This window comes from Kitasatospora sp. NPDC085895, assembly GCF_040702125.1.
Taxonomy (GTDB): domain Bacteria; phylum Actinomycetota; class Actinomycetes; order Streptomycetales; family Streptomycetaceae; genus Kitasatospora; species Kitasatospora arboriphila.
The window spans coordinates 1-56,882 of the sequence record NZ_JBFBJY010000039.1 but is presented as its reverse complement, the minus strand read 5'-3'; the positions used below and the strand labels follow the sequence as shown (position 1 = coordinate 56,882).

Annotated in this window: 48 protein-coding genes (1 of these 48 running past the window's edge); 29 read left to right on the top strand and 19 right to left on the bottom strand. The window is 73.9% G+C overall.

Features of this window, described 5'->3' with window-relative positions:
* The 6 genes from AB0442_RS23535 to AB0442_RS23510 all read right to left on the bottom strand — a co-directional run.
* On the bottom strand, positions 1–313 hold the 5' end (the start) of the coding sequence (locus AB0442_RS23535; RefSeq protein WP_366165091.1) for an FAD-dependent oxidoreductase. 890 nt of this gene lie to the left of the window's left edge; 313 of the gene's 1,203 nt are visible here — the first part of the coding sequence; its start codon is at positions 311–313; its stop codon lies beyond the left edge, outside the window.
* Between the two features lie 121 nt (positions 314–434).
* Positions 435–1,379, bottom strand: coding sequence for an RNA polymerase sigma-70 factor (locus tag AB0442_RS23530; RefSeq protein ID WP_366165090.1), 945 nt, complete (start codon positions 1,377–1,379; stop codon positions 435–437).
* A gap of 107 nt (positions 1,380–1,486) precedes the next feature.
* Positions 1,487–2,827 (bottom strand): GH1 family beta-glucosidase, encoded by a 1,341-nt coding sequence (locus AB0442_RS23525; protein ID WP_366165088.1) that lies wholly within the window; start codon positions 2,825–2,827, stop codon positions 1,487–1,489.
* Between the two features lie 20 nt (positions 2,828–2,847).
* The gene (locus tag AB0442_RS23520; RefSeq protein ID WP_366165086.1) at positions 2,848–3,690 is read right to left on the bottom strand and encodes a carbohydrate ABC transporter permease; all 843 of its coding nucleotides are present in this window, start codon (positions 3,688–3,690) and stop codon (positions 2,848–2,850) included.
* Positions 3,683–4,612, bottom strand: coding sequence for a sugar ABC transporter permease (locus tag AB0442_RS23515; RefSeq protein WP_366165084.1), 930 nt, complete (start codon positions 4,610–4,612; stop codon positions 3,683–3,685). The genes AB0442_RS23520 and AB0442_RS23515 overlap by 8 nt, the downstream gene beginning before the upstream one ends.
* Position 4,613: 1 nt before the next feature.
* The gene (locus AB0442_RS23510) at positions 4,614–5,930 is read right to left on the bottom strand and encodes a sugar ABC transporter substrate-binding protein (protein ID WP_366165082.1); all 1,317 of its coding nucleotides are present in this window, start codon (positions 5,928–5,930) and stop codon (positions 4,614–4,616) included.
* A gap of 164 nt (positions 5,931–6,094) precedes the next feature.
* Between AB0442_RS23510 and AB0442_RS23505 the strand changes: the two genes are divergently transcribed.
* Positions 6,095–7,336 (top strand): ROK family transcriptional regulator, encoded by a 1,242-nt coding sequence (locus AB0442_RS23505; RefSeq protein WP_366165080.1) that lies wholly within the window; start codon positions 6,095–6,097, stop codon positions 7,334–7,336.
* A gap of 381 nt (positions 7,337–7,717) precedes the next feature.
* Complete coding sequence (locus tag AB0442_RS23500) at positions 7,718–10,240, top strand: discoidin domain-containing protein (RefSeq protein ID WP_366165108.1); 2,523 nt, start codon at positions 7,718–7,720, stop codon at positions 10,238–10,240.
* A gap of 91 nt (positions 10,241–10,331) precedes the next feature.
* Here the strand turns inward: AB0442_RS23500 and AB0442_RS23495 are convergent, their stop codons facing one another.
* Complete coding sequence (locus AB0442_RS23495) at positions 10,332–12,563, bottom strand: MMPL family transporter (RefSeq protein WP_366165078.1); 2,232 nt, start codon at positions 12,561–12,563, stop codon at positions 10,332–10,334.
* 319 nt (positions 12,564–12,882) lie between these two features.
* On the opposite strand from AB0442_RS23495, the gene AB0442_RS23490 reads away from it, so the two are divergent.
* Together AB0442_RS23490 and AB0442_RS23485 are read left to right on the top strand one after the other, a co-directional pair.
* Entirely contained in the window at positions 12,883–14,010 is a 1,128-nt protein-coding gene (locus AB0442_RS23490; RefSeq protein ID WP_366165076.1) for an alpha/beta hydrolase-fold protein, read from the top strand.
* A 107-nt stretch (positions 14,011–14,117) separates the two neighbouring features.
* Positions 14,118–16,412, top strand: coding sequence for a glycosyltransferase family 39 protein (locus AB0442_RS23485; RefSeq protein ID WP_366165074.1), 2,295 nt, complete (start codon positions 14,118–14,120; stop codon positions 16,410–16,412).
* A gap of 216 nt (positions 16,413–16,628) precedes the next feature.
* On the opposite strand, the gene AB0442_RS23480 is transcribed toward AB0442_RS23485, so the two are convergent.
* Both AB0442_RS23480 and moaA read right to left on the bottom strand, forming a co-directional pair.
* Positions 16,629–17,372, bottom strand: coding sequence for an HNH endonuclease family protein (locus tag AB0442_RS23480; protein WP_366165073.1), 744 nt, complete (start codon positions 17,370–17,372; stop codon positions 16,629–16,631).
* 95 nt (positions 17,373–17,467) lie between these two features.
* On the bottom strand, positions 17,468–18,508 hold the full coding sequence (gene moaA / locus AB0442_RS23475) for a GTP 3',8-cyclase MoaA (RefSeq protein WP_366165071.1): 1,041 nt from the start codon (positions 18,506–18,508) through the stop codon (positions 17,468–17,470).
* Positions 18,509–18,639: 131 nt separating this feature from the next.
* Here moaA and AB0442_RS23470 point away from each other — a divergent pair, with 131 nt between their 5' ends.
* The 5 genes from AB0442_RS23470 to AB0442_RS23450 all read left to right on the top strand — a co-directional run bounded on the left by AB0442_RS23470 (position 18,640) and on the right by AB0442_RS23450 (position 23,373).
* The gene (locus AB0442_RS23470; protein ID WP_366165069.1) at positions 18,640–19,242 is read left to right on the top strand and encodes a nucleotidyltransferase family protein; all 603 of its coding nucleotides are present in this window, start codon (positions 18,640–18,642) and stop codon (positions 19,240–19,242) included.
* 203 nt (positions 19,243–19,445) lie between these two features.
* Positions 19,446–20,264, top strand: coding sequence for a hypothetical protein (locus tag AB0442_RS23465; RefSeq protein ID WP_366165067.1), 819 nt, complete (start codon positions 19,446–19,448; stop codon positions 20,262–20,264).
* A gap of 149 nt (positions 20,265–20,413) precedes the next feature.
* A complete protein-coding gene (locus tag AB0442_RS23460) occupies positions 20,414–21,214 on the top strand; it encodes a hypothetical protein (protein ID WP_366165066.1) in 801 nt (266 codons plus the stop codon).
* 213 nt (positions 21,215–21,427) lie between these two features.
* Positions 21,428–22,234 carry a (2Fe-2S)-binding protein gene (locus AB0442_RS23455; RefSeq protein WP_366165065.1) on the top strand — a complete coding sequence of 269 codons (807 nt, stop codon included), beginning with the start codon at positions 21,428–21,430 and terminating at the stop codon, positions 22,232–22,234.
* A gap of 131 nt (positions 22,235–22,365) precedes the next feature.
* The gene (locus tag AB0442_RS23450; protein WP_363540302.1) at positions 22,366–23,373 is read left to right on the top strand and encodes a DUF2637 domain-containing protein; all 1,008 of its coding nucleotides are present in this window, start codon (positions 22,366–22,368) and stop codon (positions 23,371–23,373) included.
* Between the two features lie 39 nt (positions 23,374–23,412).
* On the opposite strand, the gene AB0442_RS23445 is transcribed toward AB0442_RS23450, so the two are convergent.
* Both AB0442_RS23445 and AB0442_RS23440 read right to left on the bottom strand, forming a co-directional pair.
* Positions 23,413–25,638 carry a SpoIIE family protein phosphatase gene (locus tag AB0442_RS23445; protein ID WP_366165063.1) on the bottom strand — a complete coding sequence of 742 codons (2,226 nt, stop codon included), beginning with the start codon at positions 25,636–25,638 and terminating at the stop codon, positions 23,413–23,415.
* A gap of 232 nt (positions 25,639–25,870) precedes the next feature.
* The gene (locus AB0442_RS23440) at positions 25,871–26,473 is read right to left on the bottom strand and encodes an ATP-binding protein (RefSeq protein ID WP_366165062.1); all 603 of its coding nucleotides are present in this window, start codon (positions 26,471–26,473) and stop codon (positions 25,871–25,873) included.
* Between the two features lie 457 nt (positions 26,474–26,930).
* Between AB0442_RS23440 and AB0442_RS23435 the strand changes: the two genes are divergently transcribed.
* The 3 genes from AB0442_RS23435 to AB0442_RS23425 are packed head-to-tail and all read left to right on the top strand — an operon-like array spanning position 26,931 to position 30,429.
* A complete protein-coding gene (locus tag AB0442_RS23435) occupies positions 26,931–27,641 on the top strand; it encodes an urease subunit gamma (protein WP_366165060.1) in 711 nt (236 codons plus the stop codon).
* Positions 27,642–27,646: 5 nt separating this feature from the next.
* Positions 27,647–29,362 carry an urease subunit alpha gene (locus AB0442_RS23430; RefSeq protein WP_366165106.1) on the top strand — a complete coding sequence of 572 codons (1,716 nt, stop codon included), beginning with the start codon at positions 27,647–27,649 and terminating at the stop codon, positions 29,360–29,362.
* Positions 29,363–29,391: 29 nt separating this feature from the next.
* Entirely contained in the window at positions 29,392–30,429 is a 1,038-nt protein-coding gene (locus tag AB0442_RS23425) for an agmatine deiminase family protein (protein ID WP_366165058.1), read from the top strand.
* Positions 30,430–30,547: 118 nt separating this feature from the next.
* Here AB0442_RS23425 and AB0442_RS23420 read toward each other — a convergent pair whose 3' ends face one another.
* Positions 30,548–30,763, bottom strand: coding sequence for a hypothetical protein (locus AB0442_RS23420; protein ID WP_366165056.1), 216 nt, complete (start codon positions 30,761–30,763; stop codon positions 30,548–30,550).
* Positions 30,757–30,987 carry a hypothetical protein gene (locus tag AB0442_RS23415; RefSeq protein WP_159400792.1) on the bottom strand — a complete coding sequence of 77 codons (231 nt, stop codon included), beginning with the start codon at positions 30,985–30,987 and terminating at the stop codon, positions 30,757–30,759. Before AB0442_RS23415 ends, AB0442_RS23420 begins: the two co-directional genes overlap by 7 nt.
* A gap of 108 nt (positions 30,988–31,095) precedes the next feature.
* On the opposite strand from AB0442_RS23415, the gene AB0442_RS23410 reads away from it, so the two are divergent.
* From AB0442_RS23410 to AB0442_RS23390, 5 genes are all read left to right on the top strand, one after another.
* Positions 31,096–31,887, top strand: a complete 792-nt coding sequence (locus tag AB0442_RS23410; RefSeq protein ID WP_366165054.1) for a GntR family transcriptional regulator — start codon at positions 31,096–31,098, stop codon at positions 31,885–31,887.
* 233 nt (positions 31,888–32,120) lie between these two features.
* On the top strand, positions 32,121–32,513 hold the full coding sequence (locus tag AB0442_RS23405) for a tyrosinase cofactor (protein ID WP_366165052.1): 393 nt from the start codon (positions 32,121–32,123) through the stop codon (positions 32,511–32,513).
* 51 nt (positions 32,514–32,564) lie between these two features.
* Positions 32,565–33,392, top strand: a complete 828-nt coding sequence (locus tag AB0442_RS23400; protein ID WP_366165050.1) for a tyrosinase family protein — start codon at positions 32,565–32,567, stop codon at positions 33,390–33,392.
* Positions 33,393–33,494: 102 nt separating this feature from the next.
* Positions 33,495–33,656, top strand: coding sequence for a hypothetical protein (locus AB0442_RS23395; protein WP_363540312.1), 162 nt, complete (start codon positions 33,495–33,497; stop codon positions 33,654–33,656).
* 66 nt (positions 33,657–33,722) lie between these two features.
* A complete protein-coding gene (locus tag AB0442_RS23390; protein ID WP_366165048.1) occupies positions 33,723–34,349 on the top strand; it encodes a TetR/AcrR family transcriptional regulator in 627 nt (208 codons plus the stop codon).
* Positions 34,350–34,380: 31 nt separating this feature from the next.
* Here the strand turns inward: AB0442_RS23390 and AB0442_RS23385 are convergent, their stop codons facing one another.
* Entirely contained in the window at positions 34,381–36,432 is a 2,052-nt protein-coding gene (locus tag AB0442_RS23385; RefSeq protein WP_366165047.1) for a protein phosphatase 2C domain-containing protein, read from the bottom strand.
* A gap of 306 nt (positions 36,433–36,738) precedes the next feature.
* Here AB0442_RS23385 and AB0442_RS23380 point away from each other — a divergent pair, with 306 nt between their 5' ends.
* The 3 genes from AB0442_RS23380 (at position 36,739) to AB0442_RS23370 (ending at position 38,755) form a co-directional block, all read left to right on the top strand.
* Positions 36,739–37,230 (top strand): hypothetical protein, encoded by a 492-nt coding sequence (locus AB0442_RS23380; protein ID WP_366165046.1) that lies wholly within the window; start codon positions 36,739–36,741, stop codon positions 37,228–37,230.
* Between the two features lie 125 nt (positions 37,231–37,355).
* Positions 37,356–38,057: a DUF3105 domain-containing protein gene (locus tag AB0442_RS23375; RefSeq protein WP_366165044.1), complete on the top strand. Its 702-nt coding sequence runs from the start codon at positions 37,356–37,358 to the stop codon at positions 38,055–38,057.
* The gene (locus tag AB0442_RS23370) at positions 38,057–38,755 is read left to right on the top strand and encodes a DUF305 domain-containing protein (RefSeq protein ID WP_366165043.1); all 699 of its coding nucleotides are present in this window, start codon (positions 38,057–38,059) and stop codon (positions 38,753–38,755) included. The genes AB0442_RS23375 and AB0442_RS23370 overlap by 1 nt, the downstream gene beginning before the upstream one ends.
* A 115-nt stretch (positions 38,756–38,870) precedes the next feature.
* On the opposite strand, the gene AB0442_RS23365 is transcribed toward AB0442_RS23370, so the two are convergent.
* Complete coding sequence (locus AB0442_RS23365) at positions 38,871–40,385, bottom strand: MFS transporter (RefSeq protein WP_366165041.1); 1,515 nt, start codon at positions 40,383–40,385, stop codon at positions 38,871–38,873.
* A 129-nt stretch (positions 40,386–40,514) separates the two neighbouring features.
* On the opposite strand from AB0442_RS23365, the gene AB0442_RS23360 reads away from it, so the two are divergent.
* Positions 40,515–41,066, top strand: coding sequence for a MarR family transcriptional regulator (locus AB0442_RS23360; RefSeq protein WP_366165040.1), 552 nt, complete (start codon positions 40,515–40,517; stop codon positions 41,064–41,066).
* Between the two features lie 79 nt (positions 41,067–41,145).
* On the opposite strand, the gene AB0442_RS23355 is transcribed toward AB0442_RS23360, so the two are convergent.
* Together AB0442_RS23355 and AB0442_RS23350 are read right to left on the bottom strand one after the other, a co-directional pair.
* Complete coding sequence (locus AB0442_RS23355; RefSeq protein WP_366165038.1) at positions 41,146–41,652, bottom strand: methylated-DNA--[protein]-cysteine S-methyltransferase; 507 nt, start codon at positions 41,650–41,652, stop codon at positions 41,146–41,148.
* A complete protein-coding gene (locus AB0442_RS23350) occupies positions 41,649–43,229 on the bottom strand; it encodes an AlkA N-terminal domain-containing protein (RefSeq protein WP_366165036.1) in 1,581 nt (526 codons plus the stop codon). Before AB0442_RS23350 ends, AB0442_RS23355 begins: the two co-directional genes overlap by 4 nt.
* A 291-nt stretch (positions 43,230–43,520) precedes the next feature.
* On the opposite strand from AB0442_RS23350, the gene AB0442_RS23345 reads away from it, so the two are divergent.
* Positions 43,521–44,549 carry a LacI family DNA-binding transcriptional regulator gene (locus AB0442_RS23345; protein WP_366165104.1) on the top strand — a complete coding sequence of 343 codons (1,029 nt, stop codon included), beginning with the start codon at positions 43,521–43,523 and terminating at the stop codon, positions 44,547–44,549.
* A 55-nt stretch (positions 44,550–44,604) separates the two neighbouring features.
* A complete protein-coding gene (locus AB0442_RS23340) occupies positions 44,605–45,633 on the top strand; it encodes an aminoglycoside phosphotransferase family protein (RefSeq protein WP_366165034.1) in 1,029 nt (342 codons plus the stop codon).
* A gap of 338 nt (positions 45,634–45,971) precedes the next feature.
* Here AB0442_RS23340 and AB0442_RS23335 read toward each other — a convergent pair whose 3' ends face one another.
* Complete coding sequence (locus AB0442_RS23335; protein WP_366165032.1) at positions 45,972–47,234, bottom strand: family 16 glycosylhydrolase; 1,263 nt, start codon at positions 47,232–47,234, stop codon at positions 45,972–45,974.
* A gap of 346 nt (positions 47,235–47,580) precedes the next feature.
* Between AB0442_RS23335 and AB0442_RS23330 the strand changes: the two genes are divergently transcribed.
* Together AB0442_RS23330 and AB0442_RS23325 are read left to right on the top strand one after the other, a co-directional pair.
* Positions 47,581–48,012, top strand: coding sequence for an ASCH domain-containing protein (locus AB0442_RS23330; protein WP_366165031.1), 432 nt, complete (start codon positions 47,581–47,583; stop codon positions 48,010–48,012).
* Between the two features lie 63 nt (positions 48,013–48,075).
* Entirely contained in the window at positions 48,076–48,756 is a 681-nt protein-coding gene (locus AB0442_RS23325; protein ID WP_366165029.1) for a VOC family protein, read from the top strand.
* 125 nt (positions 48,757–48,881) lie between these two features.
* Here AB0442_RS23325 and AB0442_RS23320 read toward each other — a convergent pair whose 3' ends face one another.
* Complete coding sequence (locus AB0442_RS23320; protein ID WP_366165028.1) at positions 48,882–51,770, bottom strand: glycosyl hydrolase; 2,889 nt, start codon at positions 51,768–51,770, stop codon at positions 48,882–48,884.
* Positions 51,771–52,143: 373 nt separating this feature from the next.
* Between AB0442_RS23320 and AB0442_RS23315 the strand changes: the two genes are divergently transcribed.
* The 4 genes from AB0442_RS23315 (at position 52,144) to AB0442_RS23300 (ending at position 56,806) form a co-directional block, all read left to right on the top strand.
* Entirely contained in the window at positions 52,144–53,445 is a 1,302-nt protein-coding gene (locus AB0442_RS23315; protein ID WP_366165027.1) for an extracellular solute-binding protein, read from the top strand.
* A gap of 74 nt (positions 53,446–53,519) precedes the next feature.
* Positions 53,520–54,491, top strand: a complete 972-nt coding sequence (locus AB0442_RS23310) for a sugar ABC transporter permease (protein ID WP_363540331.1) — start codon at positions 53,520–53,522, stop codon at positions 54,489–54,491.
* Between the two features lie 5 nt (positions 54,492–54,496).
* The gene (locus AB0442_RS23305; protein ID WP_344624533.1) at positions 54,497–55,333 is read left to right on the top strand and encodes a carbohydrate ABC transporter permease; all 837 of its coding nucleotides are present in this window, start codon (positions 54,497–54,499) and stop codon (positions 55,331–55,333) included.
* 48 nt (positions 55,334–55,381) lie between these two features.
* Positions 55,382–56,806: a GH1 family beta-glucosidase gene (locus AB0442_RS23300; protein WP_366165026.1), complete on the top strand. Its 1,425-nt coding sequence runs from the start codon at positions 55,382–55,384 to the stop codon at positions 56,804–56,806.
* The last annotated feature ends 76 nt before the right edge of the window (positions 56,807–56,882 follow it).

The following is a 56,882-nucleotide window of genomic DNA, read 5'->3' as shown; positions in this document are numbered from 1 at the left end:
GGGTGTCGTACGCCAGCTCCTCCCGGCCGTGGCCGTTGGCGGCGGTGACGGTCACGCTCTTGCGGTCCACGTCGACGGCGGTGACCTTCGCGAGCTTCAGTGCCACGCCGGTGCCCGCGAACATCTCGTCGAACGGCCGGGGCCTGAGGTCCTGGCCGGCCGCGAGCTGGTGCAGCCGGACCCGCTCGACGAAGTCGGGCTCGGGGTTGACGAGGGTGATGGCGACGTCCTCGCGGTGCAGCCGCTTGGCGAGGCGGCCGGCGGCGACGGCTCCGGTGTAGCCGGCTCCGAGGACGACGATGCGGTGCTGCATGTCCGTGCTCCTGTCTGGAGGTTCCGCCGCTGTCTCTGCGCGGTTTCGCCCCTTGAACCGGGCAACCCTGGGTTTCCTGACAGGATCGGGGTGTGAAGCACGTCACATCATGTCGGAGGGTTCAGAGGACGACGAGCGGGGCCCTCCCGTGGTCCCCGGCGGCCCACTGTCCGGTCGCGCGGACGAGCTTGTCGGGGTTGACCTGGCTGCGCACGGCGGCGATGCCGTCGGCGGTGACCTCCAGGCAGGTGATCCCGACGACCCGGCCGTCCACGACCGCCACGACGGCGGGACCGCCGTTGGCGATCGCGACGTGGATCTCGGCCGCGCCGCCGATGTGGGCCCGCTTGGCCTCGCTGGGCTTGAACAGGCCGCGCAGGAACTTCGCGACCGCGAGCGCGCCCTCGAACGCCTTCGCGCGGGCCGGGACCTTCCCGCCGCCGTCGCCGACCGAGACGGCGTCCTGGGTGAGCAGCCGCACCAGGGGTTCGGTGCGGCCGCTGGTCGCCGCGGCGAGGAACTCCTCGACGATCCGCCGGGCGGCGACCTCGTCGATCTCGGTGCGCGCCCTGCCGTCCGCGACGTGCTTCTTGGCCCGGTGGTGGATCTGCTGGCTGGCGGCCTCGCTGATGCCGAGGATCTCGGCGATCTCGCGGTGCGGGTAACCGAAGGCCTCGCGCAGCACGTACACCGCCCGCTCGTTGGGCGACAGGCGCTCCAGCAGGACGAGGACGGCGTACGACACCGAGTCGCGCTGCTCGGCGGTGTCGGCGGGGCCGAGCATCGGGTCGCCGGCGAGCAGCGGCTCGGGGAGCCAGGCCCCGACGTACGTCTCGCGCCGGGCGCGTGCCGAAGTGAGCACGTTGAGGCAGATGTTGGTGAGGACCTTGGTCAGCCAGGCCTCCAGCACCTCGATCCGCCCGGTGTCGGCGGCCTGCCAGCGCAGGAAGGTCTCCTGGACGGCGTCCTCGGCCTCGCTCGCCGAACCGAGCAACCGGTAGGCGATGGCTTCCAGCCGGGGCCTCGCGGCCTCGAACCGGTCCACGTCGCTCATGATCAGGGCCATGCCCGCGATCCTAGCCGCCCCCGGGCCGGAGCGGACCTGCGAGGACGACGCACGAGGGGCGTGGCCGTGAGGGTTCCGGCGGCCGCCGCGGCCGGAACCCTCACGGGTCAGCGGGCGCGGTGGTTGCGGATGATCTCCGCGTACCGCTCGCCGCTGGCCTTCACGGTGCGCCGCTGGGTGTCGTAGTCGACGTGCACCAGGCCGAACCGCTTGTCGTAGCCGTACGCCCACTCGAAGTTGTCGAGCAGCGACCAGGCGAAGTAGCCGGCCAGCGGGGCGCCCTCGGCGACCGCGCGGGCGCAGGCGTCCAGGTGGCCCTCCAGGTAGGCGGTGCGCTCCGGGTCCTCGATCCGGCCGTCCGCCGTGACGGTGTCACGGTAGGCGGAGCCGTTCTCGGTGATGTAGATCTTCCGGACGCCGTACTCCTCGGTGAGGCGCATCAGCAGCTGGTGGATGCCCTCGGCGTCCACCTCCCAGCCCATGGCGGTGTGTTCGGCGTTGCGGCCGGGGGCCTGCCGGAACTGCGGCACGGCGCCGGTCGGGTCGTCCTCGACGAACTGGCGGAAGTAGTAGTTGAGGCCGATCCAGTCGAGCGGGGCCGAGATGAGCTCCATGTCGCCGTCGCGGACGGGGAGTTCGACGCCGTAGAGCTTGACCATGTCCTCCGGGTAGCCGCGGCCGAGGACCGGGTCGAGCCACCAGCGGTTGATGTGGCCGTCGGCGCGGACGGCGGCGAGGCGGTCGGCCTCGCTGTCGGAGGCCGGGATGATCGGGCTGAGGTTGTTGACGATGCCGACCTGGACGTCCGGGTGGGCCGCACGCAGCGCCTGCACGGCGTAGCCGTGTCCCAGGTGCAGGTGGTAGGAGGTGCGGACGGCCGCGGTGAGGTCCGTCCAGCCCGGGGCCATCTTGCCCTCGAGGTGGCCGATCCAGGAGGAGCAGAGCGGCTCGTTGAGGGTGGCCCAGTGCTTGACGCGGTCGCCGAGGCGGTCGGCGACGACGGCCGCGTACTCGCCGAAGCGCTCGGCGGTGGCGCGCTCGGGCCAGCCGCCGCGGTCCTGCTGGGCCTGCGGGAGGTCCCAGTGGTACAGGGTGCCGTGCGGGGTGATGCCGGCGTCCAGCAGGCCGTCGACCAGGCGGTCGTAGAAGGCGAGGCCCTCGGCGTTGATCCGGCCGTCGGCCTGCGGCACCACGCGGGGCCAGGCGACGGAGAAGCGGTAGGCGCCGAGGCCGAGCCGCTTCATGAGGCCGATGTCCTCGCCGTAGCGGTGGTAGTGGTCGCAGGCGGTGTCGCCGTGGTCGCCGTTGTCGATCTTCCCGGGGGTGTGGGAGAAGGTGTCCCAGATGGAGGGCGCGCGGCCGTCCTCGTCCACGGCACCCTCGATCTGGTACGCGGAGGTGGCCGCGCCCCAGACGAAGTCGTCCGGCAGGGCGTTGAGGTCGTTCACAACTGGCCTTTCAATCAGGGTCACTTGACGGCGCCGGCGGTGAGTCCGGCGACGAGGTAGCGCTGCAGCAGGAGGAATCCGGCGACGACCGGGACGCTGACCACCAGGGAGGCGGCCATGACCTGGTTCCAGTAGACGTCGTTGAGCGTCGCGTAGCCCTGGAGGCCGACGGCGAGGGTGCGGGTCTCGTCGTTGGTCATGACGGAGGCGAAGAGGACCTCGCCCCAGGCGGTCATGAAGGCGTACACGGCGACGGCGACGATGCCGGGGACGGCGGCCGGGATGATGATCTGCACCAGGGCCCGGACGGGGCCGCAGCCGTCGACCAGGGCTGCCTCGTCGAGGTCCCGCGGGATGGAGTCGAAGTAGCCGACCAGCATCCAGATCGAGAAGGGCAGCGAGAAGGTGAGGTAGGTGAGGACCAGTCCGCCGCGGCTGCCGTAGAGGGCGACGCCGGTGCTGTTGCCGATGTTGACGAAGATGAGGAACAGCGGCAGCAGGAAGAGGATGCCGGGGAACATCTGCGTCGACAGCACGGTGACGGTGAACAGCCGGCGGCCGCGGAAGCGGTAGCGGCTGACGCCGTACGCGGCGAGGATCGCGATGAGCACCGAGAAGATCGTCGCTCCGCCGGCCACGATGATCGAGTTGACGAAGTACTTGCCGAGCGGGACGGTCTTCCAGATGTCGAAGTAGGGCCGGACGGTGAGCGTGCTCGGTATCCAGCGGAACGGCCCCTGGACGTCCTGGAGCGGCTTCAGCGAGGAGCTGACCATGACGCCGACCGGGACGAGGGTGAAGACCGCGAGCAGGGCGAGCACGATCCGGCGGATCCACCGGAAGGACGCGGGCGGGTTAATCATCGGCGCCCCTCCGACGCGAGGTGATGAACAGGTAGACCGACGTCACCAGCAGCAGGAACAGCAGGAGCAGCACCGACATGGCGGAGCCCGCGCCGAAGTTCCAGGTGACGAAGGAGGACTGGTAGATGTGGATGGAGATGAGGTCCGAGGCCTCCGGTGCCGACTTGCCGAACAGCACGTACGGCGTGTTGAAGTCGTTGAAGGTCCAGAGGAAGAGGACCAGCACGAGCACCAGGTTGACCGGGCGCAGCGAGGGCAGGGTGATCCGGCGGATCTGCTGCCAGACGCCGGCGCCGTCCATCGCGGCGGCCTCGTAGAGCTCGCGGGGGATGTTCTGCAGACCGGCCGTCAGGGTGAGGAAGGCGAACGGCCAGGAGCGCCAGACGGAGACGGTGACGAGCGCGGTGAAGCTGTTGTCGCCGATCAACCAGAACGGCCGGTCCGAGGTGAGGTGGAGCTGGTCGTGGATGACGTGGTTGACCAGTCCGGTGTCCCGCTGGAACATGAACGACCAGGTGATGACGGCCGCGTAGACCGGCAGGGCGTAGGGCAGCAGGAAGGCTGCGCGGAGCAGCCCCCTGCCTCTGAAGGCGTCCTGCATCATGATCGCCGCCGTGGTGCCCACCAGCCAGGAGAGGCCGACGGCGAGGATCGTGAAGGCGCAGGTCACCCAGAACGAGTTGAGCAGCGACCGGCCGACGGGGGCACTGAAGTCCACCGCCAGGTGGTAGTTCCCGAGGCCGGTCCACGGTGCGGACGACCAGTCCCGGATGAAGAACTGGGTGAGCTGTTTGAAGCTCATCACGATGCCGACCACCATGGGCACCAGGTGGATCAGCAGCTCCAGGAGCAGCGCCGGGAGCAGGAGCAGGTAGGGCAGGCCCTTGGGGGTCAGGCGCAGTCGGCCGAGTCGCTGTCGCACGTCAGTTGGCCGGCATCTGCTGCTGGGCCTTGGTGAGTTCGGCCTTGACGGACTCGTCGGTGACCGGCTTGCCGGCGGCGGCCGCGGCGAGCAGGTTCTTGACGGCGGTGCCGACGAGGGTCTCGTACTGGCTCTCGTCGGCGACCTGCGGAAGCGGCTGGGCGCTGGAGCCGAGGACCTTGGAGAGGGCCTGGAGCTCGGGGGTCGCGAAGGCGGCGTCGCCCTGGGCGTCCTTGACCGGCGGGATCGAGCCGTAGGTCTTGTTGAGCTGGATCTGCTCGTCCTTGCCGGTCATGAACTTCACGAAGTCCAGTGCGCCGTTCAGGTTCTTGGTGTTCTTGAAGACGGCGAGGTTGATGCCGGCGACCATGGAGCTGGTGAGCTTGGTGCCGGAGGCGCCCGCGGGGACGGGGACGGGGGCGACGCCGTAGTCGTCCGGGTTCATGCCGTGCGACTTGAGGTTGGCGCCGGCCGACTGCCACATCATCATCCCGACCTTGCCGGTGGCGAAGTCGGTGAGGGTCTGGTTGTTGGCGTACTCGGCGTTGCCCGGGGCGGCGATCTTGTCCTTGGCGATCAGGTCGACGTACTGCTTGATCGCGGCGACGGCCTCGGGGGTGTCGAAGGCGGGCTTGCCGGAGGCGTCGAACCAGTCGGCACCGTGCTGCTTGCCGAGGGTGAAGGCGTGGTGGACGTTCTCGGAGACGTTGCCGCCCTCGACGGCGATGCCGTACTTGCCGTCCTTGGTGAGCTTCTGGCCGTCGGCGACCAGCTCGTCCCAGGTGGCCGGCGGGCGCTCGATGCCGGCGGCCTGGAACATCTTCTTGTTGTAGTAGAGGCCGTAGGCCATCGAGTACAGCGGGACGGCGGCCGGGTCCTTGCCCGCCGCGCCGGCGGAGGCGATGGTGGCGGGCAGGAAGCGGTCCTTGCCGCCGATCTTGCCGAAGGTCGCGTCGTCGAAGGGCAGCAGGGCGCCGGTGGCCTGGAGCGAGGCGGACCAGGTGTTGCCGATGTTGAGGACGTCGGGGCCCTGGCCGGAGGTGGTGGCGGCGAGGATGCGGTTGAGCAGGTCGGACCAGGGGATGACCTCGAGCTTGACCTTGATGCCGGTCTGCTGCTCGAACTTTCTCAGCTCGGGCTCCAGGACCTGCTTGTCGTTCTCGAGGCTGGTGCCCTGGTTGCTGGCCCAGTACGTCAGCGTCTTGGGGCTGCTGTTGTCGCCGGAGCCGCCGGTGCCGGAGCCGCCTCCGCAGGCGGTGGCGGTGAGTGCAAGAGTCGCGACCACGGCGGTCGCGGCAGCCAGACGGTTGATACGCATGACCATGCCCCTCTCGGGCGGGTGGATGGCGTGGTGGGGGTGGAAGGGCCCCGGCCGGGGTGCGAGCCCCGGAGAGGGCTTTCTTCAGGCCGTGATTTAACGTGTGAGAAAAGCTGGCGTCAAGAGGACGTGCAGCGCTAGATTCGCTGCAGGAGGGAGAACCGATGGCAGAGCGAGGCAAGCAGACGGTCCGCGACCTGCGGCGCGGCAGCAGATCGACCCTTTTGCAACGGTTGTATTTCGAAGGGCCGCTCAGCAGGCAGGAGTTGGGCCAGATCAGCGGGCTCAGCGCCGGTTCGGTCAGCAACGTGATCGGCGAACTGCTGGCGGACGGGCTGGTCGAGGAGTGCGGATCGGTCGAGTCGGACGGCGGCCGGCCCCGCATCCTGCTGCAGGTGCCGCCCGAGCGGGCCCACCTGGTCGGCGTCGACGTCGGCGAGACCCAGGTGCGGGTCGCGCTCTTCGACCTGGGGCTCACCGAGCTCGCCGCCAGCGACCACCCGCTCTCGGACTGCGGGCACGACTCCGACCACGTGGTGGAGCTGATCCTCACCGGGCTCGCCGAGGTGCTGCACGCCACCGGCACCGACCCGGCCACCGTGCTCGGCGTCGGCGTCGGCGTGCCCGGCATCGTCGAGCAGGGCGACCCGGGCACCGACGGCCTCGGCATCGTGGTGCACAGCCAGACCGTGGACTGGGACGCCGTACCGCTCGGCCGGATGCTGCGGGCCGGCACCGACCTGCCGCTCTACGTGGACAACGGCGCCAAGACGCTCGGCCAGGCCGAGATGTGGTTCGGCGCGGGCCGCGGCGCCCGGCACGCGGTGGTCGCGCTGTTCGGCTCCGGCGTCGGCGCCTGCGTGATCGCCGAGGGCGCCCGCTTCCGCGGCGCCACCAGCAGCGCGGGCGAGTGGGGCCACACCAAGGTGCACGTGGGCGGCCGGCTCTGCCGGTGCGGCTCGCGCGGCTGCCTGGAGGCCTACGTCGGCGCGGAGGCACTGGTCGAACGCTGGGGCCGGGCGCCCGCCGGGTCCAGCGAGAAGGCCGGGCTGGCCGCCCTGCTGGCCGCCGCCGAGGCGGGCGAGCAGGACGCCGTCGACCTGCTGGCCGAGGCCTCGGAGTACTTCGGCGCGGCCATCGCCGACCTGATCAACCTGTTCAACCCGGAGCGGATCGTGATCGGCGGCTGGGCCGGGCTGATGCTCGGGCCGCGCCTGCTGCCCGCGATCCGGGACGCGGCCACCGCCTACGCCCTGCGCTTCCCCCGGGCACAGACCTCGATCGACCTCGGCCTGCTCGGGCCGGACGCCGTCACCGTGGGCGCGGCCACCCTGCCGCTCTGGCACTTCCTGCAGTCCGGCGGCGAGCTGCCCGCCCGACTGTCCGCCGCGGCCGCCACCGGCTGAGCCGCACCCCCGCGACCTGCGCGAACCCGCCGTCCACTGCGCCTGGCGGCGGGTCAGAGGGCGCTCCGCACCGGCCGGTTGATCCGTACCGGAACTCCCGACCGAGGACTTGACACCCGAGATCGCAGCCCCACAGACTCCCTCCGGGGAGCGCTCTCTCGGCTCGGCCGCAAGGATTCCGGCCCCGCCCTGCCCCGCAGTTCCCGGCGCCCCTGCGCCGCGCCGGCCCGCCGGTCACGGGCCGGTCCCCACGCCGACGCACGACGTCCGCGCCCCCACGAAAACCCCCACCCACCCCCACCGCAGGAGAAGCCCGTGAGGCTCACTTCAGCACGCCCCGGCGCCCGAGCCGGCCGCCGCGGCTCCGCCGCCCTGCTCGGCATGGCCCTGCTCTCGGGCGCCGTCCTGGCGTTCCCCGGCAGCGCCGCCCACGCCGCCGACACCCTGATCTCGCAGGGCCGGACGGTCACCGCCTCGTCGGTCGAGAACGGCGGCACCACGGCCGCCTACGCCGTCGACGGCAACACCGGCACCCGCTGGTCCTCCGCCGCGAGCGACCAGCAGTGGATCCAGGTCGACCTGGGCGCCTCGGCGACCATCAGCAAGGTCGTGCTCCAGTGGGAGGCCGCCTACGGCAAGGCCTACCAGATCCAGACCTCCGCCGACGGCAGCACCTGGACGACCGTCTACTCCACCACCACCGGCGCCGGCGGCAACGAGACGCTCAACGTCACCGGCACCGGCCGCTACGTGCGGATGAACGGCGTCACCCGGGCGACCGGCTACGGCTACTCGCTCTGGGAGTTCCAGGTCTACGGCTCGTTCGGCGGCACCACCCCGGACACCTGCGCGACCACCAACGCCGCGCAGGGCAAGGCCGCCACCGCCTCCAGCACCGAGAACGCGGGCACCCCCGCCTCGGCCGCCGTCGACGGCAACACCGGCACCCGCTGGTCCTCCGCCGCGGCGGACCCGCAGTGGCTGCAGGTCGACCTCGGCTCGGTCCAGCAGGTCTGCCAGGTCCAGCTGAACTGGGAGGCCGCCTACGGCAAGGCCTACCAGATCCAGACCTCCGCCGACGGCAGCACCTGGACGACGGTCTACTCCACCACCACCGGCGCCGGCGGCAACGAGACCCTGAACGTCTCCGGCTCCGGCCGCTACGTGCGGGTCTACGGCACCCAGCGCGGCACCCCCTACGGCTACTCGCTGTGGGAGTTCGCGGTGCACACCGGCGGCGGCTCCACCGTCCCGCCCGTCCAGGGCGGCGGCGACCTCGGTCCCAACGTGATGGTCTTCGACCCGTCCACGCCGAACATCCAGGCCAAGGTCGACGAGGTCTTCACCAAGCAGGAGTCGAACCAGTTCGGCAACGAGCGCTACGCGCTGCTCTTCAAGCCCGGCACGTACAACAACATCAACGCCCAGATCGGCTTCTACACCTCGATCGCGGGCCTGGGCCTGAACCCGGACGACACCACCTTCAACGGCGACGTCACCGTCGACGCCGGCTGGTTCAACGGCAACGCCACCCAGAACTTCTGGCGCTCCGCCGAGAACCTGCACCTCAAGCCGGTCAGCGGCACCGACCGCTGGGCCGTCTCGCAGGCCGCGCCGTTCCGCCGGATGCACGTCGAGGGCGGCCTCAACCTCGCTCCCAACGGTTACGGCTGGGCCTCCGGCGGCTACATCGCCGACTCGAAGATCGACGGCCAGGTCGGCAACTACTCGCAGCAGCAGTGGTACACCCGCGACAGCTCGATCGGCGGCTTCTCCAACGGCGTCTGGAACCAGACCTTCTCCGGCGTCCAGGGCGCGCCCGCCCAGGGCTTCCCGAACCCGCCGTACACCACGCTGGACACCACCCCGGTCTCGCAGGAGAAGCCGTTCCTCTACCTGGACGGCAACGACTACAAGGTCTTCGTGCCCGCGAAGCGCACCAACGCCCGCGGCACCTCCTGGGGCAACGGCACCCCGCAGGGCACCTCGGTGCCGCTGAGCCAGTTCTACGTGGTCAAGCCGGGCGCCACCGCGGCCACCATCAACCAGGCGCTCGCCCAGGGCCTCAACCTGCTCTTCACCCCGGGCGTGTACCACGTCGACCAGACCGTCAACGTGACCCGCCCCGGCACGGTCGTGCTCGGCCTCGGCCTCGCCACCGTCGTCCCGGACAACGGCGTCACCGCGATGAAGGTCGCCGACGTCGACGGCGTCAAGGTCTCCGGCCTGCTGCTGGACGCCGGCACCGTCAACTCCCCCGCCCTGCTGCAGGTCGGCGACGCCGGCCCGGGCGCCTCCCACGCGGCCGACCCGACCGTCATCCAGGACGTCTTCGTCCGGGTCGGCGGCGCGGGCGCCGGCAAGGCCACCAACGGCATGGTGATCAACAGCAACAACACCGTCGTCGACCACACCTGGATCTGGCGCGCCGACCACGGCGCCGGCGTCGGCTGGGAGACCAACCGCTCCGACTACGGCTTCGTCGTCGGCGGCAACGACGTCCTGGCCACCGGCCTGTTCGTCGAGCACTTCAACAAGTACGACGTCTGGTGGAAGGGCAACGGCGGCCGCACGATCTTCTTCCAGAACGAGAAGGCGTACGACGCCCCCAACCAGGCGGCGATCCAGAACGGCAGCACCCGCGGCTTCGCGGCCTACAAGGTCGAGGACTCGGTCAACACCCACGAGGGCTGGGGCCTGGGCAGCTACTGCTACTTCAACGTGGACCCGACCATCGTCATGGACCACGGCTTCGAGGTCCCGGTGAAGTCCGGCGTCAAGCTGCACGACGTCCTGGTCAACTCGCTCGGCGGCAACGGCCAGTTCGCCCACGTGGTGAACGACACCGGCGCCCCGACCTCGGGCACCTCCACCACCCCGTCCAACGTCGTCTCCTTCCCGTGACGGACCGCCTCCCCCGCACCTGACGGTCCGCCACGCGGCGGCCGCCGCACCGGAACACCGGTGCGGCGGCCGCGCCGTGCGCGTGCGCGGCTCAGGCCTCGTCGCCCTCCGGGTTGATGTGCGGCAGGATCTTGTCCAGCCAGCGGGGCGTCCACCAGGCGTGCGGGCCGAGCAGCGTGAGCACCGCCGGCACCATCAGCAGCCGGACGACGGTGGCGTCGATCAGCACGCTCACCGCCAGGCCCAGGCCCAGCATCTTCACCACGATGTTGTCGCTCAGGATGAACGCCGCGAAGACGCTCACCATGATCAGCGCGGCACAGGTGATCACCCGGGCGGTGATCTCCAGCGCGTGCGCCACGCTGCCCTTGGCGTCCCCGGTGCGCGTCCAGTTCTCGTGCACCCGCGACAGCAGGAAGACCTCGTAGTCCATGCTCAGGCCGAAGACGATGGCGAACATCATCATCGGCACGTAGCTCTCGATCGGCACCGTCCCCGACACCCCGAGCGCCGGGCCGCCCCAGCCCCACTGGAAGACCGCCACCACCACGCCGTACGAGGCCGCGATCGACAGCAGGTTCAGCACCGCCGCCTTGACCGCCACCAGCAGGCCGCGGAAGACCGCCAGGATGATCAGGAAGGCCAGGCCCACCACCACCGCGATGATCGCCGGCAGCCGGCTGGCGACGATGTCGCGGAAGTCCACCTGGGCGGCGGTCGTGCCCGTCACGTAGGTGATCGCCGGGGTGTTCGCCACGGCCTTCGGCAGCGCGGTGTCCTGCAGGTCGTTGACCAGCTGGGTGGTCTTCTCGTCCTGCGGCTGCTGGGCCGGGATCACCGTGGAGGTGAGCACGTCGTTGTCGCTGGACGGCACGAACGGGCCGATGCTCGCGATGTTCGGGGTGCCGGCCAGGGCCTGCTGGACGGAGGTGACCACCGCCTGCTGGTTCGCCGCCGGCACGTTCGTCTGGTCGATCACCACCGTCAGCGGGCCGTTGGAGCCCGGACCGAACGCGGCCGACATCAGGTCGAAGGCCTGCTTGTCGGTGAAGGACGGCGGGTCGGCGCCGTCGTCGATGTGCCCGAGCTGGATCGAGAACAGCGGGATCGCCAGCACGCACACCACGACCACGCCGGAGACCAGGAACCGCCACGGGTGGCGCTCCACCACCTGCGCGTACCGGTGCCAGGTGCCGGTGACCTCCTCGCCCGGCGCGGCGTTGCTCTCGGCGACCGGCTTGCGCACGTGCCAGCGGTCGATCGCCCGGCCGATGATGCCGAGCATCGCCGGCAGCAGGGTCAGCGCACCGGCGACCGCCGTCACCACGGTGACGCCCGCGGCCAGGCCCAGCTTGGAGATGAAGCTGACCCCCGAGACCGACAGGCCCGCCAGCGCGATGATCACCGTGCAGCCGGAGACCAGCACCGCCCGGCCCGCGGTGGACACCGCGTGCCCGGCCGAGCCCGCCGGGTCCGCGCCGTCCATCAACCCCTGCCGGTAGCGGGTCAGCAGGAACAGCGCGTAGTCGATGCCGACGCCCAGGCCGATCATGGTGGCCAGGGTCGGCGACACGGTCGCGAAGGTCGTCGCCGCGGCGAGCAGACCGAGGCAGCCGAGGCCGACGATCACCGCGATCAGCGCGTTGATCAGCGGCAGACCCGCCGCGATCACGCTGCCGAAGCCGATCAGCAGCACCACGATCGCCACCGCGAAGCCGATCGCCTCGCTGCTGCGGTCGTCCGCCTTCGGCCGGGCCGCCTCGCCGAGCGGTCCGCCGTACTCCACCTGCACCCCGGCCTGGCGCAGCGGGGCGACCGCGTCGTCCACCTTGGTCAGGTAGTCGCTGCCGTAGGTGCTCGGGTTGGCGTCGGTCTTGAAGGTGATGAAGGCGGTCAGCCCGTCCGTGGAGAGCGGGCCGTTCGGGGTCTGGGTGGTCGGCTGGCCGGGCTGCGGCAGGGGGTTCTGCACGGACAGCACGTTCGGCAGCTGCTGCAGGTTGGCGACCGCCTGGTTGATCTGGCCGGAGAAGCCGGTGAGCGCCTGGGCGTCGTGCAGCACGATCTGCGAGCCGACGCCGCCCGCGGCCGGGTTGTGCGCCCGCAGCACGTCGAGGCCCTTCTGGGCCTGGCTGCTGGAGATGTTGAAGTCGTCCGAGAAGGTGCCGCCGACCGCCCGGTCGGCGGCCTGGATGGCGCCGAGGCCGACCAGCCAGGCGATCAGGACGAGGACGCCGTGCCGGGCGCACCAGGCGCCGAGCCGGTGCAGCGCCCCGGGTCGGCGGGTCCGTTCCGCGGTGGCGGTGCTCGGCGGCGATGACGACATGCGCCCTCCCGGGGGTCGGCACGGCCGGGGACGGCCGGCGGTGCGTGGGGCTGTCGGCTGTCGGGTGCCGGCACGCCGGGGCGTCCGGCAGTGCGAACGGTGATCGGATGTTGACGGCCGGTGACGAGCGTAGACAGCCGACGGGCCGCCGGACGGGCCGACACACCGCCCCGTCCCCCAGACGCCAGCGCGCCCCGGTCCGGGCGCGGCATCCGGCGACCATCCGTCAGGTCCACTGCCACGAGGGCCGTCCGTGCACATTCTCGACACCGCCTGGGGGCGTTCTGAGTGCTTTCTGACAGTCCTCTACGATCAACGCGTGTTGAGCCTGACCGGACTGCCGCTGCGCGTCCTCGCCGTCGTCCTTGCCGTGGCCGCCTTCGCCGCCACCATGTGGCTCTGGCCGAAGCTGGCCGGCCGCGGCTGGAAGTCCTGGCTCGGCAGGTTCGGCGCGTTCTTCGGCACCCAGCTCGCCGTGTTCGCGGCGATCGGCCTGATCGCCAACGCCTACTTCGGCTTCTACACCACCTGGGGCGACCTGCTCGGCACCGACGGCAAGCCGGGCACCGTCGTCGACCACGAGCCCGGCGGCCGCGCCGTGTCGGTCCTGGGGCAGCAGAAGATGTACTCCTCGCAGGGCTCCGCCCAGGACCGCTCCGGGGTGATCGAGCAGGTCCGCATCCGCGGCGCCGCCTCCCGCCTCACCGGCACCCCCGCCTACGTCTACCTGCCCCCGCAGTACTTCCAGCCCGCCTACGCGCACAGCCGCTTCCCGATGGCGCTGGTGCTCTCCGGCTACCCCGGCTCCGCGGAGAAGCTGATCTCGCTGCTGGAGTACCCGGACTCCACGCTGAAGGCGATCCAGGCCGGACAGCTGCCGCCCACCGTGCTGGTGATGATGCGGCCCACCCTGGGCGGCAACCGGGACACCGAGTGCATGGACATCCCCGGCGGCCCGCAGGTGGAGACCTTCTTCACCGAGGACCTGCCGCGTGCGATGGCCGGCACCTACCGCATCCTCGACCGGCCCGAGGCCCGGGCCGCCGTCGGCGACTCCACCGGCGGCTACTGCGCCCTGAAGTTCGCCCTGCGCAAGCCCGACTCGTACCGCTCGGCGATCTCGCTCTCCGGCTACTACAGCGCCCCGACCGACCCGACCACCGGCGACCTGTTCGGCGGCAAGCCCCACCTGAAGCAGGAGAACGACCTGCTGTGGCGGCTGCGGACGCAGCCCGCCGCGCCGGTCTCGCTGCTGCTCGCCACCAGCTACGACGAGCACAACTACGGCGCCACCCAGAAGATGGTCGGCGCCTTCAAGGCGCCGACCAGGATGTCCACCATCACCCTGGACACCGGCGGCCACAACTTCCGGACCTGGACCCGGGAGATCCCGCCCGCCCTGGAGTGGCTCGGCCGCCGCCTGGCACCGCCCGCGCCCGCCGGCTGACGCACCGACGGCCCCGCCAGGACCGTCCCCGGGGGCCGAAGAAGATCACACCGGGCTCATAGGCCGCTCTCATCGGGCTCTCAGCCTGCGCCGCCAGCGTATCCCCCATGACCACGACCAGTTCCGTACCTCCGACCAGCGAACCGTGGCCCGAGGCCGCGAACCACCCGCCGCTGGCGGCCGCCGACCGGCGGGCCACGGTCGAACCGCTCTTCCCGCCGGCCGAGCTGCCGCCGCGCGGCCCCGAGGGGCCCGGGTCGTGGGCCGGCCGGCTGTGGACCCTGCCGGCCCGCGCCTGGCGCGGCCGCGCGGACGACCCGCGCTGGGTCCGGCCGGCGTTCCTGGCGCTGCTCGCCGCGACCGCCGCCCTCTACTTCTGGAACCTGACCGCCTCCGGGTGGGCGAACTCCTTCTACTCGGCCGCCGTCCAGGCCGGCTCGCAGAGCTGGAAGGCCTTCTTCTACGGCTCCTCCGACGCGGCGAACTTCATCACCGTCGACAAGCCGCCGATGTCGCTGTGGCCGATGGCCCTCTCGGTGCGGCTGTTCGGCCTGAGCTCCGGCAGCATCCTCGCACCGCAGGTGCTGATGGCCGTGGCGACCGTCGCCACCGTGTACGCCACCGTGCGCCGCCGCTTCTCCCCGGTCGGCGGCCTGGTCGCGGGCGCCGCACTGGCGCTCACCCCGGTCGCGGCCCTGATGTTCCGGTTCAACAACCCGGACGCGCTGCTGGTGCTGCTGCTCACCCTGGCCGCGTACGGCGTCGTCCGGGCGACCGAGACGGCGAGCACCCGCTGGCTGGTGTTCGCCGGCGTGATGTTCGGTTTCGGCTTCCTCACCAAGACCCTCCAGGCCTTCCTGGTGCTGCCGGCCTTCGCGCTGGTCTACCTGGTCACCGCCCCCACCGGGCTCGGCCGCCGGTTCCGGCAGCTGCTGTGGGCCGGCCTCGCCGTGGTCGTCGCCGCCGGCTGGTGGGTCGCGATCGTCGAGCTCGTCCCCGCCTCCGCCCGCCCCTACATCGGCGGCTCCCAGGACAACGACTTCCTCTCGGTGACCTTCGGCTACAACGGCTTCGGACGGATCACCGGCAACGAGACCGGCAGCGTCGGCGGCGGCGGTGGCCGCGGCGGCGCCGGCGGCGGCATGTGGGGCGAGACCGGCATCACCCGGCTCTTCGACGGCGACATCGGCGGACAGATCGCCTGGCTGATGCCCGCCGCCCTGATCCTGCTGGTGGTCGGCCTCTGGGCGACCCGCCGCAACCCGCGCACCGACAGCGCCCGGACCGCCTTCCTGGTCTGGGGCGGCTGGCTGGTCTGCACCGCGCTGACCTTCAGCTTCATGTCCGGCATCTTCCACCAGTACTACACGGTGGCCCTCGTCCCCGCGGTCGCCGCCCTCCTCGGCATGGGCGCCGACGGCCTCTGGCGGGCCCGGCGCCGGCTGCCGTACGCCGCCCTGCTCGGCGGCACCGTCGCCGTCACCGCGGTCTGGGCGTACGTGCTGCTCGGGCGCAGCGCCGACTTCGTGCCGTGGCTGCGGTGGGCCGTGCTGATCGGCGGTCTCGCCGCCGCGGTGGCGCTGCCGCTCGCCGGACGGCTGAGCGGGGCGCTCGGGGCACGGCTGGCCACGGTCGCCGGGATCGCCGCGCTGGCCGCGGCCCTCGGCGGGCCGACCGCCTACGCCCTGCAGACCGTCTCCACCGGGCACAGCGGCTCCATCGTCACGGCCGGCCCGCAGGTCCAGGGCGGCGGCTTCGGCGGCCCCGGCGGCGGCCGGTTCCGGGCGGGCGGCGGCACGGGCTTCCCTCCGGGCGTGCAGGGCGGCCAGAACGGCCAGACCGGTCAGGCCCAGGGTCAGGGTCAGGGCGGCTTCCCGGGCATGAACGGTCAGAACGGCTTCCCCGGGACGACCGGCCAGAACGGCCAGAACGCCTTCCCGGGCATGAACGGGCAGGGCTTCCCCGGCACCGGGACGGGCGGCGACAGCCGGACCGGACGCGGCGCGGGCGGGCCGGGCGGCATGGGCGGACTGCTCAACGGCGCCCGGGTCAGCAGCGAGCTCTCCGCCCTGCTCGAGCAGGACGCCGACAAGTACACCTGGGTGGCGGCCGCCGTCGGCTCGCAGAACCAGGCCAGCTACCAGCTCGCCACCGGTGAGCCCGTGATGGCCCTGGGCGGCTTCAACGGCACCGACCCCTCGCTGACCCTGGCCCGGTTCCAGCAGTACGTGAAGGAGGGCAAGGTGCACTGGTTCATCGGCGGCGGAGGCTTCGGCGGCGGTGGCGGGGGCGGCACGGGCGGCTCCTCCGACTCCTCGGAGATCACGAGCTGGGTCCAGGAGAACTTCACCGCCAAGACCGTGGGGAACACCACCCTCTACGACCTGACGGCGACCGAGTAGGGAAGGCTCGACAGCAGGGCGAACCCCCAGGGGCCGCCGGACACGTGGGGCAAGCCACTGGGGGCGCGGGGAACTGCGCGCAGCGGAAGGTACGGACCGTCACCTCCCGCCCGCGCAGTGCCCCGCGCCCCTTTTTGCGGGTTTGCCCGAGCCGTCAGGTACGCCGTTCCCGGATTGCGCGGTTCCCCGCGCCCCTTCCCGGGTTCGCGGGACCTGTCAGCTGCACTGGGCGAGCATGGTCTGCTTGTCGGCCGGGGTGACCGGCAGGTCGTACTTGAGGGCGACCTGGGCGAAGCGGACGACGTAGGAGCAGCGGATCTTCGGGTCGGCGGGGAGCCACTCGGAGGGGCCGGAGTCGCCCTTGGCGGAGTTCTGCGGGCCGTCGGCGGGGATCAGGTTGAGCGGGTCGTTGGCGATCTTGACCCGCTTGGCCTTGTCCCACTTCGCGGCGCCCATCTGCCAGTCGTAGGAGAGCGGCATCACGTGGTCGATCTGGATCTTCGTGGCCTGCGCCTTCGTCCACTGCACGTCCTTCCCGGTGTACGGGTCGTGGATGGTCATGGACGTGACGGTGCAGGCGGAGCCGTCCTTGTGCTGGACGGAGCGGCCGTCCCGGGCGAGCAGGTCGTTGCGGGTGTCGCAGTTGTTGTGGCCGAGGGCGGTGCCGTCGACGTTATCCGTCCAGGCGGGGCCGAACTGGTCGCGGTCGTAGCCGGTCCGGGGGCCGGCCGCGGCGGTGCGGACCTTGCCGATCAGGTCGCGGCCGGCCTTGTGGTCGACGGCGGAGGTGAGCGGGGCGAGGCCGGGCCTGGTGCCGTCCGGGTTCTGCAGCGGGCTGGTGCCGACGGCGCCGCTCCGGGCGTGGTCCGTGGAGCTGCCGGGGGTACCGGAGGTGCAGGCGGTGAGCAGGAGGGCGGGCAGCAGCAGGGCGGACAGGGCGGTGGCAGGGCGGGCGCGCACGGGTTCTCCCCCGACGGTGTGGCGGTGACGGCGCACCAGCAGAGCAGGGCCCGTCGCACCGGGTCAAGCCGCGGGGGTGGCGGGGACGGGCCGGGTCAGCCGCCGATCGCGGACATCGGGCGGTCGGGGCGGACGAAGCCGGCCGTGTCGATGGCGTGGCCGGGGCCCTTGCGGGCGATGGTGGCCCGCCAGGCGGCCTCGATCCGGTCGTCGTCGGCGCCGCCGCGCAGCAGGGCGCGCAGGTCGGACTCCTCGGTGGCGAAGAGGCAGTTGCGCAGTTGGCCGTCGGCGGTGAGCCGGACGCGGTCGCAGCCGCCGCAGAACGGCCGGGTGACGGAGGCGATGACGCCGACGACGGTGTCGGTGCCGGCGATCCGCCACTCCTCGGCGGGGGCGTTGCCGTGCCGGCCGACCGGGACGAGCTGCCAGCGGCCGCCGAGGTCGGCGAGGATCTCGTCGGCGGTGACCATGCGGGTGCGGTCCCAGGCGCCCTGGGCGTCGAGCGGCATGGATTCGATGAAGCGCATCCGGTAACCGTGCTCGGCGGCGAAGGCGACGAGGTCGCGGAGTTCGTCGTCGTTGACGCCGCGGACGGGGACGGCGTTGACCTTGACGGGGTCGAGGCCGGCGGCGCGGGCGGCGGCGAGTCCGTCGAGGACGTCGGGGAGCCGGTCGCGGCGGGTGATCTCGGTGTACCGCTCGGGGCGGAGGGTGTCGAGGGAGACGTTGACCCGGTGCAGGCCGGCGGCCTTCAGGTCGGCGGCGGTGCGGGCGAGGCCGATGCCGTTGGTGGTGAGCGAGAGCTCGGGGCCGCCGTCCGGGCCGTCGAGGGCGGTGAGGGCGGCGACCAGACCGGGCAGGCCGCGGCGGAGCAGCGGTTCGCCGCCGGTGAGGCGGAGGTTGCGGATGCCGAGGCGGTGGACGGCGATCCCGGCGAGCCGGACGACCTCGTCGTCGGTGAGGAGTTCGGGGCGGGGCAGCCAGTTCAGGCCCTCGGCGGGCATGCAGTAGGTGCAGCGCAGGTTGCAGCGGTCGGTCAGCGAGATCCGCAGGTCGGTGTGGATCCGGCCGTAGCGGTCGACCAGCGGGCCGCCGGAGGGCTGCGCGGTGCCGGGAGCGGTGGAGCGGGGTGCCATGCGCCCAGTACAGGGTGCGGGCGGGGGTCACGGCCAGCGGCGGAAGTTCCGGTGTCCGCCGCTGACCTGCGAGGTCGCCTTGTCGGATCGTCCAACTGCCGTTGCGGCGGCCGGGTCGGGAGACTGGGGGCATGAGTGATCGGCGGATTCCGGCCCTGGTGCTGGCGGCGGGCGGCGGACGGCGGCTGGGCGGGCGACCGAAGGCGCTGGTGGAGCACCGCGGGCGGCCTCTGCTGGAGCATGCGCTGGAGGTCGTCCGGGCGGGCGGCTGCGGACCGGTGGTGGCGGTGCTGGGGGCGGCCCGGGAGGAGGTGCGGGCGCGGGCGCGGACGGGCGACTGCCTGCTGGTCGACAATCCGGCGTGGGAGAGCGGGATGGGCTCCTCGTTGCGGGCGGGGCTGGCGGCGCTGCCGGCCGGTGCGCCGGCGGTGCTGGTGATGCTGGTGGACACCCCGGGGGTGACGCCGGAGGCGGTGCGGCGACTGCTGGCGGCGCACCGGGCGGGCGGGCAGCTGGTGGCGGCGGCGTACGGCGGGCGGCGCGGGCATCCGGTGCTGATCGGGGCGCGGTACTTCGCGGAGGCGGCGGCCGGGGCCACCGGGGACGCGGGGGCGCGCGCCCTGCTGGCCGCGCACGCCGGGGGGCTCCTCCTGGTGGAATGCGGCGACGTGGCGGTGCCGGACGACCTGGACACTCCGGAGGACCTGACCCGCTGGTCCGCGTCCGCCGGATGAACCGGCTTGCGGTGCAGGCACGTTGGCCCCTCGCGTACGCCTCGTTCACCAGCACCCCCGCTGTTCGGCGGGGGCGCCGCCGCCGACGGGTCGTACGCCCCCCGACTCCCCCCGAGGTTTGCCGTAACCCGTTCCACCACCTGCCCGGATCAGCGAAGATGGAGGTGACCTGCCCAGCCGACACCGAACGGACGGTGCCAGCCATGACCGCAGTGCCGCAGCCCGACGACTTCAGCGACCGGGCGCCCGGCCCCGCCCCGTCCGCGGGTGGCACCGCGATCCGCTGCCCGGCCTGCCGGGCCGAGCACGTGTACGAGGCGCCGAGCCTGCCGTGTCCGTGCGGGGCGCAGCTGCGGGTGCCGCTGCTGCGCGGCGGGGTGCCGGTGCAGGTGCGCTTCCGTTCCTGGGAGGACTCCTGGTTGAGCATGCGGTGCCCGCACTGCGGCCGCAACGACCAGTGGCCGCAGCCGGAGTACACCTGCAACTGCGGGGCGACGGTGCGGCTGCCGGTGGACCGGGCGCCGCGGCTGCCCTCCGCGGGGGCGGCCGGCCGGCCGGTGGGTGCCCGCCCGTACACCACGGCGGTGCCGCCGGAGCAGCCGGCGTCGCCGTCGGGCCGGCACCGGCTGATGCGGCCGCCGTTCCGTCCGCAGCCGGTGCGCTCGCCGCAGGACGCGCTGCCGGCCGCGGCCCACTACCTGCAGTGGCTGGGCTTCGAGGACCTGGAGCTGACGGACGGCCAGGACCGCGAGGCGGTGACGCTGCTCGGCTCCCGGATGGTGGCCCAGGTGGACACCTGGCCGGACCCGGCGGACGTGAAGGCCGTGGAGTGCCTGTGGATGCAGACCCTGCACAGCGAGGAGATGGCGTCGGCGATGTTCACCCTGGCCGGCTACTCGCACCAGGCGGTGGTCCGCGGCGAACAGTTGCTGGTCGCGCTGTTCACGCTGGACGTGTCGGGCATCCCGCAGCCGGCGAACGGCGCGGCCGAGGCGCTGATGGAGACCGGCTGGACGTCCTGACCCCCGCCGCGGCGGAGGGTGCCACTCCGCAATCCGTGCCGCTCGTGATCTGGTGCACAAGCGCGCCCCCGTGTTGAATTGCGGCCACAGCGCGGCCGTGGGGACGGCCCGCGCCTGCCCTGCCGGATGGCGCACACAAGGAGGTGGCGTTGTCGGAGCACGGAACGGCCCCGGGGGGCGTCGCGGACGCCGTATGGCGGCTGCGGTCGCGCGGATGCTGGCAGGAGGCTGCGGAGTTACTGCGACCGCACGCCGGACGGGATCCGGCCGCCGCGCTGGAGCGGGCCGAACTCCTCATCGAGCAGTGCATGTTCACGGCTGCGAACTGGGCCGAGGCGGAGGCCGCGCTGCGCCTCGCCGAGGCGGGGGCGGCGGCACCCGGGCAGCGTGCCGCCGCGGCCTGCGCCCGGGGGTTCCTGGCGTACGTGGCGAGCGTGCTGGGGCGGCGGGACCGGCTGGACGAGGCGCAGGCCGCGCTGGGGCGGACCTCCGCGCTGCTGCCCCCGGACGCGCCGGGCCGCCCGCTGCTGGACTTCCGGCGCGGCCTGGTCGCCGAGAACCTGCTGCACGACCCGGCGGCGGCGCGGATCGCCTACCGCCGGGCGCACGACGCGGCGGTGGAGCGCCACGACGACCTGCTCTGCTCCTACACCTGGCGGCACCTGGCCGGGTTGGCGATGGCCGGCGGCGACCGGGAGCGGGCGCGGGAGGGGTTCCGCGCCTCGCTGCGGCTGCGCGAGGAGCTCGGGTTCACGGTGGGGGTGGCGCCGGCCCTGGCCGCCCTCGCGGACGTCGTCGAGCCGGCGGAGGCGGTCCGGTTGCGGGCCGAGGCGGCCCGGCTGGTCCAGGCCCTCGGCGGGGTGCCGGTCTGGCTGGCCGGTCGGTTGCAGGTCCCGCCGCAGGGCGCGGCCCAGGACGGCACGGTGGTCCGGGCGCCGGGGACGGCCTGAGCGGGTGCGCGGTGCGGTCCGGGCACACCGCGCGGCCGCTCCCCGGCGCGCCCGGGCATCGACGGGTCCGATGCCCGGCCGGGCGGCCTCGGCAGCGCGGCGGACGTGAGCTAAGGTAAGGCTTACCTGTCCGGGGCGAGCAGTGCCCCGGACGGGTTCCGCCGACGCCGTCCCCGGGCTCCGCCGAGCCCCGTCCGTACCGCTGGGGCCCGCATGACCCTGACCGCCGCCGAGGCCGCCCCGGTGCCGGCCCGCCCCGAACCGCCGCTCGCGGGCACGTACCGCAGACTGACCGCCGCCCACCCCGCCCTGCGCGTCCGGCTGGCGCCGCCGCCCTCCGGCGACGGCTGGGCCCGCGCCGGAGACCTGGCGGCGGACCCGGAGGCCGTCCGCGCCGCGATCGCCTTCGACGCCGAGGCCGGCGAGCGCGACCACGGCACCGCGCTGCGGCCCGACGTGGCGGCGGGGTTCTGCTTCCACCGCTGGGTGTGGCCGGTGGCGCTGGCCGTCACCCTGCCGTGGTTCCTGGAGCGCCGGGTGCCCCGGCTGCCGGTCGGCCGGGTCGCCTTCCACCGGGCGCACGGCGAACTGACCGTGGACCCGGTCGAGTTGGTCGGCCTGCCGGGCGACCCGCTGGCCGCCGGAGGCCTGCTGCGCACCGCGCCGGACGAGGCCGCGCTGCGCGCCGAGCTGCTCGACGCGGTGCACGAGCACGTGGCGCCGATGGTGGCCGCGTTCCGCCCCTGGGTGCGGCGCGGCCCGCGGACCCTCTGGGGCACGGCCACCGACGACGTGGTCGAGGGCCTCTGGTTCCTGGCCGGCCGACTCGGCGAGGAGGAGCGCGCGGTCGCGGAGCTCACCGCCCTGCTGCCCGGCGGCGGGCCGGCCCCCTTCGTCGGCGGCGCCGCCTTCCGTCCGGGTGACGGAATGCGTACACGCACTCGGTCCACCTGCTGTCTGTTCTACACCGTTAGCCCGAACGAGCTGTGTTTCACCTGCCCGCGGCAGCAGGAAAGGTGATTGCCATTCGAATATTCGCCGATAATTCCCCCGCACCGGTGCATCGCCGGTAATCCGGCCCTGCGGCACCGGAATTCTCCGCCATCATGGACCAGCCGTCCCTACGCAGGAAAGCGAGGCTGGTTCAGGTCATGAGACTGTCCGACATACCACTGGGCTGGGGCGCGGCGGGCACGGCCCTCCTGGTGGTCGCCGCCGTCCTCGTGGCGTTCGCCCGCAACCGGGCCGCCGCGGCGACGGGCGGGTCCGATTCCTGGGAGCGCTCGGAGGAACGCCGCCGCCGCAAGGAATCCCTGTACGGGGCCGCCTCGTACACCCTGCTCTTCTGCTGCGCCGCGGTCGCCGCGGCGCTGTCCTTCCACGGCCTGGTCGGCTTCGGCGTGCAGAACCTCAACCTCTCCGGGGGCTGGGAGTACCTGGTGCCGTTCGGCCTGGACGGTGCCGCGATGTTCTGCTCGGTGCTCGCCGTCCGCGAGGCCAGCCACGGCGACGCGGCGCTCGGCTCCCGGCTGCTGGTGTGGCTGTTCGCCGGCGCCTCCGCCTGGTTCAACTGGGTGCACGCGCCGCGCGGCCTGGGCCACGCCGGGGCGCCGCAGTTCTTCGCCGGCATGTCGCTCTCGGCGGCCGTGCTCTTCGACCGGGCGCTCAAGCAGACCCGCCGGGCGGCCCTGCGCGAACAGGGCCTGGTGCCCCGTCCGCTGCCGCAGATCCGGATCGTCCGCTGGCTGCGGGCCCCGCGGGAGACGTACGCCGCCTGGTCGCTGATGCTGCTGGAGGGCGTGCGCACCCTGGACGAGGCCGTCGAGGAGGTCCGCGACGACCGCCGGACGGCCGCCGCCGACCGGGAACGCCGGCGGCTCGCCAGCCGCCGGGAGCGGGCCGAGATCCGCGCCATCGGCCGCCACCACGGGGGCTGGCGCCAGCGTTCCGCCGCCCGGCAGTTGGAGGCGGGCGGCACGGAGCCCGTCATAGCCGTCGACGCCGCACCCGTCGAGGCCCGGCCCGCCCCGCAGCCGGGGCTGCCGGTCCGCCCGGCGCCGCCGAGCGTCGACCTGACCCCGGAGGAGGACACCATGACGCTCCCCCGCCTGGACTCCCTGGAGCAGAAGCTCAAGGACCTGGAGCAGCAGTTCGGCTGATCGGCCGGAGCGGGCCGGGGGCGGCCCGCGCCCCCGGCCTCAGTACCCCCGGCCGTCCGTCGGGGCGGGGCCCTCGGCGGACAGCTCGAACCACATCCGCTTGCCGGAGCCGCGGGGCTCCACGCCCCAGCCGTCGGCGAGCGCCTCCACCAGCATCAGTCCGCGGCCGGAGGAGGCCTGTTCGCCGGGCGTGCGGCGGGTCGGCCACAGGTCCGACTCGTCCTCGACCTCGACCCGCAGGCGGGCCCGGCCCTGGCCGGGCGCCTGGTAGAGCCGGGCGGTGAACATCGCGTCCCGGTCGGTGTGCCGGATCGCGTTGGTGACCAGCTCGGAGGAGAGCAGTTCGGCGGTGTCGATGAGGTCCGGCACCTGCCAGCGTCTCAGCGCGTCCCGCAGTTCGCCGCGGAGCTCGGAGATCCGGGCGAGGTCGGCCTGGCCGATCCGGCGCCGCAGCTGCTGGGCGGCGCGGCCGCCGGAGGGGCCGTCCCAGCGGAGCAGCAGCAGCGCTATGTCGTCCTCGCGCTCGCTGGAGTCGGCGGCCCGGGCGGCGACCCGGTCGGCCAGCTCCTCCAGCGGTTCGCGGGCGGACTCGTCGCGGGCCGGCAGCGGTGCGGCGACCGCCTCGCAGAGCCGGTCGAAGCCGGTGTCGAGGTCCATGCCGCGGGCCTCGACCAGGCCGTCGGTGCAGAGCAGCACGGTCTCGCCGGGGTCGAGGCTGAACCGGGTGACCCGGTACTCCTCGTCGGGGTCGACGCCGAGCGGCAGGCCGCCGGCGACCGGCAGGACGGAGGCCGAGCCGTCGGCCCGGCGGACCACCGGGTCGAGGTGGCCGGCCCGCACCGCGTAGACCACGCCGTAGTCGACGTTGACCTCGGCGTAGGTGCAGGTGGCGAAGTGGTCGGTGTCCAGGTCGGCGAGGAAGCGGGAGGCGCGGGCCATCACCGCGGCGGGCGGGTGGCCCTCGGCCGCGTAGGCACGCAGGGCGATCCGCAGCTGGCCCATGATGCCGGCCGCGTGCACGTCGTGGCCCTGGACGTCGCCGATGACCAGGCCCACGTGGCCGCCGGGCAGCGGGACCACGTCGTACCAGTCGCCGCCGATCTGCAGGCCGGAGCCGGCCGCGAGGTAGCGGACGGCGGTGGTGACGCCGGGCACCGAGGGCACGGCGCGCGGCAGCATGACCCGCTGCAGGCTGGCGGCGAGCTCGTGCTCGGCGTCGTGCAGCTGGGCGCGGGCCAGGGACTGGGCGACCAGGCCGCCGAGGGTGGAGAGCAGGGTGCGCTCGTCGGCGTCGAGCTCGCGGTCGTCGTCGAAGCTGACCACGCAGACGCCGATCGCCCGGCCGCTGACGACCAGCGGCAGGAAGGCCCAGGAGCTGCGGCCGGTGCCGGAGCCGAGCTGCTCCCACGCCTCCGGGTAGCGCTCGCGGTACTCGTCGCGGTCGGCGATGAAGACGGGGGTGCGGGTGCGGACGGCGAAGGCCATCGGGTGGTCGGCGGCGAGCGGGGAGCGGTCGTGCCGGGCGATCAGCTCGCTGCGGTAGCCGCTGGCGCCGAGGATGGCGAGCCGGCCGGCCTCCATGGAGGCGAGCACCAGGCCGTCCGGCGGCAGACCGGGCAGCGGCAGCTCGGTGAAGACGCGGGCGACGTCGCGGACGGTGACCGCCTCGGACAGCGCCCGGGCGGCCTCCTTGATGAACCGGGAGCGCTCCTCGCGCAGCGCGGCGAGCTCGCCGGCCTTCTCGCGCTTGTGCAGCTCGACGGTGGCGTCCCAGACGAAGCCGACCATCCGGGACGGGCGACCGAAGGCGTCGGCCAGGACCCGGCCGCGGAAGCGCACGGCGTGCATCTCGCCGCCGGGGTGGACGGTGCGGTAGTAGGCGCCGCACTGGCCGAGCTCGGCGACGGCCCGCCCGACCCGGCGGCTGACGACCGGGGCGTCCTCGGGGTGGAGCAGGGCGAGGAAGGCGGCGGAGCTGCGGTCGAAGCGGTCCGGGTCGAGACCCAGGATGTCGCAGGCCCGCTGGTCGCCCTCGAGGATGTCGCGGCGGATGTCCCAGTCGAACGAGCCGATGCCGTTGGCGGCCATCGCCGGCTCGAGCCAGTCGGGGGTGGAGTCGCCGCCGCGGCCGGACAGGCCGCGGCCGGTCGGGGGGACGGGCAGGCCGGCGGTCGCGGTGCGCAGCGCGTGGCCCGCGGCGGTGCGCACCGCCTGGGCCGGTGGGCTCCGGCGCGCGGGCCCCTGCGGCTCGGGCTCTGTCGCCATGTGTCTCCTGCCGCTGCAGGCCGTGCCGTCCGGGGGACGGCACGGCCGGGTCGTGATCGGATTCGGTGTGCCGGCCGGTGGGGCCGGTCGGGAATCGGTTCTTCCCGCCGCACACCGCGCACACATTCTCACTAGCCTGTCGTATGTTCGGCAAGGCGGCAATCCCGGAGCACCGTCCGGGTGTCGCAAAGATGGGGCAAAGATGGGGCCGAGGTGACGGTTCGTACACGTTTCAGGACGGTCCGAGCTCGAACCAGGTGACCTTGCCCTCGCCGCGGAGCTGCACTCCCCAGTCGTCCGCCAGCGCTTCGACCAGCAGCAGTCCGCGGCCCGAGGTGGCGTACTCGCCGGGTGCGCGGCGCCCGGGCAGTCCGGTCGCGGCATCGCGGACTTCGATCCGGAGCAGGCCGTCCGGAGTGAGTTCCGCGTCGAACACCGCGCCGGCCCGGGTGTGCACCAGCGCATTGGTGATCAGTTCCGAGGCGAGCAGCTCCGCGGTGTCGGCCCGCTCCGGCGGCATCCCCCAGCGGTCGAGCACGGCCCGCAGCCGGCGGCGGACGGCGCCGACGGCGCTCAGCTCGGCCGGCTCCAGGACGGCATGCAGCCGGCGGTGCAGCCCGCAGCCGGCCTCCCGCGCCGCGGGCGGGGCGCCGTCGGGCGCGGCCCGCGGCGGCGGCGGACCGCCCGCCCGCACCGGACCGGCGGCGTCCGCACCGGACGCACCCGGCTCGGTGGAACCCCCGTCCCGCGCGGTGCGGCCGCCGGAGCCCGTGCGCCCGCCGCCCGGCCCGGCGACCGAAGGCCGCCGGTGCGGAAAACGTGGCTGACCGTCCATCAAAACGCCCCCGCCCTGCTCAGGAACGCCCCACCCGTTCCCCCTCCGGGGGCGTCCAGCCGTCGGAAGTCCTCATGCCCATTCCCAACGACCCGCAACAGCCCGGTCCCGGCCACCCGGGGTGAAGCGGGGCTCGGGAGCGGCCGTGTGATCCTCCGGACACGGCAGACGAGGTTTGGCGGGGCGCACGGGGCCGTACCCGGCCGCGCCCCGGGCGCCCCCGGCGCACGCCCGCACCGCCGCAGGAGCTCCGCCGGAGCCCGGCCGGGCCGCCACCGGAGCCCGGCCGGGCCGCCACCGGAGCACCACCGGGCCGCCACCGTCGCGCCGCCGTGCGGAGCACCCGCGGGCAGGCAACGCTGGACACGACGGCCGGGCCCGGGTTCAATGGGGCCCCGATGTTTGAACGCCGTTCTAACACCGTCCACCATCCACCGGCACCCGCGAGCGAGGAACCGTGCGACTGACCCCCACCGAACGGGACCGGCTGCTGATCTTCACAGCAGCCGAACTGGCCCGCGCCCGCCGCGCCCGCGGCGTGAAACTGAACGTGCCCGAGGCCACCGCGCTGATCGCCGACACCGTCTGCGAGGCGGCCCGCGACGGCCGGCGGCTGGCCGAGGCCGTCGAGGCCGGACGCTCGGTGCTCTCCGCCGACGACGTGCTGCCCGGCGTGCCCGACGTGGTCACCGTGATCCAGGTGGAGGCGGTCTTCGACGACGGCACCCGGCTCGCCGTGGTCAACGACCCGTTCCGCGGCGCCGGCTCGCTCGGCGACGAGGCGCCCGGCGCCGCCCTGGCCGGGTCCGGCGACGGCTACGACCCCGTCGAGGAGACGGTCGTCCTGCCCGTCCACAACACCGCGGCGGTACCGATCTCGGTCACCTCGCACTTCCACTTCTTCGAGGCCAACCCGCGCCTCGCCTTCGACCGCGCCGCCGCCTACGGCACGCACCTGGCCGTGCCGGCCGGGTCCTCGGTGCGGTTCGACCCCGGGGCCACCGTCGAGGTCGGCCTCGTCCCGATCGGCGGCGAACGGGTCGCGATCGGCTTCGCCGGACTGGTCGACGGGCCGCTGGACGCGCCCGGCGCCAAGGAGGCCGCACTGGAGAAGGCGCGCGCCACCGGCTACCTGACCGGCTTCGACGACGCGGAGGTCGAATCGTGACTTCGATCAGTCCCCACGACTACATCTCCGTGCACGGCGCCCGGGCCGGCGACCGGATCAGGCTCGGCGACAGCGGGCTGATCATCCGGGTCGAGTCCGACTCGCAGGAGCCGGGCAACGAGTTCCTGGCCGGCTTCGGCAAGACCGCCCGCGACGGCCTGCACCTCAAGGCCACCGCGATCCGCGAGACCTGCGACGTGGTGATCAGCAACGTCGTCGTCATCGACGCCGTCCAGGGCATCCGCAAGACCTCGATCGGCATCCGGGACGGCCGGATCGTCTCGATCGGCCGGGCCGGCAACCCCGACACCATGGACGGGGTGGAGGTCGTCGTCTCCACGGGCACCACGATCGTCTCCGGCGAGGGCATGATCGCCACCGCCGGCGCCATCGACACCCACGTCCACCTGCTCTCGCCGCGGATCATGGAGGCCTCGCTGGCCTCCGGCGTCACCACGATCATCGGCCAGGAGTTCGGCCCGGTCTGGGGCGTCGGCGTCAACTCCCCGTGGGCGCTGCGGCACGCCTTCAACGCCTTCGACGCCTGGCCGGTCAACATCGGCTTCCTCGGCCGCGGCTCCTCCTCCGACCCCGCGCCGCTGATCGAGGCGCTCGCCGAGGGCGGCGCCTCCGGCTTCAAGGTGCACGAGGACATGGGCGCGCACACCCGCGCCCTGGACACCGCGCTGCGGGTCGCCGAGGAGTACGACGTCCAGGTCGCGCTGCACACCGACGGCCTGAACGAGTGCCTCTCCGTCGAGGACACCATCAAGGTGCTGGAGGGGCGCACCATCCACGCCTTCCACATCGAGGGCTGCGGCGGCGGACACGTCCCCAACGTGCTGAAGATGGCCGGCGTGGAGAACGTCATCGGCTCCTCCACCAACCCCACCCTGCCCTTCGGCCGGGACGCCCTCGGCGAGCACTTCGGCATGATCGTCTCGGCGCACGACCTCAAGGTCGACCTGCCGGGCGACGCCGCGATGGCCCGCGACCGGATCCGGGCCGGCACGATGGGCGCCGAGGACGTGCTGCACGACCTCGGGGTCATCGGCATCACCTCCTCCGACGCCCAGGGCATGGGCCGGGCCGGCGAGACGGTGCGCCGCACCTTCGCGATGGCCGGCAAGATGAAGGCCGAGCTCGGCCCGATGGACGGCGAGGGCTCGTACGGCACCACCGCCGGCGGCGACGACAACGAGCGGGTGCTGCGCTACATCGCCAAGCTCACCGTCAACCCGGCCATCGCGCACGGGCTCTCGCACGAGGTGGGCTCGCTGGAGGTGGGCAAGCTCGCCGACATCGTGCTCTGGCGCGCCGACCACTTCGGTGCCAAGCCGCAGCTGGTCCTCAAGGCCGGCTTCCCCGCGTACGGCGTGGTCGGCGACCCCAACGCGTCCACCGACCGCTGCGAACCGCTCGTTCTGGGGCCGCAGTTCGGCGCACACGGCGCCACCGCCGCGGACATCTCGGTCGCCTTCGTCTCGCAGGCCGCCGCCGAGGCCTCCTACCTGGACGTCGCCGGCGACCAACTGCCCACCCGCAGGCGCCGGGTGGGTGTCCGGGGCACCCGCGGCATCGGCCCGAAGGACATGGTCCGCAACGCCCGCATCGGCCGCGTCCAGGTGGAGGCCACCACCGGCCTGGTCTCGCTGGACGGCGAACCGCTGCGCTCCGACCCCGCGGACAGCGTCTCGCTCAGCCGCCTCTACTTCCTCTGACCCCCACCACTGCATAGGAACGCACCCTCATGACCACTCCCGCCGAGCTCGGCTTCCGGATGCCCGCCGAATGGCACCCGCACGAGCGCACCTGGATGGCCTTCCCGACCGCCAACCCCACCTTCGACAGCCCCGAGCACCTGCACGCCGGCCGCGAGGCCTGGGCCGCCGTCGCCAACACGATCGTCCGGTACGAGCCGGTGACCCTGGTGGTCAACACCGGCGAGACCGACGAGGCGCGCAAGTACGTCGCCCCCGAGGTGGAGATCGTGGAGCGGCCGCTCGACGACGCCTGGATGCGCGACATCGGCCCGACCTTCCTGGTCGACGGTCAGGGCGCGGTGGCCGCGGCGGACTGGATCTTCAACGGCTGGGGCGCGCAGTCCTGGGCCCGCTGGGGCAACGACCAGGACATCGCCGAGCACATCACCGGCCTCACCGGCGTGCAGCGCTTCGCCTCCCGGCTGATCAACGAGGGCGGCGGCATCCACGTCGACGGCGAGGGCACCGTCCTGGTCACCGACACCGTGCAGCTCGGCGAGGGCCGCAACTCCGACTGGACCCGCGAGGAGGTCGAGGCCGAGCTGCACGCCTTCCTCGGCACCACCAAGGCGATCTGGCTGCCGCGCGGACTCACCCGCGACTACGACGAGTTCGGCACCCGCGGGCACATCGACATCGTCGCCTCCTTCGTCCGCCCCGGCGTGGTCGTCGCCCACGTGCAGCCCGACCCGGCCCACCCGGACCACGAGGTCTGCCGGGAGCTGGTGGCGATCCTGCGCGCCTCCACCGACGCGCAGGGCCGGCCGCTCCAGGTGATCGAACTGCCCGCGCCCACCGTGCTGCTGGACGAGGAGGGCGAGCCGGTCGACTACTCGTACATCAACCACTACGTGGCGAACGGCGCCGTGGTGCTCTGCGCCTTCGACGACCCGCGCGACCAGGAGGCGGCCGCGATCCTCGCCGAGGCCTACCCGGGCCGGACGGTGGAGCTGGTCGACGCCCGCGAGATCTTCGCCAACGGCGGCGGCATCCACTGCATCACCCAGCAGCAGCCGCAGGGCTGACGCGGACTCGGTTCTCGTTTTCGTGCGCCGGGGCCGGCTCGGTACCGCGAGGTGCCGCGCCGGCCCCGGCGTTTGCACATCCGGGGCGCTTCGGCCGGACGGATTCACCCGAACGGATTCAGCCGCCGGCGGCGCGGGTGAGGACGGCGGTGACGGCGTCCAGGTAGTCGGACCAGCAGTCGCCGGTCGGCGGCGCGCCGGCGCCGCCGCCGTGGCAGCGGGCGCACCGCCCGCAGCGCCGGTAGCGCGGCACCTCGTCGGGCTCGGGCAGGGGTTCGCGGGACTCGCGGGGCTCACGGGGGGTGCGGTCGGGATCGGGGTTCGGCTTCAGCACGGGTCCTCCTGGACCTCGGCCCAGACCACGGTGCGACCGGAGCCGTCACTGGCGCCCCAGCGCGCCACGGACCTCAGGACCCGCAGCACGGCGGCCCACTGCTCGTCGGTGCACCGCTCCGGGATCGTCACGGTGATGCGGACAGCGCCAGGGGCTTTGCCGGTGGTCGTCGCGACCTCTCCGGTGGCCCGTTCGAGGGCTTCGCGCAGGACGTTCGCACGCACGCTGACCCGCACCGCCCCTTCCCTGATAACAGACTGGAACTGTACTAATAGACTAGTGGGCGGACGGATACTCTGTCACCTCGCGGTCACTCAGTGAGAGGACACAGGATGAGTCAGGACAGCTCGCCGCCCCCGTACCTCCGGGTGGCCGAGCAGCTCCGCCAGCGCATCCAGTCCGGCGACCTGGCGCCCGGCGACCTCCTGCCCTCGCTCTCCGAGATCCGCGAGGAGACCGGGTACTCGGGCACCGTCGGCCAGCGCGCCTACGCCGTGCTCGTCGACGAGGGCCTGGTCGTCGCGCGGCCCGGCCGCGGCCACTTCGTCCGCTCGCAGGAGGAGAGGCCCCTGCTGGTGCGCCGCCCGCGGGCCGCCGCCGGCGCCGGATCGCCGACCGAGGCCCTGCTCACCGCCCAGGGCGTCCGGGCGAGTTGGGACAGCGAGTCGACCACCGCCCGGGCCGACGCACGGATCGCCGAGCGCCTCGGCATCGCCGCGGGCGACCCGGTGATGCACACCGCCTACGTCTACCGCGCCGACGGCGAACCGGTGCAACTGGCCGACTCCTGGGAGCCGATGGCCGTCACCGGCGGCACCCTGGTGGTGCTGCCGGAGGCCGGCCCCTACGCCGGCATCGGCGTCGCCGACCGGATGGCGCTGATCGGGGTCGAGGTCGGCACCCCGGTGGAGCGGGTCACCGCCCGCGGCGCCTCGCGCGCCGAGGCCGCCCTGCTCGGCACCACGCCCGCGGCCCCCGTCCTGGCCGTCGAGCGCACCTACTACGACCGGGCCGCCGGCCGCGCCGTGGAGACGGCCGACATCGTGCTGCTCGGCAGCCGCTGGGCCGCCGAGTACGGCACCCGGCCCACCCCCTCGGACGGGTCCGCCGACACGCAGGGCTGATCAGCCGGGGCGGACCGACGAGGCGCCAGCACCCCCGTCGGGCACGGCCGGTACCGTTCGTTGAGCGTTCACCGGTGTCCGGATTTCGGTCTGCCGACCGGCCCCCGTCGATGGGCGGTTCCGCGGCCCCGCCGCGCCTTGCCAGCATGGGGACCGCGCGGCGGCGCATATGCCACAAGCACGTGCCGCCGCCGACGCGTCGTCAGATCCGCTCCACCAGGGGGGAATCACCCATGTCCGAAGCCGGCCACCACGCCGAGCTGACCCGCCGCCGGATGCTCCAGGGCGCCGGCGTCGCCCTCACCGCCGCCGTCGGCACCGCCGTCCTCGGCCTCGCCGGGCCGACCGGCACCCCGGCCGCCGCGGCCGGGCCCGGCGGCCACGACACCTTCGACGAGGTCTACCGCGGCCGCCGCATCCAGGGCCGACCCGCCGCATCCGGCCACCACCACCACGGCGCCGACTACACCGTGCAGATCGACGGCGAGGAACTGCACGTCATGCGCAACGCCGACGGCACGTGGATCAGCGTCGTCAACCACTACCAGCCGCACCAGACCCCGCTCGCGCTCGCCCGCGCCGCCGTGGTCGAGCTGCAGGGCGCCACGCTCGTCCCGATCGCCTGACCGGGCCCGCCCCTCCCCGCACTCACCCACCAGCACCTCCAGGAGGACACCATGGCGGTCCGCAAGAACCAGGCGACCCTCACGGCCAAGGAGAAGCGCGACTTCGTCGACGCCCTGCTCCAGCTCAAGCGGCTCGGCCGCTACGACGCCTACGTCAGCACCCACAACCGCTTCATCGTCAGCGACACCGACAACGGCGAGCGGACGGGCCACCGCTCGCCCTCGTTCCTGCCCTGGCACCGCAAGTTCCTGCTCCAGTTCGAACAGGACCTGCAGTCCGTCAACCCCTCGGTCACCCTGCCCTACTGGGACTGGACGGCCGACCGCACCGCGACCGCCGGCCTGTGGGCCGACGACCTGCTCGGCGGCAACGGCCGCTCCGGCGACAACCGCGTCACCACCGGCCCGTTCGCCGCCGGCGGCGGCCAGTGGACGATCACCGTCCGCCCCGACAGCCGCGACTACCTGCGCCGTTCGCTCGGCACCGGCGTCGCCCAACTGCCCACCCGGGCCGAGGTGGAGTCCGTCCTCGCCGTCCAGACCTACGACGCCGCCCCGTGGAACAGCTCCTCGGCCGGCTTCCGCAACCAGCTGGAGGGCTGGCGCGGCGTCAACCTGCACAACCGGGTGCACGTCTGGGTCGGCGGCCTGATGGGCACCGGCATGTCCCCCAACGACCCGGTGTTCTGGCTGCACCACTGCTTCATCGACAAGCTGTGGGCCGAGTGGCAGCGCCGCCACCCCCAGCAGGGCTACCTGCCGACCGCCGCCACCACCAACGTGGTCTCGCTGAACACCGCGATGAAGCCGTGGAACGACACCGCCCCGGCCGACATGCTCGACCACACCCGGTACTACACCTACGACTCGGCGTTCTGACCGCCGGTCCGGCCCCGGCCGGACGAGTGATTGTGCAGGACGCGGAGCCCGCCGGACGGTGTCCGGCGGGCTCCGCGCCGTCCCGCACGGTGTCATGAGGGCATGACCACACACTGGCTGATCACCTTCACCGACGAGCTGATGCGCCTCACCGACGACCTCGACCAGGAGCAGGCCGCCGACTTCGTCCGCAAGGTGTACGAGGCCGGCCGCGCAGCCGGCCGGCAGGAGGAGGCCGAGGGCCAGGAGCACAGCGGCTGGTGAGACCGCCCACCGGCGCCGGACGGCGAAGCCCTAAGGTGGGGGCCCGACCAGCAGGAGGAACAGGACATGGCCGAGCCGCGGGCACGCCGGGCCGCACGGCCCCGCGAGGAGGTCTTCGCGACCGCCCGGGCCGCGATCGCCGAGCACGGCCTCGACAAGCTCACCATGGCGGGACTCGGCCGTGAACTGCAGATGAGCGCCGGCCACCTCCTCTACTACTTCGGCAGCAAGGACCAGCTGCTGCTGGAGACCCTCCGCTGGAGCGAGGAGCAACTCGGCGAGCGGCGGCGCGCCGCCCTCGCCCGGCAGGACCTCACCGTCCGCGAGCGGCTCGCCGCCTACGCCGAGCTCTACCTGCCCGAGGGCCCCGGCGATCCCCGCTGGATCCTCTGGGTCGAGGTCTGGGGGCGCTCGCCCGCCAGCGCCGAGATCCGGCAGGGCCAGCTGGAGATCGAGGCCCCGTGGCAGGCCGACCTGGTCGCGCTGATCGAGGAGGGCGTCGCCTCCGGCGCCTTCCGCCGCCCGCCCGCCGGGGACGGCGGGCCCGCCGGGCGGGAGCCGCAGGACCGGGCGCGCCAGATCCGTGCCGTCCTCGACGGCTTCGCCGTCCCGCTGGCCGTCGGCCTGCCGGGCGCCGACCGTGCCGACGCGCTCGCCCAGGTGGCCTCGGTGACCGCCGCCCTGCTGGACTGAGCGACGACCCCGGACCGGCGGTCGGCCGCCGCTACTCCGTCCAGAGCGCGGCGGCGGTGCGGTCGTCGGCGTAGCCCTTGGCCCGCACCTGGACCTGGCGCAGGAAGTCGACGCTGCCCGGCGGGTGCGGGTGGGCCCAGTGGTTGGAGAGGAAGCGCGCCACCGCGGGCTCGTCGGCGATCGGGCCGGCCAGGCCGGCCGTGCAGAGCAGCAGGATGTCGCCGGTGGTGGCGGGCACCATCCGGAACCGGAACGGCTTGGGCGCCGCGGCCGGGGGCGCCGGCTGCGGCTCCCCGTCGGGGTGGTGCAGCAGCCGGGCCGCGTAGGCGTCGATCCAGTGTCCGGAACGCAGCAGGTAGAGCCCGCCGGGGCCGGTGCCGAACGCGGCCCGGTGCCCCGCCTCGCCGTCCAGCGGGACGAGCAGGCAGTGCAGTGCGCCGGCCTCCCCGTCGCCGGGCTCCACCGCCGGCTCGCCGGACGGCCGGAGACGGGCCGCCGCACCGACCGTGAGCCGCTGCAGGCCGTAGCGGAGCCGGTCGCGGGCCCCCGCGCGCAGGTCGGCGGCGAGCTCGGCCCGGCTGCGGCCGATCGCCGCGGCCAACTGGCGGGCGGCCTCCGCGGCGGCCGCCGAGCCCGCCGCCGCGTCCGCCGAACGGGCGGGCGAGGCGACCACCGCGAGCAGCAGACCCTCCTCGCCCTCGCCGAACCGGGTCACCAGCAGGGCGTCGCGGCGCGGCTCGCCGCGGAACCGGGCGGAATCGCCCCGGACGGAGGCCGCCCGCAGTACCGCCGGGCCGTACTGGGCGCCCTCCAGGACGGTGTCCGGCACGATCACGTCCAGGTCCGCCGGATCGGCGGCGGGCAGCGCGGTGGGCTCCGGGCTGTACGTCGGAGGTCGCTCCCCCACGTGCGGGACGGGCGGCGCCAGCGGGACCCGCCGCGGGGCCGGACGGGACCGGTCCTCGGCGGGCTCCGCGGCAGCGGCCCCGGCCGGGGCACGGTCGGCCGGAACTGCGGGGGTGAACGGCTCCGCGCGGTCGGCGCCGGTCGGTGCCGCCGGCTTGCGCAGGACCACCGCAGGGCCGGGCTCCGGGGTGGACGGCTGCCCGGCGGGCCGCAGGTCGGCGGCGGGCTCGGGCTGCGGCTCGAACCGTGACGCGGGCTCGGGGGCGGACGGGGGTGCTGGGGTCGGCTGCGGTTCGGGCTGCGCACCGGACGGTGACGCCGGCTCGGGGGCGGACTGCGGCTCGGGGGCGGACGGGGGTGCGGGGGCGACGGGCCGGCGGACCGTCCCCAGGGTCATCGTCGGGTCGGGCTCGGCGTCGTCGACGGGCGCGGCCGCCACGGGTGCGGGATCCGGTGCCGGGCCGGGATCGCGTGCGGGGCGGCGGACCGTCCCGAGCCTCATGGTCGGCTCGGGTTCGGGCTCCGCGTCCTCAGCAGCCGGGGCCGGGGAGGGGGCGGCTTCCCCGGCGGCGGCCGGTGCGGGCCGCGGGCCGCCGATCACACCTGCGGCCATGTCGAACCAGTCGTCGACGCTCGGCTCGTCGATGCTCGGCTCGTCGATGCCGGTTCCCTCGGCGGCGGGCCCGGCGACACCGAGCTCGTCGAGGAGGGGTTCGTCGACGAGGGGTTCCACCGCGGCGGGGCTCCGCTGCCCGGCGTTCCCCTTCTCCTTCTCCGCGTTCGCAGCCGAGGCCCAGTGCGGCCGGGACGGGGCCCGTCCCGGCGCCGGCCCCGGACCGGGCTCGGCGGCGGCCTCCTGCTCCGCCTTCACCGGCGGCGCCCAGTGCGGCCGGGACGGAATGGGCGAGGCCTTCGGCGCCGGAGCGGGCGCGGGCGGTACGGCCTGCGGGGGCGCATCCGGGGCGGCGTCCGGGCCGCCGGCCGGGGATCCGTCCTTCGGGGAGGCGGTGCGCTGGGGGCCGATCATGCCGGACGCGGAGTCGAACCAGTCGTCGACGCTGCCCTCGCCGGCGGCGGCTCCGGGGGCGTCGGGCAGGGTGCCCGCCGGACCCGCGTAGACCGCCTGCCACCAGCCGTCCTCGGGCCGGTCGTGCGGGGATGCGCCCTGGTTGCTCACGTGGCGGCTCCTCGTGCCGTGTCTGCCGTCTGCCGAGCGGGCCGTGTGCCGGACTCGGCTGGTCATTCTTCCGAAGGAGAACGACGGTGTCCGGCTTTCGGGGACACCCGGCCACCCGTCGGGCGCAGCGGCGGCGTGATCCGGCCGGATTCGGCCATCCGTCCGGAGGGGGTGCGGACGTGCGGGGGGTGGATGTCCGGAGCGTCCTTTTTGGGGCCCTGAAATGGGCAGGAAGGGCCCTCCGGCCCGGGTCGGGAGGGCCAAGAGGGGGACCGTTTCACCCCTTCGGCTGATTAATATGTGCGCATGAGCGTGCCAGCATCCGCGACCGGTGAGCCGGTGCGGTCCGTCCGGGCGGGCAGCCGCCCGGCCGTGGTGCTGTGGGCGCTGCTCGTCGCGGGTCTGCTGACGCTGCTGCCGTGCGCCGGGACCGCGAAGGCGGTGTCCGGGCACGTGCCGGCCGCCCCCCGGACCTCGGCCGCCACCGGTCCGCAGGCCGCCGACGCCGTCCCGGCCGCCCATGGCGCCGGGCACGCCGTGGCGCGCTGGTCGGACGAGGGCGGTGCGCACGTCTGGTGCTCCGCCGACGGCGACCATCCGGCCCCGGGGAAGGGCTGCACCAGCCATCCGTTCCGCGGGCTGGAGGCGCAGCTGCCGAACGCTCCCCCGCAGCCGGTCGCGGTCACCCTGCCGCAGCTGGTTCCGGCGCCGTCGCTGCCCGCCGCCGTCCCGCTCGACACGCTGGCCGGGCCGCCCCCCGCGCCCGACCTCCACGTACTGCAGGTCCACAGGTCCTGAGCGGAACCCACCGTCGGCCGTGACCCGTGCCCCCGCGCACCGGACGGGCCGGCGGCTCCGCCGCCCCCTCCCCCTCTCGCCCCACCGCCGTGCCCGCGCGCACCGCGGAGACAAGGACAACACTCATGGGTTCCGCCTCCAGGCAGTCCAAGCCGTCCAAGCAGACCTCCGGCAACCCGGGCAACCGGCAGAGCCAGTCCGAGCGGCAGGCCGACCGTCGGACCCGCATCGCGGAGTTGCGTGCCGCAGAGCAGAAGCGCGACCGCCGCAACAAGATCATCGCGTTCAGCGTGGCCGGCGTGCTGCTGGCCGGCATGATCGGTGCCGGTACCTGGATAGCCCTCGACGCCAAGCACGACAAGGACGCGAAGGAGGCCGCCGCCAAGGCTCCGATCCAGGGCGTGCAGACCTGGGACAACCTGTCGCGCAACCACGTCGAGACCAAGGTCACCTACGCCCAGACCCCGCCGGTCGGCGGCGACCACAACCCGCGCTGGGCGAACTGCATGGGCGACGTCTACGACAAGCCGCTCGCCAACGAGAACGCGGTGCACTCGCTGGAGCACGGCGCGGTCTGGGTGACGTACAACTCGAAGGCGTCCGCCGACGACATCAAGAAGCTGTCGGAGAAGGTCAAGGCGACCCCGTACACCCTCATGAGCCCGTACCCGGACGAGAAGAGCCCGATCACGCTCTCCGCCTGGGGCACCCAGCTGAACGTGGACAGCGCCGGTGACCCGCGGGTGGAGCAGTTCTTCACCAAGTACGTCCAGGGTCCGCAGACCCAGGAGCCCGGCGCGTCCTGCAGCTCCGGTGTGATGCCGTGATGACGGGCGCCGAGGAGACCTCGGCCACCCGGACCGGGGAGTCCGGCGGGGGCGGTGCGCCGCGCCGGTCGCGGAAGCTGCTGTGGTGGCCGGCCGCGATCGCCGCGGTGATCGCGCTCTGCCTCGGCGTGTCCGCCCTGGTGGCGGGCGGTTCGGACTCCGGCGGTTCGTCGGCGGCGGCGGCGCCCGCCACCGACTCGCCGGAGGCCGGGTTCGCCCGCGACATGGCGACCCACCACCAGCAGGCCATCGACATGTCCTTCATCGTCCGCGACCGCACGCAGGACGAGGAGGTGCGCAACCTGGCCTTCGACATCATCAACACCCAGGCGAACCAGCGCGGCATGATGTCGGGCTGGCTCGACCAGTGGGGACTGACCCAGAGCACCTCGGCCAAGCCGATGGCGTGGATGGGCCACAGCTACGCCGCGCACGACGGCTCGCTGATGCCGGGCATGGCCACCAACACGGACCTGGCCAAGCTCCGCTCGCTGAGCGGCCGGGACGCCGAGGTGCTGTACCTGCAGCTGATGATCGAGCACCACAAGGGCGGCGTGGCGATGGCGCAGGCCTACGTGGACGTGGCCCGCAACGACGTCGAGAAGCGGCTCGCCCAGACCATGGTCAACGGGCAGAAGTCGGAGATCGACCTGATGACCTCGATGCTCGCGAAGCGCGGCGCACAGCCGCTCTCCTGAGTCTCGGCACGGCGGCGGGCGGGTCGGACGGCAGCGTCCGGCCCGCCCGCCGCCGTTCGTGCGGGGCGCGCCAGGCCGGTCACGGGCGCCGGACGTCTGCCGCGGACGGCTGGCGTCAGCCGCGGACGGCGGGCCGGGGGCGGCCGGTCCGGCAGAGCCGGACGGCGGCCAGCGCGGCGGCGACCAGCAGCAGCAGGACGGCCCGACCGCCTGCGCCCGCCCCGGCCAGGTGGACGCCGAGCACCGGCAGGGCGGTGCCGAGCGCGGTGCCGAGGCTGCGCACCATGTTCACCATGCCGCCGCCGACCGCGGAGCTCTCCGCCGGGATCGACCGCATCACCAGGGTGTTGTTGGCGGGCAGCAGCAGGCCGAGCCCGAAGCCGGCCACGGCCAGCGGGACGGGCGCGAGCAGCGGGGACACCGGCAGCACCGCGAGGACCAGCAGGCCCGCAGTGGTGACCAGGGCGCCGGCGCGGCCGCGCCGGGCGTCCGACCAGTGCCGGGGCAGCAGGGCGCCGCCGGCGGTGGCGGCGATCGCGAAGGCGGCCGGCAGCGCGGTGATCACCAGGCCGGCGGCACCGGCGGACACCCCGGCCGAGTCCAGCATCACCGGCCCGAGCACCAGGGGGCAGAACAGCAGCAGGTAGCCGATCAGTGCGACCACCAGGCCGGCCCGGACCCCGGGGGTGTTGACCAGGCCGGGGGCGATGATCGGGGTGTCCGCCCGCTGCTCCTGGCGGGCGAGCGCGACCGTGAAGGCGCCCGCGGCGGCGAGCAGCACCACCACGGCCCAGCCCGGCAGCGGCAGGCCGGCGGCGGTCGAGAGGGCGAGCAGCAGCGAGGAGGAGGCGGCCGCCAGCAGGAGGAGGCCGAGCAGGTCGAAGCGCGACTCGCGGCGGGTGCCGCCACCGTGTCCGGCCGCCTCGGCGGGGCGGGCCGGGGCGGCAAGGCCGGCCGGCTCGGCAAGGCGGGCCGGGGCGGGCTCGCGGCGGCTGCGCGGCAGCAGGAACCAGCCGGCCAGCAGGCCGAGCACCGCGATCGGGACGTTGACCCAGAAGGCCCACCGCCAGGACGCGTGTGCGACCAGCAGCCCGCCGACGGTCGGTCCGAGCGCCAGTCCGAGCGCCTGTGCGGCGGCCTGGATGCCCAGCGCGGTGCGCATGGCCCCGGCCGGGACCCCGCGGGCGACCAGTGCGACACTGTTCGCCTGCATCATCGCCCCGCCGACGGCCTGGACGGCCCGGCAGGCGACCAGCACCCAGAGCGCTCCGGCGAAGCCGGCGGCGAGGGAGGCCAGGGCGAAGAGCGCGAACCCGCCGAGGTACATCGTCTTGCGGCCGACCGTGTCGGAGAGCCGGCCGACGGGGGCCAGCAGGGCGACGAGCACCAGCAGGTAGGCGAGCGCCACCCACTCGACGGAGGCGAACCCGGCGCCGAAGTGCTGTCCCAGGGCCGGGAAGACCAGGGCGGTGACGCTCGCGGTCAGCTGGCCGAGGAACGCGCCGAGGCAGACGGTGCCGACCGCGAGCCAGTGGGCGTGCGGCCAGGCGGCGACGGTGCGCGGCCGCGGCCGCTCGGTCAGCAGCAGGACGCTGTCGACCAGCCGGGTTCGGTGGGCGGGTGCAGGCACGGCCCCATGCTACCTCTGCAGCAGACATACTCGTAAACAGATCATGTCTGTGAACAGAAGAGTCCGCACCGTGGTACGCCCGTGAGTGGTGGGGCGGGAGGCCACCGGCGAGCCGATACGCTGTCCGCCATGTCGGAGCCGTCCCACCCCGCACCGCCCACCGCGCCCGCGCCTCCCCCGCCCGGGGACGCGGCCGCCGCCTCCCCCCTGGAGGAGGCCGTGGCGATCGAGCGGGCCCAGCGGCTGACCGACGTGATCACCCGGCTGCGCCGGGCCCTGCGCAGCAGCATCCGCACCGACTACCCGTGGGAGTCGCTGCCGATGGCGCAGGTGGAACTGCTGCAGACGCTCGCCGCCGCCCCGATGCGGGTCGGCGAGCTGGCGGCCCGGCAGCGGCTGGCCCCGAACACCGTGAGCGGCCTGGTCGGCAAGCTGCTGGAGGCGGGCTTCGTCGACCGCCAGGCCGACCCCGGCGACCGCCGCACCGCCCGGATCGCGCTGACCGAGGCCGGCCGCACCCAGCTGCTGGACTGGCGCCGGGCCCACGAGCGCCGCCTCGCCGACGCCCTGGAGAGCCTCTCGCCCACCGACCGCGACGCGGTGATGAACGCCCTGCCCGGCCTCGAACACCTCGCCCGCACGCTGGCCGGCGACACCGGCGCTCCGGACGACCGCAGCTGAGGCCCGCCGCCCCCGCCCGCACCGGTAGGTCAGGCAGGTCCGGCAGGTCCGGGACGGCTCCCCGGCAGCAGGGCGGGCCTCAGAAGAGCGTGGCGCCGCGTTCGTGGTCCAGCAGCCAGCGCTTGCGGTCGACGCCGGCGGCGAAGCCGGTGAGGGCGCCGCTCGCACCGACGACCCGGTGGCAGGGGCGGACCACCAGCAGCGGATTGGCACCGACGGCGCCGCCGACCGCCCGGACGGCCGTCGGGGGCAGCCCGGCCGCGGCGGCGAGTTCGCCGTAGCTGACGGTGCTGCCGTACGGGATGTCCTCCAGCGCCTGCCACACCTGGCGGCGGAACTCGCTGCCCTCGGGGTCGAGCCGCAGGTCGAACGTGGTCCGGGTGCCCGCGAAGTAGGCCGTGAGCTGGTCCACGGCGGGGGCCAGCGCCTCCGGGTCGGGCAGCCAGTCGGGCTCCGGTTCGGCCCGGACGCCGCGCTGCCCGGGGGCGGTGACGGCGATCAGGGCGACCGGCCCGTCGCCGTCCGCCCGGCCTGCGAGCAGCAGGTCGCCGAGCGGGCTGGGCATGGTCGTGAACACCGTGGTCATCGCGCCACCTCCGGGGTGAGCGGTCCGGCCTCCGCCGCGGGGACCGCTCCGACCGGTGCGGGGCCGGCCGCGACCGGGGCGGCCGGCGCCGGGGCCGCCGAGGCGAGCCAGAGCCGGTGCACCGCGTAGGAGCGCCAGGGCGACCAGGGACGGGCGGCGGCCGTGGCGGCGGCCGCGTCCCCGGGCAGGCCGAGCCGCTGGAGTCCGTGCCGGACGCCGGTGTCGCCCGGCAGCAGGACGTCCGGGTCGCCGAGCGCCCGCATCCGCAGGTAGCCGACCGTCCAGGGGCCGATGCCGGGCAGGGCGAGCAGCGCGGCGGAGGCCTCCTCGCGGTCCACCCCGCCGTCGAGGCGGACGGTGCCGTCGGCGAGCGCGGCGCACAGGCCGCGCAGCGCGCGGCGGCGGGCCGCCGGCATGGCGAGGTCGGCGTCCTCGGCCCCGGCGAGCGCGGCCGCGGTCGGGAAGAGCAGCCGCAGGCCGCCGCTGGGTGCGGGCAGCGCGGCGCCGTACCGCTCGGCGAGCCGGCCGGCGAGCGTGCGGGCGGCGGCGACCGTGACCTGCTGGCCGAGCACGGCGCGGACGGCGAGCTCGTGCGGGTCGACGTGGCCGGGCGAGCGGATCCCGGGGCGGGCGCGGACGGCCGCGCCGAGCAGGGCGTCGGCGCCGAGCTGCTCGTCCACCGCGTCCGGGTCGGCGTCCAGGTCGAACAGCGCACGCAGCCGGTGCACGGCGGTGGTGAGGTCGCGCAGGTCGGTGAGGGCGAGGCGGCAGTCCAGCCAGCCGCGGGTCGGCGGATCGGCGGCGGCGAGCCCGTCCACCTCGGCGACGGCGTGGCCGTACGGGAGGGCGAGCGTGCGGCGGTAGGTGCGCACCCCGGGGCGGCCGCCCGGGACGACCTCCTCGATGCCGGGCACGGCGCGCAGCGCGAGGAAGTCGAGCAGGTGGTCGCCGTCCAGCGCGCCGCGGTAGGCGAGCCGCAGCGCGAGGGTGCCGGCCGTCGCGGGCCTGGCCCGCCGGCCGGCGGTCTCCGCCCGCAGCGCGGTCGGGGTGCGGTCGTACACCTCGCGCACGGTGTCGTTGAACTGCCGCACGGAGGCGAAGCCGGCCGCGAAGGCGATCTCGGTGACCGGCAGCCCGGTGGTCTGCAGCAGCAGCCGGGCGGTCTGCGCGCGCTGGGCGCGGGCCAGGGCGAGCGGGCCGGCGCCGAGTTCGGCGGTGAGCTGGCGCTGCAGCTGGCGGGCGCTGTAGCCGAGGCGCTCGGCGAGGCCGGCGACGCCCTCGCGGTCGACGACGCCGTCGCCGATCAGCCGCACCGCGCGGCCGACCAGGTCGGCGCGGTGGTTCCACTCCGGCGAGCCCGGGACGGAGTCCGGGCGGCAGCGGCGGCAGGCCCGGTAGCCGGCGCCCTGGGCTGCGGCCGCGGTCGGGTAGAAGGTGCAGTTGACGCGCTTGGGGGTCACCGCCGGGCAACTCGGCCGGCAGTAGATCCCGGTCGTGCGGACAGCAGTGAAGAAGACGCCGTCGAAGCGGGAGTCGCGGCTGTCCACGGCCCGGTACCTGGTCTCGTCGTCGATCACGCCCTCCAGTCTGCGCCACCCGGACGGCCCCGACCGGCGGAAATCGGACATCGCCGTCCGGCCCGGGAGGAGGCCCGGTGTCCGACACGACCCGATTCTTGGGAGCGCTCTCAATAGACTCGACGCACCCGATAGGCTCTGATGCGAACAGATCCGTGAGAGGAGCCCAGGGTGTCGCAGCACCAGCCCACCGGCGACGGACCACCCGCCGCGCCCTCCGGCGGCGCACCGGCCCGCGGCGGATCCCACCCCGGCCCCGGCCCCGCCGGGCGGGGCGACACCGCGGGCGCCCTGCCCAGACCGACCCTGGAGTCCGTCGCCGAACGGGCCGGCGTCTCCCGGGCCACCGCCTCCCGGGTGGTGAACGGCGGCGCCGGCGTCCGCGCCTCGCTGCGCGAGAAGGTGCAGCGCGCCGTCGACGAGCTCGGCTACGTCCCCAACCTGGCGGCCCGCACCCTCGTCACCCGGCGCAACCAGGCCGTCGCCGTGGTCGTCTCCGAGCCGGAGAGCAGGCTCTTCTCCGACCCGTTCTTCGCCAAGCACCTGCGCGGCATCTCCCGCGAGCTGTCCGCCGCGGACAACCAGATGGTGCTGCTGCTCATCGAGGACCAGGCCGACTTCGAACGGGTCGGCCGCTACCTCGGCGGCGGGCACGTGGACGGCGCCCTGCTCTTCTCGCTCCACCACAGCGACCCGCTGCCGGACATCGCCCGCCGGGTCGGCCTGCCGTTCGTGATAGGCGGACGCCCCGGCTGGCCCGGCGCCGAGTCCGACCGCGAGCTGACCTACGTGGACAGCGACAACCGCGGCGGCGGCCGGATCGCCGTCCAGCACCTGCAGTCCCTCGGCCGGACGCGGATCGCCACCATCACCGGCCCGCTCGACCAGACCTCCTCCGTCGACCGCCTCGACGGCTACCGCGACCTGCTGCCCGACGGCGACCCCGACCTGATCGCCGAGGGCGACTTCACCCCGGACGGCGGCGGCCGCGCCATGGCCGGACTGCTCGCCCGCCGCCCCGACCTCGACGCCGTCTTCGCGGCCTCCGACGCGATGGCCTCGGGCGCGCTGCGGGTGCTCCGCGAGGCCGGCCGCCGGGTGCCGGAGGACGTGGCCGTGGTCGGCTTCGACGACGTCGAGCAGATCGCCGCCTGGACGGACCCGCCGCTGACCACCGTGCGCCAGGACATCGAGGACATGGGTCGCCTGATGGCCCGCCTGCTGCTGCGCCGCCTCGCCGGCCAGGCCGACACCACCGGCCGCCGCGGCCCGACCTCGGTCATCACGCCGACCCGACTGGTGGTCCGAGGCTCGGCCTGACGCATCGTCAACAATGCGCTCGCCGGACGGTTCGTACCCGTGTGATGATGACGCCATGTGGTCACGACTGCCCTTCGGGGAGCGGCTGAGGGCCGAACTCGGCACGCCCCGCGGAGCCCGCCGGCTGGGCAGCAGCCCCCGCTCCCGGGTGTGGCGGGCCGAACTCGCCGGCACCCCCGTGGTCGTCAAACAGCTCCGCGACGGGCCCGGCGCCGACGACCGGTACGCCCGCGAGACGGCCGCCCTCCGCCTCGCCGCCCGCACCGACCCGCCGGTCGCCCCGAAGCTCCTCGGAGCGGACCCGGCGGCCCGGGTGATCGTCCTGGAACACCTCGCCGACGGCACGCCCCGCGCCGACTGGGTGATCGGCTACGCGGCCGCCCTGGCCCGGCTGCACGCCGCGGCCGGCCCCGGCGGCGCCGACGGCCTGCCCGCCTGGTCCGGGCCCACCGACGAGGACGTGGCGGCCTTCCTCCGGCTGGCCAGGATGCTCGGCGTCGTCGTCCCGGCCGGTGCGCGCGCCGAACTCGACGGCGTCGTCGACCGGTTGGCCCGGCTGCCCGGCCGCGCCCTGCTGCACGGGGACCCGTGCCCGGGCAACGACCTGCATACCGGGGACGGCCTGCGCTTCGTCGACTTCGAGCAGGCCTCCCGCGGGCCCGGCATCGTCGAACTCGCCTACCTGCGGATCGGGTTCCCCACCTGCTGGTGCGCCACCGCCCCCGCCCGGGAGCGGCTGGCCGCCGCCGAGGCCGCCTACCGCGCCCAGTGGCGCGCCGACACCGGCACCGAGGTGGACGGCGACCTCGCCGACGCCTGCGCCGGGTGGCTGCTGCGCGGCGACGCACTCGTCCAGCGCGCCCACCGCGGCACCACCGACCACCTGGCCCGGATCCCGCACCGCGACTGGACCTGGGGCACCGCCACCGCCCGCCAGCGCCTCGCCCACCGCCTGCGGACGGTCGGCCGCCTCACCGCCGACACCCCCGCCTCCCGCGACCTGGCACGCCTCGCGACCGCCATGCACGAGGGCATGCTCGCCCGCTGGCCCGCCCTGCGCCCCCTCCCCGAACGGCGGCCGTAGGACCCTGTCTTTGCAGGGCGCTCGGGAGGTCGATCCGGGGGCGCGGAGGCAGCTCCCGGATCGAAGGCCGCCGGGGGCGAACTGCGCAGTTCGGGAGTGGTGCTCGTGACCAGCCGGCTCACCCCTGGTCCGTACGGTGGCCCGCATCCGCATCGCACAGTTCTCCCCGGGCTTCGGCCGGAGGTGTCCCCACGCACCCCGAGGAGGGCATCCGCACGCCGTCGCAGACCCGCCTCAGGGGCGCGGCCGCCGCGGGTGCCCCCCGCACGGCGGGCGCCCCGCGCCCCGGCAGGGAGCCGGGGGCGGGGCGCCGCGGTGGAACCGCCGGGGCCGGGGAGTCAGCCGACGGTCCACTTCTGGGCCGCGGTGCCGTTGCAGGTCCAGGTCTGCAGCCGGGTGCCGTCGGCCGAAGAGCCGTCCTTGGCGTCCAGGCACTTGTCCGCACCGACGTTGGTCAGGTCGTGCGCGGCGGTGTACGTCCACTTCTGGGCGTTGGTGCCGTTGCAGGTGTACAGCTGGACGACGGCGCCGGCCGCGGTGGAACCGCCCGCCACGTCGAGGCACTTGCCGAGGGCGCGGACGGTGCCGTCGTTGCCGACCGTCCACTGCTGGGCCGCGCCGCCGGTGCAGTTGTGCAGCTGGATCGGGGTGCGGTCGGCGCTGGAGCCGCCGGCCACGTCGGCGCACATGCCGCCGATGCCGCGGATCGGGCCCGACGCCGCCGGGCCGCTGCCCGAGGTGGAGGCCCGCACGTAGTCGACGACCATGGTCTGCGGGAAGGCCGTCGAGCCGTCCGGGCTGCCCGGCCAGTCGCCGCCGACCGCCAGGTTGAGGATGACGAAGAACGGGTGGTCGAAGACCCACTTGTTGCCGTGCGTGTCGGCCGGGGTGCGGGTCTCGTACGGGGTGCCGTCGACCGACCAGACGATGGAGTTGGGGCTCCAGTCGACGGAGAAGACGTGGAAGTCGTCGGCGAAGGCCTTGCCGCCGGGCAGGCTGTACGCGGCGCCGAGGCCGCCCGCACCCGAGTAGCCGGGACCGTGGATGGTGCCGTGCACGCTGTTCGGCTCGCGGCCGATGTTCTCCATGACGTCGATCTCGCCGCTGTTCGGCCAGCCCGCCGAACCGAGGTCGTTGCCGAGCATCCAGAAGGCCGGCCAGACGCCCTGGCCGCGCGGGATCTTGATCCGGGCCTCGAACCGGCCGTACGCCTGGGTGAAGGTCCGGGCGGTGTTCAGCCGGGCCGAGGTGTACTGGCACTGGCCGTACCAGCAGCCGAGGCCGGGGTCGGTGTCCTTCTTCGCGGTGATGACCAGGTGGCCCTGGCCGTCCAGCGAGGCGTTGGAGGTGCTGTTGGTGTAGTACTCCAGCTCGTGGTTGCCGAAGCCGCCGCCACCGGTCTCCAGGGTCCACTTGGCGGCGTCGGGGCCGCGGCCCGCCGGGCCGTCGAACTCGTCGGACCAGGTCTGTGCGGCGGTCGCGGCGCCGGCCCGCGGGGCCACGGCGTCGTTGGCGGAGACCAGTGCCGCGCCCACGAGGGCCGTGGTGAGCGTGAGCACGAGCCCGCCGAGCGACCAGCGGCGTTTGCGGTGGGAGGCCATGGCAGGCGCACCCCTTCCTGGGGACGTGGGGGTGGGGCAGGGAAAGACCGCGCGTACCCGAAGGAGCGAGAGCGCTCTCTTCGCGACCGGGGCGGCTCCGGTGGGCCCACACGCTACCGACGGGTCACCCCCGCCGACAATGCCACCCCTCATCAACGCCAAGCCCCTGACCTGCGACGATACAAATCTCCGCAGTTCCTTAAGCGTCTCTTAGGGCCCACTTGACCTGTGGACATCATCCGCGGGGGCCCACCGCGCCGGAAATCGCTTGCCCGGCAGCGGGTCCCGGGCGCGGCCCGGCCGGAATCCGGATGCCCACGACCGACCGCCGGGCTAGCCTGACCGGATGGACCACGACAGCCACGAGGGCCTGCCCAGGGCCGAGTTCGCCTTCCCCGGCCCGCTGCGCGACGCGCTCGTCGCGGCGATCCTGGACGGCTCCAAGACCAGCACCACCGGCCTGGTCGCGGAGTACGAGAAGCTCGGCGAGAGCATCCCCGGCCCCGGGTACCGGGAGGCCGTGGTCGACTCGGCCGGGCAGGTGGTCGCGGTGATCGAGCTGACCGAGGTGCGGATCGCCCCGCTCGCCGAAGTCGGGCTGGCGCACGCCGTGGCCGAGGGCGAGGGCTACACCTCGGTCGCCGAGTGGCGGGCCGGCCACGAGGACTTCTGGCACGGCGCGGAGTTGCGGGCCGTCCTGGAGGATCCGCACCACACCGTCGACGACACCACACCGCTCGTCCTGCAGCGGTTCCGGCTGGTCGACCGCGTCAAGTAGTCCGCGGGCAGAAGTAGTCCGCGGCCGGAGGTAGTTGGTCGACGACCTGCTACGTTGGCGCGCATGACCGATGGCGCGAACGGAACCGGACGGATCAGGCCCCGGCACTTCCACGAGAGCGAGGGCGTGCAGGACTGGCGGGTGCTCGGCGAGGGCGCCTGCGCCTACTTCCGCACCGGGTCGTTCGCGGCCGGCGTGCGATTCGTCCAGGAGATCGGCGAGTTGGCCGGGGCGGGCGCGGACGCCCCGGACGTGGACCTGCGGCCCGAGGGCGTCACGGTACGGCTGATCACCCTCACCGAGGACTACTACGGGCTGACCGAGCGGCACGTCGAACTCGCCCGGCTGATCTCGGCGGTGGCCCGCAAGCTGGAGCTTCCGGCGGACCCGTCGGCGGTGCAGACCGTCCAGGTGACCGTCGACGCCCTCGCCGGGCCCGCGGTGGTGGCGTTCTGGCGGGCCCTGCTCGGCTACCGGGAGCGGGCCGCCAGCCCCGAGGACCTGGTCGACCCGCAGCGCCGCGGGGCGCCGTTCTACTTCCAGCAGATGGCGGAGCCCCGCCCGCAGCGCAACCGGGTCCACGTCGACGTCTGGGTGCCGCACGACCTGGCCGAGGCCCGGATCGCCGCGGCGATCGCCGCCGGCGGCCGTCTGGTGAACGACGAGTTCGCGCCCGCCCACTGGGTACTGGCCGACCCCGAGGGCAACGAGGCCTGCGTCGGCGCGGCCGGCGGGCCCGAGTAGGGGCCGGGATGCGCGGGGGCTCCCCGCCTGCCCCGGCGATGCGCGCGGGACGGACGGGGAGCGGGCGTTCGGGCGGTCGGCTCAGGAACGCGTGGAACCATTCCCACGCCCCCTGAAGCCCGGGACTAGGTGAACGGGATCCGCAGGACGGAGGCGCTGCCCTGGGTCTGGGTGGCGCCGACCCGCAGCTGGGCGGGGGCGCTGCCGATGGCGGACCAGACCTCGATGCGGACGGTTCCGTGGTCGAGGGTGCCGAGGGTGCCGGTGGCGGAGGCGAGTCCGGCCGCGGTGCCGGAGTAGCGCTCCCAGCCGGCGACCGGGTCGGTGGCGAAGTACCGGTAGGTCTCGACGCGTTCGAAGGTCCCGTCGCCGGTCAGGTCGTAGGAGATCCTGGCCTGCTGGCCGAGGCCGACGGCGCTGCCGGCGTCGACCCAGAGGTCGAAGTCGGTGGCCGCGCCGGGCTTCACGGTGCCGCTGAGGTTGCGGATCTCGTAGACCTTGGCCTGGTACGGGGTGCCGTCGTGGTTGGTGCCGCCCGCGGAGGGCAGCGTGTCGGTGGCGGCCGCGCTGCCGTAGGCGGTGGTCAGGGTGCCGCCGGGCTGCAGGTAGAAGGTGTTGCCGGTGGTGGCCGTCGCGGTCGGGGTGGGTGTCGGGGTCGGGGTCGGCGTGGGCGAGGCGGTCGGCGATCCGGTCGGGGTGGGCGACGGGGTGACGCCGCCGGTTCCGCCGTCCTGCCGGCTGCCGCGCTCGCTGGCGGTGGAGCGGGCGGGCACGGTCAGCGCGTAGCCGTCCGAGAAGTGCACGGTGCGGGCGGTGGTGGTGTAGTTGTGCGCCACGTGGGTGCGGGTGCCGCCGCTGGTGAAGACCGCCGCGGTCGGGGTGTCGGCGGTGGTCGCCGCATCCAGGGTGCCGAGCGAGGCCAGGTTGTGGATCCAGTGGTAGGTGTGGGCCTTGGACTCGCCCTCCTCCGGGGTGTAGCCGGCGTTCCCGGCGTCCCAGTCGGCCTTGGCGGCGGCCGGGTCCTCGAGGGCCTCGGTCTCCCAGAGGAGGTCCCGCCAGTCGGTGAAGGCGCCGCCGTTGTTGGCCTTGAGTTCGGCGAGGTTGGCGCGCAGGTCGTCCTGGCGGCGGCCGAGGTAGAGCGATCCGCCGTTGAGGGGAAGGAAGTTGATGCCGTGGATCATGCCGGGCGAGGCCGTCCACCAGGTGGAGTAGGCGGCGCCGCTGCCCCAGACCATGCCGACGGTGGCGTGGCCGAAGGTGCTCGGGAAGACGCTGTGGTCGGCGTCGAACCAGTACTGCTGAACGGCGTTGGCCTCGGTGGTGTACAGGTAGACGCCGAGGTCGCGCAGGGTGGTGTCGCCGGTGGCGGAGCCGTAGAGGATCAGCGCGGAGCTGAAGTTGAGGCCCTCGGAGGAGGACTCCTGGTTGTTGCCGGCGGCGAAGCCGGCGTGGCCGGAGGCCCAGCCGTGGCCCGCGTAGACGTCGAAGTTGCGCAGCAGGGGGAAGCGGCCGTCGGTGCGGTCGGCGTTGGCGGCGTCCTTGGCGAGCAGCTTGACCATGCCGCCCCAGGCGGAGTCGGCGGCCCAGGCCGCGTCGTAGCGGGCGACGGTGGCGGCGGCCTGGACGAAGTAGCCGTAGTGGAAGTGGTGGTCGTTGAGTTCGGCGTCGGTGCCGTAGGAGGCGGGGTAGCCGATCAGCGTCTTCCAGGTGGGGTCGTAGGCGAAGACGGACGAGCCGGTGCCCTTGAACCAGGTTTCGAGCTTGCCCTTGAGCAGGCCGATCAGCTTGTCGCGGGTGGCGGTGTCGCCGAGCTGGTCGGCGACGGGCACGAGCTGGGCGAGCCGGCCGAGGGCCTTGCCCGTCCAGTAGGTGTCGGTGGCGCCCTGCCACGGGTCGGCGGCGTTCGCCTCGGCCTTGACCATGGTGCCGAGCGCGGTGCGGTCGTAGGCACCGAGGTCGGGCAGTGAGGGCAGCACGCCGGTGACGGTCTGCGCGGTGGTGAACGAGGCGCCCTCGCGGACCTTCATGGTGCCGCGCGGCGAGGTGTAGGAGAGGGAGGTCAGCGGGTCGGCGGTGGCCTGCCACTGGTGCGGGTAGAGGGCGAGCAGGGTGCCCGTCCCGACGCCCTCCTGCGCGGTGGTGGTGGCGGTGTAGGTGGTGCTCAGCGTGCCGGCGGCCTCCTGGTAGGTCCAGGTGGCCTTGGTGTCGGTGACGAAGTTGTACGCGTAGGTGCGGTACCGGGCGAGGTCGGCCGGCGAGGGCAGCACGGCGACGGAGTAGTAGTCCTTGCCGCCGAGGGCGGCGGTGAGGGTGCTGCCGCTGACCGTCCAGTCGGTGCCGGTGGGGGCGAAGAGGCCGTAGTGGTGGCCGCCGACGGTGATGCCGAGGACGTTGCCCTGGTCGGAGAAGACGGTCGGGGTGCCCGCGGTGGTGATCTGGGCGGCGCCGCCGGTGGCGTGCGCGTAGACGTACGGCAGGCCGTGGCCGACGGTGGCGCTGAAGGTGTGGCCGCCGTCGGCCCAGTAGGGGGTGACCGTCCAGTCGGACCAGCCGTCGACCTTGGTGTCCGGGGAGTTGAGGCCGGCCACGCCGAGGGTGAGGTCGCGGGTGTGGGTGAAGTCGTACTGGCGCCCGTCGGAGGTGATGGTCGGCGTGGTGGGGTAGCCCACCTCCAGGCCGCTCGCGTTCGCCTTGAAGGTGAACGGGTGGGCGTACATGTTCTCGGAGTACGGGTTGCCCGCGTAGCGCTGGTAGATCAGCGAGGACCACCAGTCGTTGGTGGGGGCGGCCTTGCCGGCCGCCCGGGCGGTGACCTTGGGGGTGACGGGGGCGCCGTCGGAGTTGCTCGGCCCGACCGTGCCGGCGGGGCGGGTGTCGGCGTATCCGCCGAGGCCGACCGGGACGGTCGCGGCGGCGGCACTGCCGGCGGCGACGGTCGCGGTGAGGGCGGCGGCGGCCGCCAGGGCGAGGGCGGTGACCGCCGCGGCCGGACTGCGCAGGGATCTGAGCTTCATCGGGTCCACCTCGGGTGGGGGTGGGGGACGGGTGAGTGTGAGGGTGAGTTCTGAAAGCGCTCTCAGCGATCGGACGGTAGGGCCGGATCCGACGGAGTGTCAATGCGCTGAACCGAATCCGCCGTACGGCCGCACCGAAGGCGGGAAAGGCCCGTAGGGCCAGGGCGGAGGGTCGGGCTCCGAGGTCACGGTCAGGTTTCGACCTCTTGACGGCCACCCGCCGGTCCCGGCACTCTCCTTGCATCGCTGAGAGCGCTCTCAGAAATGAGGCACCGGGCATCGACATGCCGGCGGCCCGCGGAGAGCGCTTGCCCGTCAGTGCTCCCCTTCGCAGACTCCAGCCACCCACCCTGTCCGGTCAGGAGACATCCCCATGCGCCCGTTCAGAGCCCGCCGTACGGCCGCCCTCGGCACCGCCGCCCTCGCGGCGGCCATGCTGCTCACCGCCTGTTCCTCCGGCGGCACCGCATCGAAGGACGCCGCCGACGGCAAGGTCACGTTGACGATCGACCTCTTCGGCACCTTCGGGTTCAAGGAGACCGGCCTCTACGACGAGTACATGAAGGCCCACCCGAACATCACCATCAAGCAGTCCGACACCCAGGACGAGGCCCAGTACTGGCAGGCCCTGCAGACCAAGCTGGCCGGCGGCGGCGGCGTGGCCGACGTCCAGGGCCTGGAGGTCGGCCGGGTGGCGAGCGTCGTGCAGAAGCAGGCCGACAAGTTCACCGACCTCAAGTCCGTCGGCATCGGCGACGTCAACGACGGCCTGGTGGAGTGGAAGGGCGCGGCGATCAAGACCGCCGACGGCAAGGTGCTCGGCGCGGGCACCGACGTCGGCCCGGAGGCGATCTGCTACCGCACCGACCTGTTCAAGGCGGCCGGCCTGCCCACCGACCGCACCGAGCTGGCCGCCAAGTGGTCGACCTGGCAGGGCTACCTGGAGCTGGGCAAGCAGTACGCCGCCAAGGCGCAGCCCGGCAACGCCTGGACGGACAGCGCGGCGGGCATGTTCACCGCCGAGGTCGGGCAGCAGAAGGTGCGCTACTCCGACGAGGGCGGCAAGCCGGTGTACGAGACCAGCCCGGCGGTCAGGACCGCGTGGGAGGACTCCGCCAAGCTGGTCGCGGACGGCCTGTCGGCCAAGCTGCCGCAGTGGACCCCGGAGTGGAACAAGGCCTTCTCCACGGGCAAGTTCGCCACGCTGAGCTGCCCGGCCTGGATGATCGGCTACATCAAGGGCCAGGCCGGCGACGCGTCCGCCGGCAAGTGGGACATCGCCGCGGGCCCGGGCAAGACCGGCAACTGGGGCGGCTCGTACCTGGCGATCCCGCGGACGGCCAAGCACCCGAAGGAGGCCGCCGAGCTGATCAAGTGGCTGACCGCCAAGGAGCAGCAGGTGAAGCTCTTCACCAAGCAGGGCTCCTTCCCGTCGAGCACGGCGGCGCAGGCCGAGATCAAGTCGGTGCAGGACCCGTACTTCAACAACGCGCCGATCGGCCAGATCTTCAGCGAGTCCGCGGCCGCGATGCCGGCCCAGGTGCTGGGGACGGACGACGGCGTGATCGGCAAGGCGTTCACCGACGCGCTGGGCGAGGTGGAGCGCACCAACACCGCTCCGGCCACCGCCTGGCAGCACGCGCTGGACAACGTCAAGAAGGCCAACGGCAACTGACGCCCCGGCAGTGACAGACGCCTGATCACCGGCCTCCGGCCCGTCCGGCCGGGGGCCCCGTCCGAGGACTCCCCATGGCCATCTCCTCTCCCCCGGCCCCGGCCGCCGGGCGGCGCCCCGGGCAGCCGGCACCGGCCGCCGCGGCGCGCCGGTCCGGCCCGCGTGCGGCGGGGCGTCTCGCCCCGTACGGGTTCGTCGCGCCGTTCTTCGTCCTGTTCGCCGCCTTCGGGCTGTTCCCGCTGGTGTACACCGCGTACGTGTCGCTGCACCGGGTGGAGCTGCAGACCTCGGAGCAGATGGACTGGCTGGGCCTGCAGAACTACACCCGGTTGTTCGAGGACCACTTCTTCTGGAACGCACTGGGCAACACCTTCACCATCGGTGTGCTGTCGACCGTGCCGCAGCTGCTGATGGCGCTCGGCCTGGCGCACCTGCTCAACTACAAGCTGCGCGGCCGGACGTTCTTCCGGGTCGCGATGCTGATGCCGTACGCGACCTCGGTGGCGGCCGCCACCCTGGTCTTCGCCCAGCTGTTCGGCCGCGACTACGGTCTGATCAACTGGCTGCTCACCTCGGTCGGCCTCTCCCCGGTGGACTGGCAGGCGAGCACCTGGGCCTCGCAGCTCGGCGTGTCCGCGATCGTCACCTGGCGGTGGACGGGCTACAACGCGCTGATCTACCTGGCCGGCATGCAGGCGATCCCGGGCGAGCTGTACGAGTCGGCGGCGATGGACGGCGCCTCGCGCTGGCAGCAGTTCCGCCACGTGACGATCCCCGGTCTGCGTCCGACGATCGTCTTCACCGTGGTGGTGTCCACCATCGGCGCAACCCAGCTGTTCGGCGAACCGCTGCTGTACGAGGGCAACTCGGGCGGCGGCATCTCGCACCAGTACCAGACCCTCGGCCTCTACATGTACGAGCAGGGCTGGACCTTCTTCCACCTGGGCCGCGCGGCGGCCGTGGCGTGGGTGATGTTCCTGCTGATCGTGGTGCTCGCCCTGCTCAACGCGGCGATCGCCGCCCGGCGCAACCGTACGGACCGGTGATCGAGATGATGCTCGCCAAGCGCTCCCCCCTGCAGGGCGGCCCGCTCGCGTACGCGGTGCTGGGCACGGCCACGCTGCTGTTCGTCTTCCCGTTCTACTGGACGGTGGTGGCGGCCAGCCGGACCAACTCCGAGCTGAGCGCGGCGACTCCGTCGCTCACCCCGGGGCCGAACCTGTTCCACAACTTCGGTGAGGCGCTGCAGCAGGCCGCGATCGGCACCGCGCTGTGGAACTCGCTGCTGGTGTCCGCCGCGGTGACCGCCGGCGTGGTGCTCTCCTCGACGCTGGCCGGCTTCGCCTTCGCCAAGCTGCGCTTCCGCGGCCGCGGGCTGCTGCTGGCCGTCACGGTCGGCACCATGATGATCCCGCCGCAGCTGGGCGTGATCCCGCTGTTCATGGTGATCGTGAAGATGGACCTGCAGAACAAGCTGCCGGCGGTGATCCTGCCCTCGCTGGTCTCGGCGTTCGGCGTGTTCTTCATGCGGCAGTTCCTGATCCAGGCGTTGCCGGACGAGCTGATCGAGGCCGGCCGGGTCGACGGCGCCTCGGCGCTGCGGATCTTCCGCTCGATCGTGCTGCCGGTGGCCCGTCCGGGCATGGCCGTGCTCGGCATGCTGACCTTCATGGCCACCTGGAACGACTTCTTCTGGCCGATCGTCGCGCTGAGTTCGCAGAACCCGACGGTGCAGGTGGCACTGAAGTCGCTCGGTCAGGGGTACGTGCCGGACCAGTCGGTCGTGATGGCCGGCACCCTGCTCGGCACGCTCCCGGTGCTGCTGGTGTTCGCGCTGCTGGGCCGGCAGATCGTCGGCGGCATCATGCAGGGCGCCGTCAAGGGCTGAGCCGCCCCCGCCCCCGTGCATCCCCAACCACTCTCCCCGGAAGGCGACATGTCCGTCGAAGCCCTCCCCTCCCCCGTCCGCACCGGTTTCCCGGCCGGCTTCGTCTGGGGCGCGGCGACCGCCGCGTACCAGATCGAGGGTGCCGCCGCCGAGGACGGCCGCACGCCGTCCATCTGGGACACCTTCAGCCGCACGCCGGGCAAGGTCCGCAACGGCGACACCGGCGACATCGCCGCCGACCACTACCACCGGTACCGCGAGGACGTGGCCCTGATGGCCTCGCTCGGGCTCGGCGCGTACCGCTTCTCGCTGGCCTGGCCGCGGATCGTGCCCGGCGGCCGCGGCCCGGTGAACGAGGCCGGCCTGGCCTTCTACGACCGGCTGGTCGACGAGCTGCTCGAGGCCGGGGTCACCCCGGTGGCGACGCTCTACCACTGGGACCTCCCGCAGGAGCTGGAGGACGCGGGCGGCTGGACGAACCGCGACACCGCGTACCGCTTCGCCGAGTACGCGCAGGTCGCGGCCGAGCGCCTCGGCGACCGGATCGGCACATGGACGACGCTCAACGAGCCGTGGTGCAGCGCGTTCCTCGGCTACGGCAACGGCATCCACGCGCCGGGCCGCACCGACCCGGCGGCCGCACTGACGGCCCACCACCACCTGCTGCTGGCGCACGGCCTGGGCACCGCGGCGCTGCGCTCGGCGCTGCCGGCGGCGGCCCAGGTGTCGCTGACGCTGAACCTGGCGGCCGTCCGCCCGCTGACGCAGGACGCGGGCGACCTGGACGCGGCGCGGCGGATCGACGGCCTGGCGAACCGGATCTTCCTGGACCCGGTGTTCCACGGCCGCTACCCGGCGGACGTGCTGGCGGACACCGCGGGGGTGACCGACTGGTCCTTCGTCCACGACGGCGACCTGGCGGAGATCTCCCGCCCGATCGACTCGCTGGGGATCAACTACTACACCCCGACCGTGGTCGCCGCGGACGACCCGCAGAACCCGGCCGCCCGCCAGGACGGCCACGCCGGCGACCTCTCGCCGTGGCCGGCCGACCGCGGCGTGCGCTTCCTGCCCGCCGAGGGCAGCCGCACCGCGATGGGCTGGCCGGTGGACGCCGAGGGCCTGTACGAGCTGCTCACCCGGCTGCGCGACGACCTGCCGGGCCTGCCGCTGCTGGTCACGGAGAACGGCGCCGCGTACGAGGACTACTGCGACCCGACGGGCGCGGTGCGCGACCCGGAGCGGATCGCCTACCTGCACGGCCACCTGGCCGCCGTCCGCCGGGCGATCGCCGACGGGGCGCCCGTCCGGGGCTACTTCCTCTGGTCGCTGCTGGACAACTTCGAGTGGGCTTTCGGCTACAGCAAGCGGTTCGGCATCGTCCACGTGGACTTCGCGAGCCAGCGGCGCACCCCCAAGGAGAGTGCGCGCTGGTACGCGGAGGTGATCCAGACGGGGGACCTGCCGGCCTGACGGGCCGGCCGAGAACGCCGTGGGGGGGGCCGGGGCGGGGGGGGGGGCGGGGGCCCCCCCGGGGCCCCCCCCCCCC

Coding starts and splice junctions, on each gene's coding strand:
- AB0442_RS23370 (WP_366165043.1), top strand. CDS start 38,057: ATGACGGGCGCCGAGGAGACCTCGGCCACCCGGACCGGGGAGTCCGGC.
- AB0442_RS23325 (WP_366165029.1), top strand. CDS start 48,076: ATGACCGATGGCGCGAACGGAACCGGACGGATCAGGCCCCGGCACTTC.
- AB0442_RS23520 (WP_366165086.1), bottom strand. CDS start 3,690: ATGATTAACCCGCCCGCGTCCTTCCGGTGGATCCGCCGGATCGTGCTC.
- AB0442_RS23395 (WP_363540312.1), top strand. CDS start 33,495: ATGACCACACACTGGCTGATCACCTTCACCGACGAGCTGATGCGCCTC.
- AB0442_RS23500 (WP_366165108.1), top strand. CDS start 7,718: ATGGCCCTGCTCTCGGGCGCCGTCCTGGCGTTCCCCGGCAGCGCCGCC.
- AB0442_RS23355 (WP_366165038.1), bottom strand. CDS start 41,652: ATGACCACGGTGTTCACGACCATGCCCAGCCCGCTCGGCGACCTGCTG.
- AB0442_RS23440 (WP_366165062.1), bottom strand. CDS start 26,473: ATGGACGGTCAGCCACGTTTTCCGCACCGGCGGCCTTCGGTCGCCGGG.
- AB0442_RS23335 (WP_366165032.1), bottom strand. CDS start 47,234: ATGGCCTCCCACCGCAAACGCCGCTGGTCGCTCGGCGGGCTCGTGCTC.
- AB0442_RS23315 (WP_366165027.1), top strand. CDS start 52,144: ATGCGCCCGTTCAGAGCCCGCCGTACGGCCGCCCTCGGCACCGCCGCC.
- AB0442_RS23320 (WP_366165028.1), bottom strand. CDS start 51,770: ATGAAGCTCAGATCCCTGCGCAGTCCGGCCGCGGCGGTCACCGCCCTC.
- AB0442_RS23310 (WP_363540331.1), top strand. CDS start 53,520: ATGGCCATCTCCTCTCCCCCGGCCCCGGCCGCCGGGCGGCGCCCCGGG.
- AB0442_RS23485 (WP_366165074.1), top strand. CDS start 14,118: ATGACCACGACCAGTTCCGTACCTCCGACCAGCGAACCGTGGCCCGAG.
- AB0442_RS23410 (WP_366165054.1), top strand. CDS start 31,096: ATGAGTCAGGACAGCTCGCCGCCCCCGTACCTCCGGGTGGCCGAGCAG.
- AB0442_RS23505 (WP_366165080.1), top strand. CDS start 6,095: ATGGCAGAGCGAGGCAAGCAGACGGTCCGCGACCTGCGGCGCGGCAGC.
- AB0442_RS23300 (WP_366165026.1), top strand. CDS start 55,382: ATGTCCGTCGAAGCCCTCCCCTCCCCCGTCCGCACCGGTTTCCCGGCC.
- AB0442_RS23465 (WP_366165067.1), top strand. CDS start 19,446: ATGACCGCAGTGCCGCAGCCCGACGACTTCAGCGACCGGGCGCCCGGC.
- AB0442_RS23340 (WP_366165034.1), top strand. CDS start 44,605: ATGTGGTCACGACTGCCCTTCGGGGAGCGGCTGAGGGCCGAACTCGGC.
- AB0442_RS23455 (WP_366165065.1), top strand. CDS start 21,428: ATGACCCTGACCGCCGCCGAGGCCGCCCCGGTGCCGGCCCGCCCCGAA.
- AB0442_RS23445 (WP_366165063.1), bottom strand. CDS start 25,638: ATGGCGACAGAGCCCGAGCCGCAGGGGCCCGCGCGCCGGAGCCCACCG.
- AB0442_RS23330 (WP_366165031.1), top strand. CDS start 47,581: ATGGACCACGACAGCCACGAGGGCCTGCCCAGGGCCGAGTTCGCCTTC.
- AB0442_RS23360 (WP_366165040.1), top strand. CDS start 40,515: ATGTCGGAGCCGTCCCACCCCGCACCGCCCACCGCGCCCGCGCCTCCC.
- AB0442_RS23400 (WP_366165050.1), top strand. CDS start 32,565: ATGGCGGTCCGCAAGAACCAGGCGACCCTCACGGCCAAGGAGAAGCGC.
- AB0442_RS23375 (WP_366165044.1), top strand. CDS start 37,356: ATGGGTTCCGCCTCCAGGCAGTCCAAGCCGTCCAAGCAGACCTCCGGC.
- AB0442_RS23450 (WP_363540302.1), top strand. CDS start 22,366: ATGAGACTGTCCGACATACCACTGGGCTGGGGCGCGGCGGGCACGGCC.
- AB0442_RS23530 (WP_366165090.1), bottom strand. CDS start 1,379: ATGGCCCTGATCATGAGCGACGTGGACCGGTTCGAGGCCGCGAGGCCC.
- AB0442_RS23390 (WP_366165048.1), top strand. CDS start 33,723: ATGGCCGAGCCGCGGGCACGCCGGGCCGCACGGCCCCGCGAGGAGGTC.
- AB0442_RS23305 (WP_344624533.1), top strand. CDS start 54,497: ATGATGCTCGCCAAGCGCTCCCCCCTGCAGGGCGGCCCGCTCGCGTAC.
- AB0442_RS23380 (WP_366165046.1), top strand. CDS start 36,739: ATGAGCGTGCCAGCATCCGCGACCGGTGAGCCGGTGCGGTCCGTCCGG.
- AB0442_RS23425 (WP_366165058.1), top strand. CDS start 29,392: ATGACCACTCCCGCCGAGCTCGGCTTCCGGATGCCCGCCGAATGGCAC.
- moaA (WP_366165071.1), bottom strand. CDS start 18,508: ATGGCACCCCGCTCCACCGCTCCCGGCACCGCGCAGCCCTCCGGCGGC.
- AB0442_RS23495 (WP_366165078.1), bottom strand. CDS start 12,563: ATGTCGTCATCGCCGCCGAGCACCGCCACCGCGGAACGGACCCGCCGA.
- AB0442_RS23470 (WP_366165069.1), top strand. CDS start 18,640: ATGAGTGATCGGCGGATTCCGGCCCTGGTGCTGGCGGCGGGCGGCGGA.
- AB0442_RS23510 (WP_366165082.1), bottom strand. CDS start 5,930: ATGCGTATCAACCGTCTGGCTGCCGCGACCGCCGTGGTCGCGACTCTT.
- AB0442_RS23405 (WP_366165052.1), top strand. CDS start 32,121: ATGTCCGAAGCCGGCCACCACGCCGAGCTGACCCGCCGCCGGATGCTC.